Source organism: Rhodospira trueperi, assembly GCF_900101965.1.
Lineage (GTDB): Bacteria > Pseudomonadota > Alphaproteobacteria > Rhodospirillales > Rhodospirillaceae > Rhodospira > Rhodospira trueperi.
Window position 1 is genome coordinate 1 of sequence record NZ_FNAP01000007.1, and the last position, 56,129, is coordinate 56,129.

The following is a 56,129-nucleotide window of genomic DNA, read 5'->3' on the forward strand; positions in this document are numbered from 1 at the left end:
GATGTCGAGGTCTGCGCCTTTCAGGTCGAGGCCGGCGCCGCCGCGACGTCCTACATCCCCACGTCCGGGTCCGCCGCGACGCGGGCGGCGGATGTTCTGAGCGACACCCCGCCCGCCGCCCGGGACATCAAGCTGATCGGCACGGCGGCGGACGGCACCGAATATACCGCTGGCGCGCCCCTGGTGTTCGCCGGCCAGACCACCGAATGGACCTGCCCGGCCGGGCTGTGGTCCGACATCTGGGCGGAGGCGGTATGAGCGCGGCGGATTGGCATGATTTCACCTTGGCCGCGCCCGATGAGGCGACGGCCAAGGCGTGCGCCCGGGCGATCCGCGCCGCCTCCGGCGGGGTGCTGGCGATCATCGACGATGCCGGGGCGTGGGTGCCGTCCGGCCCGCGTCATGCGTGGGACCCGGTGGGTGTCGTCGTGGACGAGCCCGCCGCGTATGCCCCGGCCCCGGATGATCCGGGCCATCTGATCGAGACCCGTGCGGCCACGTATCTGCCCGGCTGGCGCGGGATGCTGCGGGTGCGCACGGCGCGCGCGGCGGAGGTCCACGCGATGCTGGAGAGCGTGGGCGCCCAGTATGGCGTGACCTGGCCGGCCGAGGTGCGGCGGGAATGGACGTCATGACGACGCGCTGGCGGCGCCGCGACACCCGACGGCTCGCGCGTGCCCATTGTGCGACGCGTCGGGGTGACCTGATCGCCACGTGCCCATGGGAGGGGCTTTAGATGTCATCAGAATACTGCGTGCTACTGACCGCCACGGGTCAGGCCAAGATCGCCAACGCCCTGGCCCTGGGCACCGTGGTCGAGGTCACCCACATGGCCGTGGGCGACGGCGGCGGGGCGCCGATCACCCCGGCCGAGACCATGACGGCCTTGGTGGGCGAGACCTACCGCGCCGCCATCGAAACCCTTGAGGTGGACCCGGACAACCCCGCCTGGATGCGCGCCCAAATGATCATCCCGACCGACACCGGCGGGTGGTGGGTGCGCGAGGTGGGCCTGTTCGACGCGGTCGGCGACTTGATCGCCGTCGCCAACTACCCCGCCAGCTACAAGCCCGTCCTGGCCGACGGCGCGACCCGGGACATGGCCATCAAGCTGGTGTTGGAGGTGTCCAGCACGTCGGCGATCACCCTGATTGCCGATACCAGCGTGATTGTGGCGACCCGCCCGTGGGTGCTGTCGCAACTGCCACCTCACGCGACCACCGAGATGCGCGGCCTCGTCGAACTGGCCACGCCGGCCGAGTGCCGCGCCGGCACCGACACCGAGCGCGCGGTCACGCCGTCGGGCCTTTGGGCCGGGGTGGCCGCTGCCACGGCGGTGCCGCTGGCCGCGCTGCCATTCCCGGAGATCGTGACATCCACCCACCGCCTGAGCGTCACTCCCGCCGCCGGCGCGGACGGCGGAACGGTGGCCGTTGCCGCCGGAACGCCCATCGTGATGGGCACCGAAGGCGCGACCGCCGGCCGGGGGCATCTCGTGACCGTGGAGACACCCGCGTGGCAATCCGCCGATCTGGCGGCCGACAGCACCTACTACCTGCGCGGCCGCGTCGAGGGTGGCGCTCTGGTGCTCTACACCCAGCAGGGCACCGACACAGACGCCGTCCCCGCCTCCCTGACCGGCACGCCCGACGGCGCCGCCGGGGGCGGGTTCGACAGTACCCCCGTGGACATGCTGATCGCCCGCGTCGAGACCGGCACCGCCGGCACCGTGCCCACGGTGACGCCGCTGGCCAATGCGGCGCGCCTGCACGCGACGGCGCATGTGACGGCGACCGGCGTCGTCTACGGCGGCAGCCCCGGGTCATGGGACTGGGCGCTGGCGCTGGACTGGGCGCGCACCCCGGCGACGCCCATGCTGTCGCTGTTGTTTCATTCGTTTCTCGACGGCGGCTCTGATGATGACTGGCAGATCGATACCGGTCTGGACGTATCGCGGTACGCGGTCTCCGGCACCCCGCAGCAGGACTCGCTGCAGTCCCCCTACGTCCCGCGCATTGCGGTGGAGGTGATGGCATGACGACCGCCCAGCATCACGACGGCGACCTGATGGTCGCGCGCGCCAGCGGCACGGCGCCCGGCACCCCGCTGCCCCCGGCGCTGGCCGGCGTGCCCCTGGAGCGGCTGCGCTACGACGCGGCCGCCGACACGGTGATCGATATCGCCGGCGTCGAGCGGGAGTGGCATGTCGATCCCCAGGGCCGGCCGCGCCTGGCGCCGGCCGACGGCCGCCAGCCCCTGACCTGCGCCGGCGACGATCCGCTGATCCGCGACGCCGACACCGGCCTGTGGCGGGTCGAGACCGACGCCGACCGACGGGCCGCCGCCCAGACCGCCGCCGCCGCCGAGATCGACCGGCGGGCGGAGGCGGTGCGGCTCACCTACCTGACGGGCGGCGCCGCCCAGGCCATGACATATCAGCGCAAGGAACAGCGCGCCCGCGAGGCCCAGGCGATCCTCGACGCCGGCGACATGCCTGCCACGGGGGACTTCCCGATGCTCGCCGCCGAGGTCGGGATTACGGCGCCTAACCTGCCCGGCGTGGTGGCCGTGATCCTGACCCAGGCCGACGCCTGGGAGGGGGTGGCGGGCCGGATCGAGGCCGCCCGCCTGAGCGGCAAGGCCGCCATTGCCGCCGCCCCCGACGTCCCCGCCGTTCACACCGCCCGGGATTCCGCCCTCGCGGCCCTGGCCGCCCTGCACGCCACCCCCTAGGGAGTTCCGCCCATGGCCACCGACTATCACCACGGCATTCGCATCATCGAACTGACCGACGTCATCCGGCCCATCCGCACCGTGGAAACCGCCATCATCGGACTGGTGGCCACCGCCGACGATGCCGACGCCGACGCCTTTCCCCTGGATCGCCCGGCCCTCATCACCGACGTGCGCACCGCCGCCGGGTCCGCCGGCACCACGGGCACGCTGGCCCGGGTGCTGGACGCCATCGCCGATCAAGCCAACGCCGTTACGGTTGTGGTGCGCGTGGCCGAAGGCGCCGACGAAGCCGAGACCACGACCAACGTGATCGGCGGCACCAACACCGCCGGCATGAAGACCGGCCTGCACGCCCTGACGGCCGCCCAGGCCCAGCTTGGGGTGACGCCGCGCATCCTGGGAGCCCCGGGACTGGACACGGACGCGGTCACGGCCGAGCTGGTCACCGTCGCCCAGACCCTGCGCGGCTTCGCCTATGCGGGGTGCCACGGCTGCGTCACCCCGTCCGAGGCCGTGCTGTACCGCGACGGCTTCGCGGCCCGCGAGCTCATGCTCATCTGGCCGGACTTCCAACGCTGGGACACGGTGGCCAGTGCGACGGGAACCGCGTGGGCGACGGCCCGCGCCCTGGGCCTGCGGGCCAAGATCGACGAGGACGTCGGCTGGCACAAAACCCTGTCCAACGTGGCCGTCAACGGGGTGACCGGCCTGTCCCGTGACGTCTCGTGGGACCTGCAATCCCCGGCCACGGACGCGGGCGTGCTGAACGCCGCCGACGTCACCACCCTGATCCGCGAGGACGGGTTCCGCTTCTGGGGCTCGCGCACCTGTTCGAACGACACGGCGTTCGCCTTCGAGAGCTACACCCGCACCGCCCAGGTGCTCGCCGACACCATGGCCCGGGCGCACATGTGGGCCGTGGACAAGCCCCTGCACCCAACCCTGGCCCAGGACATCGTGGACGGCGTCGACGCCAAGTTCCGCGAGTTGGTCGCGCGGAACTACCTGATCGGCGGGCGGGCCTGGTTCGATCCGGCCAAGAACAGCGCCACCGAGCTGTACGCCGGCAAGCTGTGGATCTCCTACGACTACACGCCGGTGCCGCCGCTGGAAAACCTGATGTTCGAGCAGAAGATCACCAGCGACTACCTGATCGACTTCGCCGCCCGAATGGCGGCTTAAGGGGAGGTCCCACCTATGCTCCCGAAGCTCATTAAGACCTGGAACGTGGTGGTCGACGGCCGCTCCCTGGCGGGGGTGGCCGAGGACCTCACCCTGCCGGAACTGACGCGGGTCACCGAGAGCCTGCGCAACGCCGGCATGCTCGGCCCGGTCGAGGGCGACCTGGGCCTGGAGGGCCTGTCGCTGTCCTTCACCCTGACCGAGTTCAACGAGGACATCCTGCGCGCCTGGGGCCTGTTCGGGGCGGGCAACATCCCGGTCCGCTTCCTCGCCGCCGCCCGCGCCGACGATGCCGAGGCGCCGACGGACGCGATCGAGGTCTCCGTGCGGGGCCGCTGGAAGAAGATCAGCCACGGCACGGTCAAGGGCGGCGAGGTCGCCAAGATGACTGTCGAGGTCCCCTGCACCTACTACCGCTACCGCCTCAACGGCGACACCGTCATCGAGATCGACCTGATCGCCGGCACCGAGATCGTGGACGGCGTGGACCGTCAGGCGGACATGCGCCGCGCGATTGGTCTTGTTTCCTGATCGCCGCAGCGACCCTAGCAGGTCGCGCGGCTCCGCCGCTAAAGCGGCGCCGGCCCGGTCGGGCCGGAGGGGTACACCAAACCCGGGCGCCGGCCCGGTCGGGCCGATAGGCCCGGAGCCGCGCGGCGTCCGAAGGACGGCGCTGCGGCGATGAAAAGAAAGGACCCAAAACATGAACGAGTTCCGCAGCGTCAAACTCTATCAACCCCTGCCTGTCGGGGGCGACAAGACCCTGGACACCCTGCGCTTCCGCGCGCCCAAGGCCGGCGATCTGCGCGGCCTGAAGCTGGCGCTGCTGGAAGAGGCGGAGGTGGATGCCGTCCTGACCCTGGCGCCCCGGATCAGCATGGACGCCGTCTCCGCCGCGCACTTGGCCGAGTTGCACCCGGCCGACCTGCTGGCCCTGACGGCGGAGGTGTTGAGTTTTTTCGCACCCCCCGGGACGGGGGCGGGCGCGATGGGCCGGGACTCCCCGACGACGCCCGGGCCGCATGGGGTGTCCTGATGCAGGCGTTCCCGGGATCCTTTCCACCGGACGTCTTCGATGCCCTCGATCTCGATCGCTACGCCGAGGCCTATGGCATGGCGGTCGAGACCCTGAACGCCCAGGCGGAGGCGATGCGCACCGGTCGCCGATAGGGAGACCCATCCGGCCCGACCGGGCCGGCGGGCCGAAGGCCCGGAGCCGCGCGAGCCCGAAGGGCGAACTGGGGCGAAAAAGGAAACCAAAATGCCCGACCTGAAACTCTCCATCGCCCTCGCGGCCATCGACACAGCCACGGCGCCACTGCGCCGTGTGCGGGAGGCCGCGCGCCAGATGGGCGGCGGGGCGCGGACGGCGGCGCAGCGCCTGGGCAGCCTGGAACGCTCGGCCGAACAGTTGGCCGCGTTCCGCAAGGTGCGCGCCAACGCATGGCAGAACACCCGTGCCCTGGCCGACCTTGAGGAACAACTGACCGGCGCGCGGGAAAAGCTCGCCCGCGTGACCAAGGAGACCGGAGGCACCGGCCGGGCCTTCCAGCGGGCCACCCAGCATGTGGCGTTCCTGGAAAAGAAAGAGGCCGGGCTCATCAAGCGGACGCAGGGCATCCAGACGGCCATGTCGCGCGCCGGCGATGCCCTGCGCGAGGCCGGGGTGGACACCGGTCATGCCGCCGCCGAGACCCGGCGCCTGTCGGCCGACATCGCCCGCGCCATCCGGCGCGCCAACGGCCTGGCCCGGATCGAGGGCCACTTCGACCGCATCCGCCACGCCGCCGGGGGGGCGGCCCTGGCCGCCGGTGCCCTCACCGGGCGCCTGTCCAGGCTCTCCGGCGCCCTCGGGCTCGGGGGCCTGTTGGGCGGCGGTGCGGCTGTCGGGGGCCTGGGCTCCATGATGCAGGGCTTTGCGGAGTCCGGCCGCGAGATCGACCAGTGGGCCGGGCGCATCGGGGTGTCCACCACTGCGCTGCAAGCCCTCACCGCCGTCGGCGGACGCTTCGGCATCCAGCAGGACGCCATGATCGACGGCCTCAAGGAACTGTCCCTGCGCGCCGATGAGTTCGCCGTCACAGGGGGCGGGGAATCGGAAGAGGCATGGCAGCGCCTCGGCTTGGGACGGGATCAGATCAACGCCGTCAAGGGCGACACCGAAGCCCTGTTCGAGCTTGTGCGCAGCCGGATGGAAAACATCCAGGACGTCTCGGAACGCCAGCGCATCGCCGACGAACTGTTCGGCGGCACGGCGGCCGAACAGATGGTCGAGATGCTGTCCGCCTCCACCGACGAGCTGCGCCGCATGCGGGCCGAGGCGGAGGCCAACGGCCAGATCCTGTCGGAGGAAGAGATTGCCCAGGCGCGGACCCTATCGGACTCCCTGCGCCACCTGTCCGGCATCATGGGCGGTTTGGCCAAGACCATCTCCGCCAAGCTCGCGCCGGTCCTCACACCCCTGTTGCAGCAGCTTGGGGACTGGATCGGCGCCAACCGCGAGCTGATCGCCAGCGAGATCTCGTCGATCGTCCAGCGCCTGTCCGACGCCCTCGACCGCGTGGACTGGTCCGCCGTGCTGGCGAGCCTGAAGGCGTTCGGGTCCCGGGTCCAGTCGGTCGTGGAGGCCATCGGCGGCTGGGACACCGCCATGATCGCCGTGGTGGCCACCCTGAACGCGGGCCTGATCGGGTCCCTGGCCAGCCTGGGCGTTCAACTGGGGCGGCTGGGCGCGGCCCTGCTGGCGAACCCGATCACGGCGGTCATCGCGGCCATCGCCTTCGGCGCCTATGCCATCTACGCCAACTGGGACAAAATCGGGGTCTGGTTCCAGGCCAAGCTGGACAAGGTCCGCGCGGCGTTCGACGTCGGGCTGGGCTCCGGACTGTGGGAGATCATCAAGCAGACCAGCCCGTGGTCGCTCGTCCGCGATGCCTTCAACGGCCTGTTCAAGTGGCTGTTCGGCGTGGACCTCTCGGCCCTGGGTCGCCAATGGTTCGGGCCGCTCCTGGATGCCATCGACGCCGTGGACCGCGAGATCACCGCGTGGATCGCCTGGATCGATCAGAAGCTGCAGCCGGTGGTCGGGATGATGCGTTCGGCCGGCAGCATGCTGGGCTTCGGGGGCGATGACGACGAAGAGGATGCGGCTGCGGCGCCCCCCGCCGACACGCCGTCCCGGCCGTCGCTTTCTCTGCCGAGCCGGTTTGCCGACCGCGAGCCCTACGCCGGCGGCCGGCCGCCCCCGGCCAACGATGACCGGCCCCGTTTCAACGTGGTGGACACCAGCGCCGGTGTCGCGGCGGCGGCGGCCGCCAACGCGCCCAACGTGGACTCCCACGACACGGTCAACCTGACGGTCAACGTTCCGCCGGGCTCGGACCCCGAGGAGATCAAGCGCATCCTGGCGGAGCTCCTGGACGACCGGGAGGCGTCCCGCGCCTCCGCCGCCCGCGCGCACCTGTACGACGGGGTGCGGTGATGTTTGCATTCGGCGCCAGCCCGCTCCCCCACCCGGCCACCCTACGCCAGGATCATATGGGTGGCCGGGTGGGGGAGCGGGCCGGTGCCGCAAGACAAGAAAGGTCGATAAATGCCCCTGATGACCCTCGGCCTGTTCACCTTCCAGACCGACTCGCTGCCCTATGCCACGGCGGCGCGGGACAGCGCGTGGCGCTGGCCGTCCCAGGACCGCGCCGGCGCCGCCCCCGCGCACCAGTACACCGGTCCAGGCACGGACACCCTGACCCTGACCGGGACCCTGATGCCCGAGATCACGGGCGGCCCGGTCCACCTGGACACGCTCCGCCGCATGGCGGCCGAGGGCAAGGCATGGCTGCTGATCGACGGCCAGGGGCGGCGGCGCGGAACCTGGATCGTCACCAGCGTGCGCGAGACCCGCACCCACATGTTCAGCGACGGCACGCCCCGCAAGGTGGACTTCACCCTGTCCCTGACCCGGTACAGCGACGATGATCTGGCCGCGCGCGGCGATCTGGCGGACAGCCTGCCCGGCCACCTGTCCGCCCCCGCGCCGGACGACGTGATCGCCGGCGCCCGCGACCTGGCCGGAGGGCTGGCCGGGGCCGCGTCCGATCTGTGGAGCCTGTACCGGTGATCCCCGCGTGGCGCATCACGGCCGACACCGTGGACGTGACCGCCGCCATTGCGGCCGGTCTGGTGAGCCTCAAGATCACGGACAAGCCGGGCCTCGAATCCGACGAACTGGAGTTGACCGTCGCCGATCCTGACGGCGCCCTGGCGTTGCCCCGCCGTGGGGTCCGTCTGTCCGCCGCCATCGGCTGGCGGGACGGGCCGATGGTCTATCGCAGCACCTATCGAGTGGATGAGGTGCGGCACCGGGGCCCGCCGGACGTGGTCATCGTGAAGGCCCGCGCGGCCGACCTGACCGGAGGCCTGCGCGCCCATCGGGACCTGTCCTATGACGACACCACCCTGGGCGCCGTGCTCCAGGCCGTGGCCGCGCGCCACGGGTTGATCCCGGCCATTGCGCCGGACCTGGCCGCGCTGCCGATCCCCCATCTGGATCAGGCCACGGAATCGGACGTCAACCTGATCTCGCGCCTTGCCCGCCAGGTGGACGCCATCGGCACCATCAAGGACGGCCGTCTGGTGTTCACGCCGCGCGGCTCCGGTCGCACCGCCGCCGGGGCCACCTTGCCGGCGATCCGGGTGGCCCGGGCGGAGACCGTGTCCCACGCGTTCGGGATCCAGGACCGCGAGGGCGAGACCACCGGGGTCCGCGCCGTCTGGCGCGACCACGACGCGGCCGAGGATCGGGCCGAGCTGGCGGGCGCCCCCGGTACCGTCACCACCCTGCGGCGCCTTTATCCGTCCCAGGCCGAGGCCCGCGCCGCCGCCCGTGCGGCCCTGACCGATCAGGCGCGCGGGCAAAGGGACCTGCGCCTGCGGCTGGCCCTCGGCCGCCCCGAGGTGATCGCGGGGCAGCCCCTGGCCGTGAGCGGATTCCGCTCGGAGATCGATGGCGTGCAATGGGTGGTCGAAACCGTCCAACACGAGCTGGACGCCAGCGGCGGCTTCCGAACGCGCATCGAGGCCGTGGAACAGCAGCCCCCGGCCCAGGGCGGCGGGTCAGGCGGCGCCGCCTCCCTGACCGAGACGGGCGTGAATTGGTCGGGCCTGTCGGCCGCCTAAAACAATCGCATTCATGCGCTTGGCACCTACAAGAAGAAACGCTATACTTTTTACGGCCGTGGTGAGCGGTGCGTTTGTTTTTTCGTATGCTGGCAACCTGAGCCAGCAATATTAGTTTCACAAAGGGCAGTGATGCCGATAAAAAGTATGATGCTTATGAACAGAGAGCGGAGTTACTTCTATGTGGTATGTCTACTTAATGTTGGCGCCAGTTCTTATTGTTCTCATTGTCTTTTTTATGTTTAATTTTCTTGTTAAGAAAGTGATGAAGTTGGAGCAGGCATCAATAGTAGAAATCATAAATGAGAACGGGAAATTTATTGAAGTGTGCATTCTTTTGATGAGCTTTTTTGTCGCACTCTTTGGTTATGTAGCCTGGAAAATAGATTATGATAGAGAATTAGAATTTTCAGCATACAAAGAAATGTCGAGAATTGTAGAGCGTCGAGAAGACTATATGCGCTCCATTAAGCCGCATGACGTAACCGAGTTCATTGTTGATGATGAATATACACTGCAAAAATATATATCTTTCCAGGAAATGGTTTTTGATGCAAAGATGTGCTATGATGCAAATATTTGTAATGCAAATTTCATTGATAGTTATTATTGCAGTTCTATTTTTGCCTTAAAGACAAAAATGCTGATGGATGAAATTATTAATCATAATAACATCTGGTGCAACAAAGTTGGCCGATGCGAGCGAGCGAACGAATACATATACGGATCCCGTATAATGATGGAAACTATTTCGGACATTAAATACATATGTCCAAACGTTGATCAAGAAATATTTAGCAAAAAACGGATTGAAATAATTTATGATTACGCCAATGCGCTGCCATTATTGCTTTGATATACAATAAGTTGTACAAAAACTCATAAAAACTGCGCTTGAAAATGAATCATATATTTACTTGAGTGTGCCGCACCCTCTCTTATTTCTGGTCAACACCAAATACATTTACGCCCGTGGCGCCGGTGCGCTATGCCCCGGCATTTTGTGGGCTTTGAACAAGTCTCAGGCCGGGCGTTTATCGTCCGTGGGGCGGGTGGTCGCGGCGCGCAATCTCCGGCGCAAAGCGATCTGGTGTTCGGCCAGGGCGTCGAGACGGTCGCCGGGCCCGGCCGCTTGGGATGTGATCGTGCCGTACCACTCGGCCGCCAACTCTCCTAGGCAGCGTTCGGGGATGGCTTAGCCCTCGGCCTTGTAGACCGCCTGGATCGTGTCGACGATTCGTCCCATCAAGTCGCGATCACGGTTCATGGGGGGGCGGCAGGTGAGGCGTCCCATTGGTGGCTCTTCTGCCGGTCCTGCGTCGCCGTGTTCAATTTATCCCTTCCGGTAGCACCCAACGATCAGCATGACATTTCTGACCTCGGCCCGAGGGATCGGATCCAGGTCTCGCGGCGGGTTGTACTGGCGGACCCTGACTTCGTCGTCCGTCATCGCAATGAGAGCCTTGACCATGGCCTCGTTGACGCCGTCGCCATCCTCTTTGACCAGCAGCACATCGTCGCCCTGATTCACGGGCCGGTGTGGATGAATCAGCACCATATCCCCTTGCCGATAGGCTGGCGCCATCGAGTCGCCCACGACGTACATGCCGAACGCGCCCCGGACGTCCCGAAGTGGCTCCGGTCGCGTGACATATTCGATTGGATCGAAGGTCACGATCATGCCGGTCCGGCCGCCCCTCGCGCTTGAATAGATCGGCAGATCGCGGCCGGAGGCTCGCATATCCTCCGTTCGCTCAATCATAACGCGGGCGACTTCTGGCGGAGGTTCCAGTTCTAGGTAAGCCGCCACCGCAGGAATTTCGTCAGCCTTCAGCCGCCGCTTTCCTTGAAGGATGCGGGTCACGACTGCCGAATTCCGGCCGAGGGCATCGGCCAACCCGATCCGCGACTTTGCGGGGTTGTCCAGCCCTTCCTTGATCCATTCGATCACGTCCATGGAACGATTTTTGCGCAAACCGCAAACAAGCGCCATTTCGTTTTTCGTTTGACAGCACTTTGCGAAATGCGCAAATTTGGCGTCATGGACACGTCACTCACTCCCATAGCGCAGCGCGTCATTGCCAAGTTCGGCGGGCACAGGGCCGTCGCGCGGATCACAGGCGCCTCTGTTTCAAGGGTCTACCGGTGGACCTACAGCCGTGAACGCGGTGGAACCGGTGGCCTCATCCCGCAACGGTATCAGGGCGTTCTGCTGCGGGCTGCGCGGCAGCGGGGCATTGAATTGGCGCCCCAAGATTTCTTCGACCTACCAGCAAACGATGTCCCGGCTCATGCTTCGGAACAGCCGGAAAGCGCAATGAGGTTTCCGCAATGAACCGCCAGCACGATGATCACGTCTACAAGGCCCTGAAAGCCGCGTTTCGGCGGCTGGTCGGGCAAAACGGCGGGTACTGCGCCGCCGCCGATCTGACGCGGGTCGGCAAGAGCCAGCTTCAGGAATACGCCAGCCCCCATCACATGGACGTGTTCCCGCCCGCCGACGTCATCATCGACCTGGAGCGGGACGCGGCCGACCCCATCGTCACCCGCCAGATGATCCGCCTGTTGGCCGACGCGGACACGCCGGAACCGGCGTGGGACGGCGACTCGGACGATGTCGCCGCCGTGTTGCACATGGCGACGCGGGGGCAGGTGGCCCTGGGCGAGTTGGCCCGCTGTGCCGTCCAGGCGGCCGAGGACGGCGACCTGTCGGACGAGGAACTGGCCGCCCTGATCCAGCGCGCGGAAACGCGCATGCACGTTGCCCAGTCCGACTACGACGCCCTCATGAAACTCCGCGAAACCCGGCGCGGACAGCCCCACCGCCGCAGGGCGGCACAATCCGGGAGATCACCACGATGAAACGCCCCCCGAACAACGGCAATTCCCGAAACTCGGCCCGCCCGTTCCGGAACAGCGCCAAGTGCCCCGTCTGCGGCGAGACCTGCCGCACCATCAAGGTCTGTCAGGTCACGCCGGCGATCACGGAAATCACTTACGGCTGCACCAACGACGACTGCGGATTCCGCTGGGTTGGGCAGTTGGCGCCGGTGCGCGTGCTGCATGCCTCGTTGCTGCCGCCGTCCCGCCACCTGACGCCCCTTCCGCCGCCATCCGTCGCCACCGCGCCGCTCGCGCGGGCCGGGGCGGGCGGCTGATCCAGGGGTGGGGGGAAACACGATGACATCGGACATCCAGTTGAATGACATCGTCACTTTGATCCGTGGCGATGCCCGGACGGCGCTGCAATCTCTTCCTGATGGCGCGGCGCGGTGTTGCGTCACCTCGCCGCCGTATTTCGGTTTGCGCGATTACGGCCACCCCGACCAGATTGGTCTGGAACCGGACCCAGCCGCCTATGTGGCTGAACTGGTTGCCGTGTTCCGCGAGGTCCGCCGCGTGCTGTCCGCCGACGGGAGCCTTTGGGTCAACCTCGGCGACTGCTACGCCAGCGACGGCGGTACGGGCCGACAAGGCACGCGGGGCCAGCGGTTTGACCGCCAGCACACCCAGGAAACTCTGGGCGAGACGCGAAAATGGCCGGATAGCGGGATCAAGCCTAAGGACCTGATCGGGATCCCGTGGATGGTAGCCTTCGCCCTGCGGGCCGATGGCTGGTACCTGCGTGAAGACATCGCGTGGCACAAGCCGAACGCCATGCCCGAAAGCGTCCGCGACCGTTGCACGCGGGCGCACGAGTATGTGTTCCACTTCACGAAATCGCCCCGATACTACCACGACGCGGATGCGATCAGTGAGCCGGCTGGGCAGCCCGCCGGGCCGCGACGTTTGACGGGTCAACACAAGGCGGACGCGGGCGGCGCAACAACGAACGGGACCAGCACCAGCACGCTGGGCAGCAATGGGGGGCCATCAACCCGCAACCGCCGTTCCGTCTGGGCCATTCCAACCCGCCCGTTCAAGGGCGAGCACTTCGCCACGTTCCCGGTCGGCCTTCCCACCCTATGCCTCCGCGCTGGATCGGAGCCCGGTGACGTCGTTCTGGACCCCTTCGCGGGGGCCTGCACGACGGGTGTCGCCGCGCTGGCGGAGGGGCGCCGGTTCGTGGGCATTGAACTCAACCCGGCCAACCTTGTCCTTGCCCGTCCGCGTCTGCGGCAACCCGGGTTCGGCCTGATACACGCGCAACCCGCTGCGATCCCACCGCGCCCGTCAGAGGTGGGAGGCTATCATGCGTGACGATATCGCCGCCGACGTGCGGAAACGCCTGATCCATGACTACAAGATGCGCCCCCGGGGCGAGTGGCTGCAACGCGGCGTCTGCCCCCAGTGCGGCGAGAAGGAACTCTACGCTAACGGCACGGAGCCCTGGGTCATCCGCTGCGGACGCCTGAACAAGTGCGGGTTCGAGGCGTCGACCAAGGACCTGTATCCCGACGCCTTCGGGCAGTTGAACGAGCGTTATCCCGCCACGTCCGAGAAACCCAACGAGACCGCGCACGCCTACATGGGGTTCGTGCGGGGCCTGCCCGACGCCGCGCGCGGCTGGTACCGCCAAGGAAAATTCTGGCACCCCCAGGGCGACCGCAGCACGGCCACCGTGTTGTTCGAGATCGCGCCCGGCATCTGGATGGAACGGTTCGTTGAACCGGTGCGGGTGAAGGAAGACGACGGCGACGTCACGCTGCGCAAGCAGCACTTCCATGGGGCACACAAGGGCCTCGCCTGGGCGCCACCGAAACAGCGGGTCGGGGACGAGCTTTGGATCGTCGAGGGTTGCATCGACGCCGCCACCCTGGCCTGCGCCGGGCTGTCCGCCGCCGCCACCCTGTCCGCGTCCAACTACCCGGGCACCTTCCTGCAGCGACTGGCCGACGCCGGGCAAAAGCCGGTCCTGGTCTGGGCGTTGGACAACGACCCCGCCGGCAAGGGCGCCATGCGCCGCCATATCCGGCGCGCCGAAAAGGACGGTTGGACCTGCCGCGCCGCCCTGGTGCCGCGCGACGGGCGCAAGAAGCGCGATTGGAACGACCTCTGGCTCGCCGGCGCCCTGACCGAAGACACGCGCGCCGACACCCTCGACCGCTGCCGCTTCCACGGCGATCTGTTCCGCGCCCGCACGGCCAAGGAAAAGGGCCTGCTGATCTACCGCCGCAAGAGTGCTTCCGCCTTCGGCCTCGACTTCGACAGCCGCACATGGTGGTGGAAGCTGGACCAGGAGCGCCTGAACAAGGCCACCATGGAGGGCCTGTGCCGCGAGGATGCCGAGGACATGGCCGCCGAGTGCCATGAGATCTGCAACTGCGCGGTCTCCTTCCTGTACTTCCAGCAGTCCAAGCTGACGGACGAGAGTTGGTACTACACGCGGGTCGATCTGCCCGACGGCCGCACGCTCAAGAACACCTTCCGGGGGGCGGACATCTCGTCCGCGTCCGAGTTCAAGAAGCGCCTGATCTCCATCGCGCCGGGGGCCCTGTACAGCGGATCGTCCCAGCAACTGAACTGGATCGTCGGCCGCTACCTGCGGCGCATCCGGGTGGTCGAGACCGTCGAGTTCATCGGCTATTCCCGCGAACACGAGACCTATGTGTTCCCGGACGTGGCCGTGCATCACGGTCGGGTGCATCGCCTGAATGACGAGGACTTTTTCGAGGTCGGCCGCCTGTCGATCAAAAGCCTCAACGGCTCGCTCGCGCTGCATATCGGCAAGCCGACCGAGTACCGCCACGACTGGCCCGATCTGGTCTACCGCGCCTATGGCGCCCAGGGGCTGATCGCCGCCGCGTTCTTCCTCGGCTCCCTGGTCGCGGAACAGATCCGCGCGGTCCACAAGTCGTTCCCCTTCCTGGAGATCGTGGGCGAGGCGGGGGCGGGCAAATCCTCTCTGATCGAGTTCCTGTGGAAGCTGGTCGGCCGCGTCGATTACGAGGGCTTCGACCCCAACAAGGCCACCAGTGCCGCCCTGGCCCGCAACTTCTCCCAGGTGTCGAACCTGCCGATCTCGCTGATCGAAAGCGACCGGGACAGCCCGGACAGCAAGCAGCGGCAATTCGACTGGGACCAGATGAAGACCGCCTACAACGGCCGCGCCGTGCGCTCGCGCGGGGTGAAGAACGGCGGCAACGAGACCTATGAGCCGCCGTTCCGCGCCTCGGTCCTGATCTCCCAGAACGCGGCTGTGAACGCCTCCGAGGCCATTCTCACGCGCATCGTGCACCTGTTGTTCGATTGCTCCGGCCATTCCGCCGAGGGCAAGGACGCCGCCGACGAACTCTCGGCTTTGCCCGTCGAACACCTGTCCCACTGGCTCATCCTGGTCTGTCAGGCCGAAGACCGGATCATGGAGACGGTGCGCACCCGCACCCCGTTGCATGAAAAGGCGTTGCTGGCCGACCCCGCCATCCGGTCCCACCGCATCGCCAAGAACCACGGCCAGATGATGGCCCTGGCCGAGGTGCTGTGTGACCTGTGCGAGATCCCCCGGCCGCGCCGAGAGGACGTGCTGGAAACCCTGCACACCGCCGCCACCCGCCGCCAGGACGCCATCGCCTCCGACCATGCCGTGGTCGAGGAATGGTGGGAGCTGGTCGAGTTCCTGGACCCCGACGGCGACAAGCTGAACCACAGCCGCAAGCCGGACCAGCTCCTCGCTCTCAACCTCAACCAGGTCATCCAGATGGCCCAGCAGCACCAGCAGGTGTTGCCGGCCACCTCGGCCGACCTGAAGCGGCACCTCAAGACCAGCAAGAGCCGCAAGTTCCTGGGCATCAAGACCGTCAACTCCGGCCAGCCCGGTGACTTCTACAACCGCGCCGTCAAGTGCTGGTGCTTCGAACAACCCCGCAAGTAGGGAGACGGAATCATGATCGACATTCCCCTCTACGCCGCCCTGGGCGGCACCCGCTGCGATGATCCCGTTGTGATCCATGAGGACCGGGGCGGGCGCCTGGTTCCCGTGATCCGGGGCACGCTCGCCGCGTGGCGGCCGCTGTCCGACCGGCGCCAGTCCTGGTGCGTCCGGATGGTCGGAGAGGATCCGAAGGCCCCGCCCGAAGCCGCCGTCATCGTGGTCGAGGAAATGCCCGACGGCCGGCTGGCCTACATCGGTGGCGGGCCGCTCAACGACGCGATCCAGGCGGCCGAACGCACCGCCGCCGGCGTGGTAACGCCGACATCCGTGTCGGACCAACTCATGAGCGTATCCGCCGCGCTCGTGGCCCTGAGCCTGCCCTACCACCGGGGCGAGGCGGCTGCGTCATGAGAATTATGAGGATTGTCGTGTTCGTGACGGAGGGCTTCACCCTGACCGTCGCGCTTTTTGTCCTCGTCCTGTGGTCGATCCTCGGCCACGCCATCCTCGACTAGGGAGGACACCATGACGCATCACGCGCCGCACACCCCGGGGCTGGTGTCGGTCATGAAAGGCGGGCTCGTCCGCCTCGTGCCGCGCTACGACCCCGAGGTGGCGATTGCGGATCTCCGCCTGCGCGGTGTCCACACCGGCACCGCCCACGACGTCGCCCGCGCCGAGGCCATCGCCAATGCCTACCGGCTCGCCGCGTGCTGGAACCTGTGTGACGGCGTCCCCACCGAGGTCCTGGAAACCCTGCCACGCGGCGCCCTGGCCGTGCAGGGGTACGACCGCGCCGGCTGATCCCGACGCCAGAATGGAGGCGCAGACCATGACAGACGCCACCCCCGTCTGCATCGGCGTCGATCCCGCAGCCGGCGACGACATGACCGTCGTCGTTTTGCCCCATCGGTACCGCCGCGATCTGCTCCAGTGCCTGACCCTGCACGATCAGGGCAACACCGCGTCCGCCCGTCTCGGTGCCTACATTCTCGGGTCCGACGCGGCAGAGGCCGGCATGGGGGCGGACGCCTGCCCCTTCGCCGAGGACGCGCTGCCCGAGCTGGCCGAGGCATGGCGGCGCGGCCGTCAGGACACGCTGGACTTCGGGGCCGGCAAGCGCCGGCCGGCCGATCGCCTGTCGTCCAAGTGCCGCATCCGCGCGCCGATCGGCAGCACCCACGCCGCCCACACGCATCCGGGGGACTGACCATGACCGCCATGCAGCCGGACATGTTTGGGGGGCCGTCCGTCGCCGACGGGCCGGAGCCCAAGCACAAGCCGAGACGCCCAGGAGGGTACGCCGCGCGCCCGGGCGGCGGGCCGAAGGGGGAGACCTGCCGGACCTGTCTGCACTACGTGCGGAAGGGCCGGGGCAAGTCCGTGTACCGCAAATGCGACCTGCTTCGGGACGTCTGGACCAACGGCACCGGCAGCGATATCCGCGCCGGCGCGCCCGCATGCTGCCTGTGGAAGGAGGTCTCCGAGTGACCGCCGCCGCCCCGCATCCCACCCTGTGGCCGCATCTGGCGAACGCGGCGCTCGCCGCTTCCTATGCGTCCCTGACCGCCCAGGCCGTGGCCGCCGAATGCTACGAGACGCCCGCGTGGACCGCGCGCCGGGTGCTCGAGGTCGAGGTCCTCACACCCCGCGTCCTGGACCCCTGTTGCGGCACCGGCATTCTGTCCCAAGCGGCCCGTGCCGCCGGCTATGACGTCGGGTCGCTGGACCTGCACCGCTGGGGCTATGCGGATCAGCACGGACAGGCGGACTTTCTGGCGGACCCGCCTTCCTGGATCGCGTGGCCGATGTTCCGGGAGACCCCGGCCTATCTTCGGCACAACATGCCGCGACCCCTGTCCGGGGTGAGCGTGTTCATGAACCCGCCCTTTTCGCGGGCCACTGAGTTCGTGGATCGGGCCTTTTCCCTGGGGGCTCGAAAGGTCCTGTGCTTCCAGCGCTTTGCGTGGCGGGAAAGCCAGGCCCGCCGGGCGTGGTGGGACGCCCGGCCGCCGGCGCGCATCTGGCTATGCGGCGACCGCGCCCACTGCTGGCGCTTCGACATCCCGCCCGAGGCCCGTACCGGCGGCGCCCCGACCGCCCACGCGTGGTTCGTCTGGGAACAGGGCCATCGCGGCCTCGAGGCCGTCGCCACGATCTGGAAGGACGGGCAGGCCGAGCCCCCCGTCCCCTGTCCTGTCTGAGCACACGGAGACCACTCCATGACCACCGAACCCCTCGCCGCCGTCACGGTCGAGACCCTTCGGCCCATCGCCTACCGGGGCGAGCCTGTCCTGACCACCGAGCTTCTGGCCGCCGCCTACGGGACGGAGCCTGTGCGTCTCCACAAGAACCACAGCCGCAACGTTGATCGGTTCGTCGAGGGCCGACACTTCTTCAAAATTGCGGGATCGGATCTCCGCTTATTCCGAAAGCGAACTGACTACCTAAAAGACAGTCAGTTCGAGGTGGGAATGAATGCAAAATCGGTCCTTCTCTGGACCGCGCGGGGCGCCGCCCGGCATGCCAAGATGCTGGAGACGGACGCGGCCTGGGAGGTGTTCGAGGCCCTGGAGGATTCCTACTTCGACCGCCGGCCGGAAACCCGGGTGAAGGCCGACCCGCACCTGTTCGTCGGTAGTGGCGATTATGTCGAGGATCGCCGCGTGTCCGGCAGCGCCCGATTCTGCGAGGAGGTCGCTCGCCTCGGTTACGAAAGCCCGAAGGCGTTCGCCGCGACCGCCGGATGGACCGGCTCCAAGCTCTGGTCCATCGAACACGGCAACACCGCGCCCAGCAAGCCCGAGGACCTGAAGCTGCTGATCGGGCGCGGCTTCGACCTGCGCTATGTGCTGTACGGCGAGCGCACCATTGCCCGAGCCGAACTCGACCTGATCGCCGCCTACCGCGAGGGCGACACCGCCGGCGTCCAACGCATCCTCGCCGCCCGTCCGGCGCGCCTCACCGACCAAACCAACCGCGAGACCTGACCCATGCCCCCACGCCCGCCACACGGCCGGCCGGCCCATGACCAGGACGAGAGGGGACGCGCTGTCATGCGCATTTCAAAAGACATGTCCTGCTTACCGGACTGGCCGCGCCTCATGACGGCCGAGGAAGCGGCCGCCTATCTGTCCATCTCGGCCAACACGCTCCGCGCGCATGTCCCCATCGAACCGTTCCGGATCGGTGGGTGTGTTCGCTATGACCGAAAGAAGCTGGACGACTACGCCGACGGCGATCCTTCGCCGGATCAAGCCGCCACCTGGGCGGATGAATTGTTCGGGTGACCCATGCCAGTGTACCGGATCAAAGGCATCAAGCGGGTGCGGAACCCCAGAACGGGTGCCGTCTACCTGTATCACCGGGGCACGGGCAAGCGTCTGCGCCAGACGGAGGGAACGGCCGCGTTCCTTGAGGAAGTGGCCGCCCTCGACCGCGAAGTGCAAGACCGGCCGTCCGAGCCGAAATCGCCGGCGGGCACGTGGGGCTGGCTGCGGGAACTGTACCTAGCGAGCCCCAAGTATGCCCAGCTCGCGCCCCGGACGCGCAAAGGCTACCGCACCGTCTTGGACTATCTGGCGGAGCCCAACCCGGATCGCCCCGGCAAAGGGATGAACGCGGTCCCCTTGGACCGGATCGACAGCCCGTCCGTCATGCGGCTGCGCGATGCGACGCATGAGCGTCACGGCTGGCGGCAGGCGAATCTGGTGCTCGCCGTGATTTCGCTGGTGTGGAACTGGGGCCGACCCTACGGCTACGTCACCGGGCCAAATCCGGCCGAGAAGATTCCGCGCATCAAAAGACCGCGCGACAAACCCGCCGCGAACCGCCCCTGGACCGACGACGAGTTGGCCGCCGTCCTGGCGGCGGCACCGACGGGCGTCCGGGAGGCCGTGGCCCTTGGGGCATATACCGGCCTTCGCCAGGGTGACGTGTTGGCGCTGCCGTGGTCGGCGATCGAGGACGGATGGCTCAGGTGGCGCCAGTCGAAGACCGGCGAAGAGGTCTGGATCCCCGTGCATCGCGATTTGGCCGCGATCCTGTCCCGGGCCGAACGCCGGGCAACGATGATCGTGGCCGGGGCGCGGGATCGCCGCCCGTACAGCGGCGACGGCTTCCGGACGTTGTTCTTTCGCCTGATTCGCAAGCTGGAGGCGGACGGCCGCATCGGCCACGGACTGACGTTCCATGGTCTGCGGCACGGGCTCGCAACACGCTTGGCCGACGCCGGCGCCGACGACCGCACCATTGCGGCGATCACCGGTCACAAGCAGGTCTCGATGGTCCAGCACTACACCCGCACGGCCGACAAACGGCGCCGCGCCCGCGCGGGAATGGACCTGCTGGAAGGCGGCAAGCCGGAGGACAAGCCGTGAACAAACGGCCTAAAGTTTGGAAAACTTCCGGGAAAAGTTTGGAAAAAAGGGGCAGATAGGATGACCTATCTGCCCCTTAACGTCTTGATTTAATTGGTGGGCGCACAAGGACTCGAACCTTGGACCCGCTGATTAAGAGTCAGCTGCTCTACCAACTGAGCTATGCGCCCCAATTTCTCAAATGGGTGACACGATCCGCGCCGCCCCGTTTGTGAGGGAGGGCTGGATACCAGCCCGCACCGGCATTTGCAAGCATCTTGAAGGCGTATGTCCGCCGTTTGCGTCGGTGCGGTCTCGCTGCGGTGTCCCAAAAGCCCGCCGCAGCGAGACGGATGGGGGTCCGTCTCGGCGGAGCGACCGCGGCGACCATGCGCGGCGGCAGTCTCCTCATCGTCGCGCGGTCTCAGAGTCCGTCGGGACAGACACTCAGATGTCGCGCAACGCGCGTGTCCAGGTCTCCATTGCCGTGTTGGCCACGGGCATGGGCGCTTCCAGGAACGAGATTTCGAACCGGTCCTCCATTTGGACGACGCCGATGGAGCGGGGGCGAACGGCCATCACGTCCGGACTGGGCAGCTTGACGCCGAAGCAGAAGACGACATGCTTGGCCGCCTTGATCTCCGGATTGATCTCGCCGCCGATGCCCTGCGTGTGCGCATAGTGATCGAATGTGGCGATGTAAGCGACCTTATCGTCTTCTTCGATTTTTTGCTTGTAGTGCTCCAGAATTTCGTCAACGGACGTCTTGCTCGTCTCAGAAAACGGCAGGCTCATGTGATAGACAGGATACTTTTCCTGAAGCGTGTACTGGCGCATTCCGGGCTTCCTCTTTGCAACGACACGGCCCAGGCATGAGGCCGATGATAGGACCAGGAATCGTCATTCACCCCACCGCACGCAATGAGAAAGCGCAATGGAACGGGAGCCGAGCCGGCTACTGATCCTTTAGCGAGCGTGGCCGCCACTGATGCACGTTCACCGGCCGGCCCGACTGGGACCGCATGACGCGTGGGCGCAGGACATGCTCGATGTGCGGGGCGCCCCGGTCGGTGAGGGCACCGATCCCCTCGCGTTCGGTGGGTTTGCGGCCGTAAAAGGCAACCATCCCCTCGATGGTGATTTCCGCACCCGGGGCTTCCGCATAGGCGTCGGCATAGGGGGGGTGTCGCTTCAGAGACTTGGTCAGGTGCTCGGTGGAGTGCGCTCCGAAGCGGCGCCAGATGGAATCCAGAAGGGTTTCAGCGGGCTCCGGGATCTTGGCCAGATCCACGCGCGGCCGACTGTAGGAGAACGCCTTGAACAGGGTCGGTTCCAATGGCCCATCGGGATCGGCGATGAACGTCGCCGGGATCAGCTTGTGCCCCGCATTCGCGACCGCGAAATAAGCCTGTGCCAGATACAGCAGGCGGTGCAGTTTGCGCGGATTCAAGTATTCGTTGTCATCCAGGGCGCGGTCGAGCAACCAAAAGGTCGGCTCGAACCCGGATGGTGTTAGCGGTGGATGCGCCATCGCGCCAGCCTCCCATGTCGTTGCCCTGATGGTACCGCGTTTCAGCGCGTCGGTAGAGGAAATCCCGCGCGATCCGGACCGGATCGCGCGGTGATTCGCCAATATGTCGATCTTCTGGGCAGCTCGCGCGACGCGCCCGAAATGCTGCGGGCAGGTTGTGGTTGCTTGGGACCGGGGCCATGCCGCACCATGGCCGAGATCGCTTCCGTCCGCCCGAGTCGCGCCCATGACCGTGTCCACCGCACCAGAGCCCGCGCCCGAAGTGCCCGTTGCCGGGGACGCGGGTGTGCGCGAGGCGGTCGGGCGTTGGCGTGCATGGCTGTGGGGCGAGCGCCGGTGCAGCCCGAATACGCTCGACGCTTATGGCCGCGATCTGGCCGGGTTCCTGACATTCCTGAGCGACCATCTGGGCGGGCCGCCGACGATCAGCGATCTTGCCACCCTATCCGCCGCCGACATCCGGGCTTGGCTGGCTTGGCGGGGCGCGGCCGGTGTCTCCCGCACCTCTCAGGCGCGCGGCCTGTCCACGTTGCGCGGTTTCTACCGCTGGCTTGATCGCGAAGGCATCGCTCACAACCCGGCCATTGCCCAGGTGCGCGGCCCGCGCCCGCCTAAGGCGGTGCCCAAGGCGCTGGCCGAGGATGAGGCGCGCGAGGCCCTGACCACCGCGCCTGAGTTGGAGGACGAACCCTGGATCGCCAAGCGCGATACCGCGCTTCTGACCCTGCTGTACGGGGCCGGACTGCGCCTGGGCGAGGCGCTGGCGCTGCGGCAGAAGGACGCGCCGTCCGGCGGCGCCCTGGTCGTCACCGGCAAGGGCCGCAAGCAGCGCGTGGTGCCGGTGCTGCCGGTGCTGGCGGCGGCGGTGGCGGACTACCGCGCCGCCTGCCCCTTCGTCCTGGGACCGGACGACGCGCTGTTCGTCGGCGCGCGCGGCGGCCCGCTCAATCCGGGCGTGGTGCAGCGGCAGGTGCGACGGCTGCGTGTTCTGCTCGGCCTGCCCGAGAGCGCTACCCCGCATGCCCTGCGCCACAGCTTCGCCACCCACCTGCTGGCGCGCGGCGGGGACCTGCGGACGATCCAGGAACTGCTGGGCCACGCCTCGCTTTCGACGACGCAGCGCTACACGGCGGTGGACACGGCGCGGCTGAAGCGCGTTTATGCGGACGCGCACCCACGGGCGCGCCAACCCGATGACCCACCGGACCCCTGAGGACCCCTGATGCGCGTTTTCATTTCCCCGGCGCAGCGTGGCCACGCCGGCGACACGTTCCTTGTCAGCGGCACGCCGCGCCCGATTCCGGAACAGCCGGAGCGGCTGAACCACTTCCGGCGCGCGGTCGAGGCGCTGGGCCTGACCCCGGAGGCACCGGCCGACGCCGGTGACGGCCCGCTGGCTCGCGTGCATACGCCCGAGTACCTGGACTTCCTGCGCACCGCCTGGACCCTGTGGCAGAGCCTGCCGAACGCGAGCGGCGATGTGCGCCCGAACGTCTCCCCCGACCGGCCGGACGCGCCCTATCCCCGCTCGCCGGTGGGCCGGGCCGGCTATCATCTGGGGGATCAGGCTTGCCCGATCCTGCGCGACACCTGGATCACCGCACGGGCCAGCGCGCACTGCGCGGTCGCCGCCGCCCGCGCGGTGGCGGACGGCGCGCGCGAGGCCTACGCGATGTGCCGCCCCCCCGGACATCATGCCGGGCGGGAGCGCACGGGCGGCTTCTGCTATCTCAACAATACGGCCATCGCCGCCGCCGATCTGGCCGCCGGCGGACGGCGTGTCGCCATCCTGGATGTGGACCTGCACCACGGCGACGGCACGCAGGCCATCTTTTATGAGCGGTTGGACGTCCTGACCACATCGGTTCATGCCGATCCGGCGGATTTCTATCCGTTCTTCCGGGGGCACGCGGCGGAACGCGGCGCCGGCCCAGGACTGGGCTACAACATCAACCGACCGCTGCCTCTGGGCACCGGAGACGCGGGCTATCTGGCGGCGGTGGAGACAGCATTGGCGTGCATCGACGCCTTTGCTCCGGATGTGCTGGTGGTGGCGCTGGGGCTTGATGCGTCGGTGGACGATCCGTTCGGCGGGCTCACCGTGACGCCCGACGGTTTCGCCCGCCTGGGCGCGCTGTTGGGTGCCTTCGGGCGGCCCACGGTGCTGGTGCAGGAAGGGGGCTACATCTCCCCGACGTTGTCGGACAACCTTCGCGCCGCGCTGAGTGGGTTCCTCGACGCCCGTCCGGGCGGCCTCACACCTGCATGAAACGCAAACGGTCACCCTCGAACACGCCGCAGGTCAGACGGCCGTGCTCGACCGCGCCGGTATCGAGCGCGATGCGGTTGGTCAGGATCAGCGGGCGCGGTGTGATGGTGTGCCCATGCACGACGATGGCGCCGAAATCGGCGTCGCTGGTCAGGAACGGCCCTCGGATCCAGAGCAGATCCTCGGCCGTCTGGTATTCGTGCGGCACGCCGGGACGCACGCCAGCGTGGACGAACAGGTAGTCTCCCTCGCGGTGGCTCAGACGCAGGTTGCGTAGGAACACCATGTGTTTCTCGGGCAGCGCGTCCAGCAACGCCTCCCGCAGGTGGTTCTCGGACTCGCCGGTCAAGAACGCCGTATCGGGCACCGGCACGCCATAGCTTGCCAGGGTTTCCGTGCCGCCATTGAAAAGCCAGCCGGCCGGATCGCTCTGGCCGTCCAGGAAGGACAGCACGAAATCCTCGTGGTTGCCCTTCAGGAAGACCGTTTCCAGTCCCTTCGGCAGCCCGTTGGTGAGGATATCCAGCACCCGGCGGGACCGTGGGCCGCGATCAATATAGTCGCCCAGGAACACGGCCACGGATCGTTCGAGTCCATCACCGGCCCGGGCCAGATCCACGTCGATGGCGTCCAGCGCCCGTTCGAGCAGATCGGCCCGCCCGTGGATGTCCGGTATGGCGAAAACCCGAACGCCGTCGGGAACCCGGCCGGGCGCCGGGATCCAGAAATCGACGGGCCAGGCCCCCTCCATGATCGTCACAATACCACGCCTCCGGCTCGCTTCGACCTCACGGACCCGCTAAACAATACAACCGGGCGAAACCGGCCTTTCGCTCAACCACCTTGGCTGGGATGGGTCAACCCGTTAGTGTGATCGCTACGGGCCGGCCTTCAGCCATGCCAGGGTCCGAACAAAATCGGCCCCGCATCGTTTAACGGCAGCGTAACATATGAGAGTTGGCAATTCCCTCGTCCATGCGGACCAGAGTCTTTTGGACAGTCTTGCCCGCATGTCGCGCTCAAGCGCGGGACGCGAGGCCCTGTTCGTGGGCCTGTCGCGGCTGCGCCCGATCAACCGCACTCCCACCCGTCTGCGGATCGCCGCCCAGTTGTTCGCGCCGTTGGTGTCCGGCTATGGCTGCGAGGTCTTCTCCCTGTCAAGCGGTGATCTGGTGATCATGGGGAACGGCATGCCCCCGGGCACGCTGGAGCTTCAGGGCGAGCGGCTGCGCGCCCTGTTCCGTTCCGATCCGGGATCCCGGGGAACGGCCCTGGATGGTCGGGATTTGTTCCTGACCATCTACGATCTGACCACCGACAACCGGGCCCTCGAAAACCGAATTCGGCTGCTGGCCGAGGACCGGGATACGCTGACGGGACCGATGAACCCGTCCAGCCCCCCCCCGGATCGGCCGATGGAGCCCGGCCTGTTGCGTCAGATCAGCGGGGCGCTGCAGAAGCTCGACCCCCGCCCGCTGATGCAGCGACAGGTGGTGCTGCGCATTGACGAGGAACGCCACGGCGCCTTTCATTACGAGGAGTTCTTCGTGTCCATGGCGGAGGTCCGCCGGGCCTGCGCCCGCGGCATCGATGTGACGGCCAGCCGCTGGCTGTTCCAGGAGATCTGCCGGCAACTCGATCAGCGGGCCATCGCGGCGATGACCCGCCTGCCGCTTCCGGAGCAACCGGTCGGCGTCGGCCTCAATCTGAGCGTCGACACCGTTCTTTCGCCGGCGATGAAGGCATTCACAGGGGTCCTGCCCGAAGGCACGACTCTGACCGTCGAGGTTCAGGTCATCGACGCCTTCAGCACCCTGGACCGCCTGGGTGAAGCCAACCGGTGGCTGCGGGACCGTGGCCACAGGCTGGTTCTGGACGGGGTCACGCCGCGCGCTCTGTCGATGATCGATCCGGCGCGCCTGGATGTGGGCGGCCTGAAGCTCATGTGGGATCCCGATCTGGACGATCCCGCCGCCATCTGGGACGGACCGCACCCCAAGGCCATGATCGAGATGATGGGGGCCGACAGGATCGTGCTGTCGCGGGTGGAAACCGACCAAGCCCTCACATGGGGGCTCACCGCTGGAATCCACGCGTTTCAGGGGTTTTTCGTCGACCGCGTCATCGGTGCCACCACCATGGCCGGATGCCCCCAACGGAAAGCCTGCACTCTGATGCAATGCGTCGAACGCCGACGCTCCGCCGCCGGACCGACGCGCCGGACATGCCCCAACCCGCCCCAACTGGACGCGATTACCAGACTGCACAAATTCGGTGAAGGCGTCAGCCCTGGCGTGACGCCCGGCGCCCGCGCGCCGTCATGACGGAGAGTTCCATGGCGAACCCGCCGGCCAAGATTGCCTCCGCGCTCAGTCTTCCAGACTTCGTGAGGGACGTCGCCGAGACGCACCAGGACATGCGGGCCCTGCGCCTGACCCTGTCCGAGTTGCGGCCGGATACCTGGGAAAGCGATGTCATCCAGGCGGTCGAGGAGACGCTGGTCCCACTGGCGCGGGCGAACCAGACGCACATCTTCCGCCTGCCTCGTCGCGACTATCTGTTGTGCTTTCCCCGCGAACAGACCGATGCCGTTCGCGCCGTGATGATCCGCTTACGTCTGGTGATTCCCGAGGCCCCCCTGACGTCTCATCTGGCCGACCCGCCCGGCCGCAATAGTCCGCTGGTGCAGTGGTGGTCGCTTGATGCGGATTTCGGCGTGCTGCGCGCCATGGCCAAGCGGGTCGAGGACGCGGCCGCCGCCGCGGCCACCAAGCGGCGATCCGCCGCCAAGGGGTCAACTGACAGAGCGAAGACAACCGGCCGGGGCGATCCGGCGTGGCGGGCCTTCACTGGCGAGGCGGACGCCGACCGAAAACGGCCGTTGTCGCCCCTGGACGCCGAAATGCTGGAGCGTTTGGTCACGGGGCTGGACCGGGCCGACCTGTCCAACCATGTCCGGCAGCAACCGGTGTGCGCCATCGTCGGGGCGGCGCCGCCCAAGGCGTTGTTCTCGGAAGTCTATGTCTCCATCGACCGACTGCGGGAGGCCATGGCGCCGAACGTGGATCTGACGGCCAACCGTTGGCTGTTCCAGCACTTTTCGGAAACGCTCGACCGTCGCGTCCTGGCGTGGCTGAACCGCGAGGCCGGCGGCCTGCTGAAGAGCGGGTTTTCCATCAACATCAATGTCGGTTCGGTCCTCTCCGATGCCTTCCTGCGCTTCGAGGGCCAGGTCTCGGCCGCCCTGCACGGTACCGTGATCCTGGAGTTGCGGGTCGAGGATGTCTTCGCCGACCTGGAAGCCTATGCCTTCGCGCGTGATTTCGCGCACCAGCGCGGCTATCAAATCTGCCTGGACTCGCTGACACCGGAGGTGATGGCCTTGCTCAACCGCGACCGGCTGGGCGTCGACATGATGAAGCTGTTCTGGCATCCGGACCTGCCGGAGGAGATGCGGCGCGGCCATGGTCCGGATCTGGCGGAACGCCTGCGCGAGCACCACGGCAACCGCACAATTCTGGCCCGCTGCGACGATCCGGCCGCGCTCGAACTTGGGCGCTCGCTGGGCATCACGATGTTCCAGGGGCGCTACATGGATAAGCTGCTGTCCAGCGCGAGCGCGCCGGTGATCCCGACGCGGCCGCGATGAGCGCCGCGCCTCCCTCCCCGGTGATCGAGGCGCGCGGTCTCACCAAGGTGTTCGCGGGACCACGCGGCACGTCCGTGACAGCCATGCGCGGCGTGGATCTGAGCATCGCGGCGGACACCACCGTCGGCCTGTTGGGCGGCAACGGCGCTGGCAAGACCACGACGCTGTCGATCATCAACGGCCTGCTGTTGCCGACGTCGGGAACGATTCGCGTTCTGGGCCGCGACATGACACGCGAACGTCATCTCGCGCTGGCGCGCATGAACGTCTCGTCGCCCTATGTCGATCTGCCGCACCGCCTGACGGTGCGCGAGAACCTGACGGTCTATGCCCATCTCTACGGCATCGCCGATGTGCGCGGGCGACTCGCGACGGTGGTGGAGGACCTCCACCTGGGCGAGGTGTTCAATCGGCCCGTCGGCAAGTTGTCGGCGGGACAGAAGACCCGGGTCGCCCTGGCCAAGGCCCTGCTGAACGATCCCGAGGTTCTGCTGCTGGATGAACCGACGGCCTCGCTCGATCCGGACACCGGCGATTGGGTTCGGACCCATCTGGCCGGGTGGCGCCGCCGGCACGGCGCAACGATTCTGCTGGCCTCGCACAACATGGCGGAGGTCGAGCGGCTGTGCGACACCGTGTTCGTCATGAAGGACGGGCGCATCCACGACCAGGGCGCCCCGGCCGATCTGATCGCGCGCCATGGCCGTCAGACCCTGGAGGAGGTGTTCCTCGACATCGCGCGTCGGGCCGATGGGCATCCCTGAGACGACCATTCCAGGCAAGCCCTGTGGCCATCCGACAACAGGATACAACCGGCCCTTTGCATCCGGCGCCGCGTCGTCCTATATTTCAAGGGCCGGTTCGCCGGCTATGACGCTAAACCCTGTCTGGAATAAGCGTTGTGGACCCGGGGGCAGTGCCCGGCGCCTCCACCAGTTCCGGCCCCGCCAGCGGCGGCGGGGCCTCTCCTGGGGGCGAAACAGGATCGACACGCGTGGTAAAGAGGCAGGCTGTGTTCGGCATGGCACCACCGTCATCGGGCCAAATGCAATAGTTGCCAACGACAACTATGCTCCGGAAGCCGTCGCTGCGTAATGCAGTGCTGGTGACCGATCTAAGCCCCGGGCGGTAGCACGTTCGGGCGGGGTTCGGGGGGCACCTGGCAACAGAAGCCCCCCACTGTGCCGGAGGGATTTCGACCGGCATGGCGCGGGCCTTGCGCGGACGAACACAGTAAGGGAAGACACAGGGGTGCCGGCCCAGGCCAAGCGGACAGGAACAGCGACGTGAGCGAGAAAATCACCACCTTCCATTACGACCGCATGGTCGAGGCTGCGTTGCGCGGCGTACTGCGCGACGCGCTCAGGGTGGTCGAGGCTCAGGGCGGTCTTCCGGGCGAACACCATTTCTACATTACCTTCGAGACCGCGCGCCCCGGAGTCGTGATGCCCGACCGGCTGCGCGCCCAGCACGCTCAGGACATGACCATCGTGCTCCAGAACCAGTTCTGGGACCTGAAGGTGTTCGACGACGCGCTGGAGGTCACCCTCAGCTTCAACCGCAAGCGCGAGCGTCTGCGCGTTCCGTTCGCGGCCGTGACCGCGTTCGCCGATCCGCACGCCAGTTTCGGCCTGCAGTTCCAGACCGAGGCCGGCGAGGCCATGGACGACACGGACGATGATGCCGAGGCCAACTGGGACGCCCTGATGGGCGACGGCGAATCCAACGACGGGCGCGGCCAGGGCGGAGCCCCCCGGGTCGAGACCGATCCCGACGGCGCCAACGTCATCGCCCTCGACGCTTTCCGCAAGAAACAGTAAACCGGGGTCATCACCGGTTCGATTGGTACCGCGCGGCCGTTGCCGCGTGGGCTGCGTTGTTTGGCCGTGCCTACGGGAGTGCCCGATGATTGATGCCGCCTTCGCCGAGATGTTTCCCCTCGCCGCCGACGATACCCCCTACCGCAAGGTCACGGACGAGGGCGTCGGCCTCGACCGGTTCCGGGGCCAGGATGTCCTGGTGGTCGAGCCGGCGGCGCTGACCCGCCTGACCGAGGAGGCGTTCCGCGACATCTCTCACCTGTTGCGGCCGGGCCATCTGGCGCAGTTGCGGGCCATCATGGACGACCCGGAGGCCTCCGCCAACGACCGCTTCGTCGCCCTGGAACTGCTGAAGAACGCCAACATCTCGGCCGGGATGGTGCTGCCCATGTGCCAGGACACCGGCACGGCCATCATCCTGGGCAAGAAGGGCGAGCGCGTGTTCACCGGCGGCGGCGACGCGCTGGCGCTGTCGGAAGGCGTGGCCAATGCCTACGCCAATCTGAACCTGCGTTATTCGCAGAATTCGCCGCGCACCATGTACGACGAGGTCAACACCCGCAACAACCTGCCGGCCCAGATCGACCTGTACGCGACGGCGGGGGAGGCCTATTCGTTCCTGTTCATGGCCAAGGGCGGCGGGTCGGCCAACAAGACCTTCCTCTATCAACAGACCCGGGCGCTGCTGAACCCGAAGAGCCTGATGGCCTTCCTTGAGGAGCAGGTGAAGACCCTGGGCACGGCGGCCTGTCCGCCCTATCACCTGTCCATCGTCATCGGGGGCACCTCCGCCGAGGCCACCCTGAAGACCGTCAAGCTGGCCTCCGCCAAGTACCTGGACGGCTTGCCCACGGCCGGTGGCGATCACGGCCACGCCTTCCGCGACCTGGAGCTTGAGCAGGCGGTGCTGGAGATGACGCGGCGCCTGGGCATCGGGGCCCAGTTCGGCGGCAAGTATTTCTGCCACGACGTCCGCGTGGTGCGCCTGCCGCGCCACGGGGCGTCGCTGCCGGTGGGCATCGGCGTGTCGTGCTCCGCCGACCGTCAGGCCAAGGCGAAGATCACCCGCGACGGCGTGTTCCTGGAGCAGTTCGAGACCGAACCGGCCAAGTACATGCCGGAGATCAAGGACGAAAAGCTGTCGGGCGAGGTGGTCAGGATCGACCTGAACAGGCCCATGGCCGAGATCCGCGAAACCCTGGGCCGCCACCCGATCAAGACCCGGGTCAGCCTGACCGGCCCCATGATCGTCGCCCGCGACATCGCCCACGCCAAGCTGAAGGAACGGCTGGACGCCGGCGAGGGCCTGCCCGATTACATCAAGAACCATCCAGTGTACTACGCCGGCCCGGCCAAGACGCCGGAGGGCATGGCCTCTGGATCGTTCGGCCCCACCACCGCCGGGCGCATGGACGCCTATGTGGACGAATTCCAGGCCGCCGGCGGCTCCATGGTCATGATCGCCAAGGGCAATCGGTCTAAGGCCGTCACCGACGCCTGCGCGAAACACGGCGGCTTCTATCTCGGCTCGGTCGGTGGCGCGGCGGCGCAGCTCGCGCTGGAAAGCATCCGCAAGGTCGAGGTGCTGGAATACCCCGAACTGGGCATGGAAGCCGTCTGGCGCATCGAGGTGGAGGACTTCCCCGCCTTCATCGTCGTGGACGACAAGGGCAACGATTTCTTCCGGCCGCGTTGAGCCGGTCTGGTTGGCGTCGCCCTCGCAACAGACGCCCTTATTCCGCCGCGTTCGGCTGCGCTTCGACGGAACACCCGGCTGCCGTCGCCTCGCGCCGCTCGGCCAGGGCGCGGCGGATGATCTGCGCCGACGAACTCAGGAACAGCCCGGCCAGCGCCGCCGCCACGATCAGGTCCGGCCACGGGCTCGCGGTCACCGCCACCAGCCCGCCGGCCCCGATCACGCCCAGGTTGCCGATGGCATCGTTGCGACTGCACAGCCACACCGAACGGACGTTGGCGTCCCCCTCCCTGAACCGCATCAGCAACAGCACCGAAGCCACGTTGGCGGCAAAGGCCATCATGCCGATTGAGCCCATGACCACGGCATCGGGCTGAGCCAGCACGAACACCCGGTACAGGCTGGCGCCCAGGACCACCGCCGCCATCACCGCCAGACTCACCCCCTTGACCAGGGCCACCGTCGCTCGCGTGCGCAGCGACAGGCCGATCACCGCCAGCGACAGGCCGTAGGTGACGCTGTCACCCAGGAAATCCAGCGCGTCGGCCTTCAGGGCCATGGATTGGGCCATCAGCCCGCCGGCCATCTCCACCGCAAACATGGTGGCGTTGATGGCGATCACCGCCAGCAGCACGCGCCGATAGGCGGTTGAAACGCCCTCGAACCGGGTTTCTTGTGCGCAGTCACATCCGGGCACCGTTTGAGGCCTCCTGATCCTTGATCCTTGATCCACAGGGCTCAACATGGATCCTGGAGCAACTCCAGATTCAAGGACAAAAACACGGCCATGAACATCGGCACGCTGGCCCGCCTGACGGGGGCCAAGGCGGACACGATCCGCTACTACGAACGCATCGGCTTGCTGCCGGCGCCGGCGCGGACGGCCGGCAATCACCGCGTTTACGGGCAGGAGCATCTGGCCCGGCTGGCCTTCGTGCGCGGGGCGCGGCGGCTGGGGTTCACGCTCGACGAAGTTCGGGAGTTAATCGCTCTGGGCGGTCACGCGAACCGGTCGTGCGCGGACATCCACGCCGTCGCCCAACGCCATCTGGACGCGGTGGACGCACGGATCGCGGACCTCAACCGTCTGCGCAACGAACTGGCGCATTTGGTGGACCAATGCGAGGGAGGCGAGGTGAGGCGCTGCGGTGTTTTGGACGCGCTGCCTCATCTGACCATGGCGGGTGAGGGCGACCAAGGCGCCGATCAGGGACAACCGCCGTAACGGGACTGGAGCTTCTCGCCGGACACGATGCGGACCTGTTCCACCGAGGTGTTGGTGTCCCGCGCCAGCTTTTCGTAAGCGGCGAGACGCTGGCGGTTGATCGTGTCCACCTGCTGGACGACGGCCCCATTCGAACTGAGGGCGTGCAAAAGACCGTCCGGACGCTCGCACACGGCGCCGTTGGCCCGCAGTTGGTCCAAGCTCTGCGCCGCCGCCGGGGGTGCGAAGACCGTTAGCGCGAGCGCCACCATCATTCCCGCCGTCCAGGCAAATCCAATCCGAGCTTGAGACCGCCGTTCGATGGCTGCTGGCCCGACTTTCATGTCCTAAGTCTCCCTGTTTCCGGCTGGGTCATCCGGATCAGAAAAGGTCCGGGTTGCTGCTCATCACGTCCTCGACGCCCCTTTCAAGGCGGATCCGGACATCCTGTTCGATCTTGACGTTCAGGTTGATGACGATGGGTTTGTCGGGGGCCTCGACCTTGACCGTGGGCTGACAGCCGGACACGGCCAGAGCCCCGACCAGCGCCACGGCCATGGCACCGACCATCGCCCCGCCCGTGCGCGCGCGCCGCGCGCGCACGCCGAACCAACCATCGGCCGATTGATCCACCGCCGTTTCCTGCCTCATGCGCTGGCCTCATATCCTGTCAAGCGTCGCTTCCGGGACAACACCATTATTCAAGCCCCGGATTGTGGCAGCGGCGGGGCACCGCGCATCACGCGTTATCTCCGAGTCTTACGCAAGGTCTTGCGCCGCCCCAGTGCGTCCCCCCATGATGGCGCCGTCCGCAAGGACGCTGCTCTTGGGCGGCACACCATAATGACAGAGTTTCAGGGAGGAACACGATGCGCAACCCCTTGTCCGGCTGGTTGACCGGCCTTGCCCTGGTCGGCGCGCTGGCGGCGGCCGGCCCGGCCCTGGCCTATGAGCCGTTGGTGGAGAAACAGAGCTTCACGATCCCCGAATTCACCACCCAGGGCGGCGAGACCATCCCGGACATGACGCTGGGTTGGGAGGCCTACGGCGACCTGAACGAGGCCAAGGACAACGTCATCCTCGTCACGCACTACTACTCGGGCAACTCCCACGCCGCCGGCCGCTATGCCGCCGACGACACCGCCCCGGGCTACTGGGATTCGATCATCGGCGCCGGCAAGCCCATCGACACCGACAGATACTACGTGATTGCCGTCGACACGCCGGTGAACCTGGGCGCCCACAACCCGAATGTCATCACCACCGGTCCGGCCTCGATTAACCCCGAGACCGGCAAGCCCTGGGGCATGGACTTTCCCATCCTGACCATCCGCGACTTCGTCGAGACCCAGAAGGCCCTGCTGGATCAACTGGGGATCGAGAGCCTGCACGCCGTCATGGGGGCGTCCATGGGCTCGCTTCAGGCCTACGAGTGGGCGGCCGTGCATCCGGATATGGTCGAGAGGGTCATTCCGGTCATCGGCTCCGGGTGGAGCGACGGCGACCTGATCGCTTGGTTGAACATCTGGGGGGCGCCGATCCGCCTGGATCCGAACTGGAACAACGGCGACTACTATGATGGCGAGCCGCCGACCCAGGGGCTGGCCGAGGCGTTGAAGATCGTTACCCTGCACGCCCAGAGCCCGGAATGGTCAAACGGCGTGTTCGGTCGCGCCTGGGCCGAGGACGGACAGGACCCGGCCGACAGCTTCGACAACCTGTTCAAGATCGAGGCCGTGCTGGACGGTGCCGGGGCCGCCCGCGCCGCCACCTCCGACGCCAACCATTTCCTGTATCTGGCCAAGGCCAACCAGCTCTTCTACACCGGCCACGGCGAAAGCCTCTACGAGGGCCTGCTGGACATCGAGGCCCCCGTGCTCATCATCCACACCAACGAGGATCTGATCTTCCCCGGTGACGCCGTGCGGGAGACCGCCACTCTGATCAAGTCGGACGGCACCCCGGTGCAGATCGTGGAACTCCAGGGCACGCGCGGGCATCTGGACGGCGTGCTGTCCATCGCCCAGGCCGGTGACGCCATCGCCGCATTCCTCGCCAGCGAGAGCGAGTAGGGCAGGCCCGTGGGGGAGGGGGGCGTGGCGGGGGTCGAACGGTTCCCTGGGCCCGCGCCCCGTCCGCCCCAATCCAGGCTATCTGATTGACACAACTCTACTTTTGTTCGTCAATGCGAGGAGCGCAGCCCAAATTAAAACATGGGGCAATCCAGGACGAGCCTGCGTGTTCCATGCTCTGGATTGCTTCACCCTCGTCTTGCGACGAGGGTTCGCAATGACGAGTCAAGATGTCGCGTGAGCGAAGAGCCGCCGCTTCGGCGGAAAGACGTGTGAATACGATAGCCTATCCGGGGGAGGAAGGCCGGTGCGCGCCTGAGGCACCCGTCATGCCTCCACGAAAGGGCATGGGACCGGTGACTGGCCCACGGCGAGAGCTGCCGAACGTGCAAGCCCCCGCTAAAACGACCGAAACGGTGCGGTCCTTCACCCGGCCGTCACCGCCGCCTGACGGACACCTCCGTTCCCAAAATGGGCTCTTTCGGATAGGATACGGAGCGCTCTGATCGGTGTTTTGGGGATGCCGGTTAGCGGTCACGTTTGAAGACGGGGGACGGCGGATGATTGGGTTCAAGATTACCGCGACATGTAAAGAGCGGGGCTACAACAGAGTCGAATCGGGATGGTCGGAAGGGTATCCCGTGATCGAAGGCAAGGTTAAGGACGCTATTGTCGAAAAACTTGTTATTAACGGCGGCAAGCTTATCGTCAAGGGCGTCGGGGGCCCTGTTTCCGTTGCCGAGTTTTTGTTCTCCCAGGCTTGGGGTGTGGGCTCCGCCATCGGGAATTCAATGGCGCAGAACCTGATCAAGATCAATGACACCCGGTTCCAGAGAGCCGCGGCGGCGCGCGCGACGTATAATGTAAAGGTCAAGGTGACGGGCGATTTCGAGGCCGAATACGGGATCCGCAGCTACAAGGACATTGAGAGCCTGCTGACCCTGCTGGCCATGATTCCTCAGAAGAATACGAAACCGTACCAGTTCATGGGCAATCATGTTCTCAAGGCGGCCTACGAACTCCACCAACACTTTCTTGACAGCCGCGTGATTCTCAGCAGCGCTCTCTTCGAAGGCCGAGCCGAAACGTTGAAGGCGCAGGGCATCAGTTTCGAAGGTCCTTGTACTCTCAATCTGAACATCGATCTTTGACACCGCTCGCCATCCGAAATCACCCATCCAGCCGACCCTGAATGGTGGCTGAAGGCGTCAAGACGGCCGGTGTCGGGCGGGTTTTCGGTGGAATTCAGCGGCGTGTCGGGAGTCCGCGCCCGAGTCTTTGTCAGGGAGTGCGGAGCCCGGCCGGACCGAAGGGGCCGCTTGGCAGGGGGGATGACCTCGTCCGTGATGGTCCCCCCAAGGACGCTCGACCAGGGCATGGGCGCGCGAAGCGTTCTTTTTGACCTGTATCCGGTGGGTCAGGGCAAATCCCCAGCGATCCGGAATGGATCGCGACGCCGATGGCCCTATATATCAGCACATCATCGCGGCGCATTGGGTGAGGAAGAACGCCGGCAACGCGCCCTGGCTCTTGCGGGGACGGACCGGGCAAGGATTGGCGGACGGTGTCTGACAACAGGAAGCAGTCCGGCGATCACACGCCGGCGCCGCGCGGCGCCGACGATGTGGACGCCTTTCTGGAGCGCGCCCGCGCCGCGCCCGCGCCTGCGTCCGCCGGGTCCGTGGACGCTTTTCTTGATCAGGTCCGCGCCACGCCTTCCACCGGCCGGGGCCGGTTGATCTTCGCCATGGATGCCACCGCCAGCCGCCAGCCCACCTGGGATCTGGCCATGGACACCCAGGCGGCCATGTTCGCCACCGCCACCAGCGTCGGCAATCTGGCGGTTCAACTCGTGTTCTATCGCGGCATGGGGGAATGCAAGGCCGGTCCCTTCGTCACCCGCCCGGACGACATGGTACGGCACATGACGTCGGTGACCTGCCGCGCCGGGCGCACCCAGATCGGCCGCGTGCTGCGCCATGCCTTGACGGTCCTTGCAGAGGCTCCGGTCAGTGCCCTGGTGTTCATCGGTGATTGCGTCGAGGAGGAACCGGACGACCTCTACGCCCTGGCCGGCGAAATGGGTTTGCGCAAGCTGCCGACGTTCATCTTTCACGAGGGACACGAGCCGCTGGCCGGTCGGGTGCTGAGCCACGTCGCGCGGCTGTCGGGCGGGGCCTGCTGTGCCTTCGACGCGCGCGGCCCGGACGAGTTGCGCCGGTTGCTGGGCGCGGTGGCGGTGTACGCCGCCGGCGGGCGCCCGGCCCTGGAGGACCACGCCCGCAAGGCCGGCGGCGCCGTGTTGCGTCTGACCGACCAGATGAGCCGCGCGAAAGGGACCTAATCCATGCTGCCGATGCTCATTTTGGGCGTGATCGTGGCTTTGGGGCTGGCTCTGCTGCTGCGGCAGGCGGTCGCGGTCGAGCCCCGGATTCTGTTGCGCATCCTGGGCTGGAGTGTCGGCGGGGCGATCCTGGTCGGCGTGATCTTCCTGGCGGTGACCGGTCGGCTGGCCTGGGCCGCGACCGCGCTGGCCGCGCTGGTGCCGTGGCTCGTGCGCGGGCTGCGGATGGCCGCGTTCGGGCGCCAGATGTCCGCGTTTCTGCGCATGTTCGGGCTATCCGGCGGCGGCGTCGGCGGCATGGGAGGGCTTGGCGGGGGGCTCGGCGGCCTGGGTGGTCTGGGCGGCGCCCATGCCGATCCCGATCCGGACGACCGCTCGACGGTCACCACCCGCTTTCTGCGCATGACCCTATCGCACGCCACCGGCGCCATGAGCGGCGTTGTCCGCGAGGGGCCGCTCAAGGGCCGTGCCCTGGACGATCTCGGCGAGCAGGAGGCGGCGCGCCTGTGGCAAACGGTTCAGGCCGATCCCGAAAGCGCGCGGGTGTTCGACGCCTGGCTGGAGCGGGCCCGGCCCGAGTGGCATGCCGCCGCCCGCGCGGGCGGAGGGGAAGGAGACGGCGCGGAACCGCCGCCGTCCGGCGGCCCCATGACCCGGGCGGAGGCGCTGGCGGTGCTCGGCCTGGAGGCAGGTGCCAGCGCCGACGACATCCGTGCCGCGCACCGCCGCCTCATCGTACTGGTGCATCCGGATCGGGGCGGCACGCCCTATCTGGCGGCGCGGCTCAACCAGGCGCGGGACCTGCTGCTGGGGACCGGATCCAGGTGATCCGGGCGCCGGATCACCGAAGATCGTGCGAGATACCGGCCGTCGCATGAACTGACTTCAATCGACGGCCGACCGGTATCACACCTCCCGCACGTTGATCACCCCGGACACGCCGCGCAGGGCCATCAGGGTGTCCGGCGTCAGGCGGTGGCGTTTTTCCAGGTCGAGTTCGATCTCGCGTTCCGGCGTGCGGGCAACCAGGAACACCCGCTTCTGCCCGGGCGGATCGTTGTCCAGAATCTCCCGCACGCGGGCCAGCGGCCCCGGCTCGCCGACGTAGATCTTGAGCTGCTCGACGGTGCGCGCCACCGCCGCGTCCAGCGGCTCCACCGCTTGCATCATCAGGCGGATGTCGTCGTCGCCCTCCTGGCGGGCATCCACGGTGACCAACAGCGGATTGCCCGAATCGAGCAGGTCGCGGGCCGCCGCCAGCACCTCGGAGAAGACCACGGCCTCCATGGTGGCGCTGGCGTCGGAAATCTCGACGAAGGCATAGCGGTTGCCGGTCTTGCCGGTGCGTTCCTTGCGGGCGCCGGCGATGGCGGCGACGCGGATGGCGCCGCGCCCACCCTGCTTGATGTGGCGGGACAGGTCACCCAACTGCACCACGCCGAGCCGCTCCAGCCCGCTGCCGTAGCTGTCGAGCGGATGGGCCGACAGGTAGAACCCCAGCGCTTCCCGCTCCATGCGCAACCGTTCCATCGCCGGCCAGTCGGAACACGCCTTCAGGGACAGCGCCGGGGCTTCGTCGGCGCCGCCGAACAGGTTGACCTGATTGGACGTGCGCTCCTCGGCCGCGCTCTGGGCGTGGCGCATGATGGTGTCGATGGCCTCGTACACCTGGGCGCGGTTGGGGTTGAGGCTGTCCAGGGCTCCGGCCTTGACCAGGTTTTCCAACAGCCGCTTGTTGACGGCGCGGGTGTCGAGCCGGCGGGCGAAGTCGCTCAGGTCCTTGAACGGCCCGTTCCGCTCGCGCTCGGTGATCACCGCCTCCATGGCCGCCTCACCGACGTTCTTGATCGCCGCCAGCGCGTAGCGCACGGCGCCGCCCTCCACCGAGAACGCCACCTGCGAGCGGTTGACGTCGGGTCCCAGCAGGGTGATGCCCAGGCGCTGCAACTCCCCCTTGAACGCGCCCATCTTGTCGGTGTTGTGCATGTCGTAGGTCATGGTGGCGGCCATGAATTCGACCGGGAAGTTGGCCTTCATGTAGGCGGTCTGGTAGGCCACCAGGGCATAGGCGGCGGCGTGCGACTTGTTGAAGCCGTAGCCGGCGAACTTGGCGATCTGGTCGAACACCTCGGAGGCCTTGGCGGCCTTGATGCCGCGCGCCTCAGCCCCCTCGCAGAACAGCGCGCGCTGCTTGTCCATCTCGGCCTGGATCTTCTTGCCCATGGCGCGGCGCAGCAGGTCGGCCCCGCCCAGGCTGTAGCCGGCCAGCACCTGGGCGGCCTGCATGACCTGTTCCTGATAGATCATGATGCCGTAGGTCTCGCGCAGGATGGGCTCAAGCTGCTCGTGCAGGTACTGCACCTCTTCCTGACCCTGCTTGCGCCGGATGTAGCTGGGGATGTTGTCCATCGGGCCGGGCCGGTACAGGGCCACGACGGCGATGATGTCCTCCAGCGAGTCGGGTTTCATGTTGCGCAGCACGTCGCGCATGCCCGTGCTTTCAAGCTGGAACACGCCGGCCGTCTCGCCGCGCCCGAGCATCCGGTAGGTCTCGCGGTCGTCCAGCGGCAGCGCCGACAGGTCGGGCGTAAGGCCGCGCGGCGCCAGCAGCTTCACCGCCGTGTTGAGCACCGTCAGCGTCTTCAGGCCCAGGAAGTCGAACTTCACCAGGCCGGCCTGCTCGACCCATTTCATGTTGTACTGGGTCACCGGCATGTCGGCGTTGGGATCGCGATAGAGCGCCACCAGGTCCGACAGCGGCCGGTCGGCGATGACCACGCCGGCCGCGTGGGTCGAGGCGTGGCTGTACAGCCCCTCCAGCTTGATGCCGATGTCCAGCATGCGGGCGACCTGGGGGTCCTCGCGTTTCAACTCCTGAAGCCGCGGTTCGCCCTTGATGGCCTCGGGCAGGGTGACCGGCTTGGCCGGGTTGTTGGGCACCATCTTGCAGATCTTGTCCACATAACCGAGCGGCATTTGAAGCACCCGGCCGACCGAGCGCAGCACGGCCCGCGCCTGGAGCTTTCCGAAGGTGATGATCTGGGCCACCTTGTCGGCGCCGTAGGCCTCCTGGACGTAATGGATCACCTCGCCGCGCCGGTCCTGACAGAAGTCGATGTCGAAGTCGGGCATCGACACGCGTTCGGGATTGAGGAAGCGCTCGAACAGCAGGCCGAAGCGGATCGGGTCCAGGTCGGTGATGGTCAGCGCCCAGGCCACCACCGAGCCGGCGCCGGAGCCGCGCCCCGGCCCCACCGGGATGTCATGATGCTTGGCCCACTGGATGAAGTCGGCGACGATCAGGAAATAACCAGGGAAGCCCATCGACTCGATGATGCCCAGTTCGTAGTCCAGGCGTTCGCGGTAGGGACGGGCCGTGGCCTCGCGGTCCTCGTCGCTCATGCCGTCGGCGAAGACGTGCTTCCACAGCCGCTTGTTCAGTCCCTCGACGGCGAGGTCCCGCAGCGCCCCGGCCTCGCCCTTCTCACCGGCGCGGCGCGCGTGCGGCAGCATCGGTTTGCGCTTCTCCGCCATCACGGCGCAGCGCCGGGCGATCACCAGCGTGTTGTCGCAGGCCTCGGGCAGATCGCGGAACAGGTCGCGCATCTCGGCTGCGGACTTGAGACCGTGCTCCGGGGTCAGGCGGCGCCGGTCGGGCTCGTCCACAAAGCTCTTCTCGGCCATGCAGATCAGAACGTCATGGGCCTCGAACAGGTCGCGATCGGGGAAGAAGGCCTCGTTGGTGGCCACCAGGGGCAGGTCCTGGGCGTAGGCGAGGTCGATGAACGCGGGTTCGGTGCGGTGCTCGGCCGCCATGCCGTGGCGCTGGACCTCGACATAGCACCGCCCCGGGAACGCCGCCGCCATCCGGGCCAGCATCGCCGCCGCGTCGTCGGCGCGGTCCTCCAGCAGCAGGCGTCCGACCGGTCCACCGACTCCGCCGGTTAGCAGGATCAAGCCTTCGTTGAGGAGTTCCAGATCCTCCAGGGAGACTTGCGGGCGCTCACCCGACGGCGTCTCCAGGAACGCCTTGCTGAGCAGCGTCTGAAGGTGGGTCAGGCCGGTATCGGTTTGCGCCAACAGCACCACCGGGTCAGGGTCGGGTCGGCGCATGTCGCGCATCCCGGCGCCCCGGCGGCGCGGTTCGTCGGTGTTGCGCACCGCCACCTGACAGCCGACGATGGGCTGAACGCCGGCATCGGCGCAGGCCACCGAGAACTCCAGCGCGCCGAACACGTTGCCGGTGTCGGTGATGGCGACGGCCGGCATGGCCATGTCGGCGCAACGGCGGACCAGATCCTTGACCTGGATGGCGCCCTCGGACATGGAATACGCGGTATGGACACGCAGGTGGACGAAGTCGGCATGGGCCATGGGTCAACCTCAAGGGCGAACGAACGTGATGAAACGCGGGGCGGGGCGATGGTAACCGAGCGGCACGGGCCTGTCCCCCGTCGAGAACGGCGCACCGCGCTGGCGCTGGCGCTGGCGCTGCTCATTGCGGCGCCGGGGGCCGGGGCCGCGACCGATCCGGATGCCGAGTCCGCCCCGGAGGCCGAACCGCTGATTCTGTGTACGGCGCCCTGGCCGCCGTTCGTCGAGGCGGTGCCGCCGCTGCGTCCGCCCGCCTCCAAGCCGGATCCGGTGGCCCTGGGGTTCCCGGCCCGGGGCGACACCGCGACCACCGCCGAGCCCGAGGACATGGCCGCGCCGGAGATCATGCCGCCACCCCTGCCGGAGCCGTTGCGGCCGGAAGTGGGCGATTCGGCGCCGGCCTCCCCGGACACCGAGGGACCGCCAGGCGCCGGCACCCCGGTTGAGGTCCTGCCGCCGCCCGTGCCCCTGAACAAGCGCGTGGCGCGGGTTGAGTTGGCGGTCGCCGACGCCCACCGCCGCGCCGAGGCATCGGTAGACCGGTCGGAGGCGCCCGCGCCGGAGTCCGGGCCGGAAGACCAACCCGCCGGCGGCGAGGCGGCTGCCGCCGAGGCACCCGAGACCGCCGTTGATGCGGAGGTCGCCGAGGTGGACGTCGCGCCGCCGGCCGTGGAGGAGGCGGAGGACGGGGAGAGTGCGGAGAGCGCGGAGAGCGCGGAGGACGACGCGGACACCGGCGCCATGCTCAGCGCGCTGCAAATGCCCACGGCGCGGGCTCTGATGCCGCGTGGTCATGCCGGCGGACCGATGAGCGAGGCCGTGCGCGCGGCCTGCCGGGAGGGTGGGCTGAACTGCCGTGTCGTGCTCGGCCCCTGGATCCGGCCGCGCACCCAGCTTGCGTCCGGGGCCTGTGACGCGGTCTTTCCCGTCGAAAAAGCCGCCGGATCAGCCGGTTTCATGACGGTCTCCGATGCCGTGGTCAACAGCCGGCTGACCTTCTTCACCATGAACACGACCATCCATCGGATGGCGGATATGGCCGAGTACATCGTGCTCGCCCAGGGGCCGTCCGACGCCGCCGAGGACGCGCGCGCGGCCATCGAGGCGCTGGAAAAGAGTGCCCTGGTGCTGGGGCCGGATCTGGCCAGCCTGATCCGCCGCCTCAGCGGTCTGGAGCCGACCGACCGTGTGGCTCTCTATGGCAACTACCACGTCATCACCGACGCGATGAGGGATCACGAGGGACCGATCCCGGCGCTCAACGTGATTCCGCACCGGAGGCAGGCCCTGCGGGTTGGTTTCGCGCGCGCCACCGTGCCCGACGCGGTGGTCGAGGCCTTCAATCAGGGACTGAAACGCATCCGGGAAACCCGCGAGCTTCAGGACATCCTGGACGTCGGCGATGTGGCCCCGGTGAACTAAGACCAATCCCGATCGATCCGAAGGGCCAGCCGGCCCGACGGCGGGTCGCGCCTGCGGCGTGAACCCGCCTTCCGGAAGACCACCAATCAAACGCCAACGGGTTGATCCGCCGCTGGAGGCCGGCGAAGCAACGGCGACCGTCCCCCCTACAGCGCCGCCGCCACCTCTTCCAGCTCGAAGCACTCGATGAAGTCGCCGACCTGGATGTCGTTGTAGGTCTCGAACGACATGCCGCACTCGTAGCCCTCGCGCACCTCGCGGACATCATCCTTGAAGCGCTTGAGCTGGCCCAGGTTGCCCTCGTGGATGACGACGTCGTCGCGCAGCAGGCGCACCTTCGCCCCGCGCTTGACCATGCCTTCCGTAATCATGCAGCCGGCCACCTTGCCGACCTTGGTGATGTTGAAGACATCGCGGATTTCGGCGTAGCCCAGCAGGTTTTCCTTGTAGGTCGGCTCCAGCATACCGGTCAGCAGCGCCCTGACGTCGTCGGCGACGTTGTAGATGATGCTGTAGTACCGGATCTCGATTCCATCGCGCCGGGCCATCTCGCGGGCCTGCGGGTTGGCGCGCACGTTGAAGCCGATCACCAGCGCGTCCGACGCCTTGGCCAGCGTGATGTCGCTTTCGTTGATGCCGCCGACCGCCGAGTGCAGGACGTTCGGCTTGACCGCGTCGGTGCCCATCTTCTCCAGGGTGCCGATGAGCGCCTCGACCGAGCCCTGCACGTCGCCCTTGATGACCACGGGCAGTTCCTTGGCCTCGCCGGTCTGGATGCGCTCGAACATCTGCTCCATGGAGCCGCGCGCCGACTTGACGAACTGGCTCTCGCGGTCCTTGCGCTGGCGATAGCCGGAGACCTCGCGGGCCTTGGCCTCGTCCTCGACCACGATGAAATCGTCGCCGGCCTCGGGCGTGCCGTTGAAGCCCAGCACCTCCACCGGAACGGCGGGGCCGGCCTCCTCCAGGCGTTCGTCGCGCTCGTTGACCAGGGCGCGCACGCGGCCCCACTCCTTGCCGCAGACGAAGGTGTCGCCGATCCGCAGGGTGCCGCGCTGCACCAGCACGGTGGCGACCGAGCCCCGGCCGCGCTCCATCTTGGCCTCGACCACCGCGCCCTCGGCCACCCGGTTGGGATTGGCCTTCAGGTCGAGCATCTCGGCCTGGAGCAGGATGGCTTCCTCCAACTTTTCCAGGTTCATCCGCTTCTTGGCGGAGACCTCGACGGTCTGGACGTCACCGCCCATATCCTCGACCACCACGTCGTGCTGCAGCAGTTCGGTGCGCACGCGGTTGGCGTCGGCCTCGGGCAGGTCGATCTTGTTGATGGCCACGACGATCGGCACCTTGGCGGCCTGGGCGTGGCGGATGGCCTCGATGGTCTGCGGCATGATGCCGTCGTTGGCGGCCACCACCAGCACGACGATGTCCGTGACCTCCGCGCCGCGCGCCCGCATGGCGGTAAACGCGGCGTGGCCCGGCGTGTCGATGAAGGTGATGCGCTGGCCGCTTTCCAGCTTCACCTGATAGGCGCCGATGTGCTGGGTGATGCCGCCGGCCTCGCCGGAGACCACGTCGGCCTCGCGCATGGCGTCGAGCAGCGAGGTCTTGCCGTGGTCGACGTGGCCCATCACGGTCACCACCGGCGGGCGGGTGAACATGTCGGACTCGGTGTCGGGGCCGGTGACCAGACCGATCTCGACATCCGCGTCGGAGACTCGCTTGGCCTTGTGGCCGAAGTCCTCGACCACGAGTTCGGCGGTGTCGGCGTCGATCACCTGGTTGATGGTGGCCATGACGCCGAGCTTCATCAGCGACTTGATGACGTTGGCGCCGCGTTCGGCCATGCGGTTGGCCAGTTCCTGGACGGTGATGGTCTCGGGAACGGTGACCTCGCGGACCACGCGCTCCTGTGGGCCGCCCGACTGCTGCTTGCGGCGCTCCTTCTGCTGGGCGCGGCGCATGGCGGCCATGGAGCGGCCGCGCTCGGAGCGATCATCGCCGTCCAGAGCCGCCGAAATGGTCAGCTTGCCGCGCCGCTTGGGCTCGGAGCGCTTGGTCGAGGCGGGCTTGGGCGCCGCCTTGGCCGGGGTCGCGGCGGCGGGGCCACGGCGCGGCGCCGGGGAATCCTCGTCGTCGGCGGCGGTGCGGCGTGGCGGCTTGCCGGGACTCCTGGGGGCGGATGCACGGTTGCCCGCGTCGGCCCCGTCCGGTGTTGTCGGGGCGACCGCTGCCTTCGGTTCGGCCGCGTCCGCGCCGCTCGCGGGGGCCTCGGCCTGGCCGGCTTCCGGTGTCGCCTCGGACGCCGACGCGTCCTCTCCGGCCTGCCGTTCTTCCTCGGCCTTGCGGCGGGCTTCCGCTTCCTCGGCCTTGCGCTGGGCTTCTTCCTCTTCCGCGCGGCGCCGGGCTTCCTCTTCCTCGACCTTGCGGCGGGCCTCTTCCTCGGCCTTGCGGCGGGCCTCTTCCTCGGCGCGCTGCTGGGCATTCTGAAGGGCGCGCAGCCGGTGCGCCTTCTCTTCGTTGGTCAGGTCACCCGGCGCGCCGTTCGCAGCCTCGCGCGGGCGCGTGTCGGCCGCGCCGCCCCGTCCGCGCCGGGCGGCCTCGGCCTCGGCGGCCTGGACGTTGCGCTTCTTGCGCACCTCGACCTGCACCACCTTGGAGCGCCCATGCGAAAAGTTCTGACGGACCTGACCGCTCTCCAGCGGGCGCTTCAGTTCCAGCTTGCCGCGCGAGGAAAGAGACAGGGGCGCCTTGCGTTCTTTTTCGTCCGCCATTCGACTCAGCTTCGCTCCATACCCAACCACAGGTTCGGGACCGGACGTCCCGAGTTTCCGTCATGCCCTACACGGATCCGTCGGTAGTGACCCTAGGGTCGCCCCGATCCCCCGATCCGCCGTTGTTGCGGCGGGCCCCACGAGAGCCCGCCAGTTCATCCGCCACCGAGAGGATGACGGGACCGGGCCGAAACCCGGCCAGATGACCGCAACGCTCCACGAAGGTTTCCGCCAGCCGTCCCCCGTCAAGTGTGGCGTGAACGACCCGGTCGCGGCCCAGGGGACGCCCCAGTTCCTCGGCATCGAAGCCGACCACGACCGGCGGAGCACTCTGTCCGGCGCACCCGGACGCGGCGCCCTCGCCGCTCTCCAGAATCGCCACCGCCAGCGCCGCCACCTTTTCCCGGCCGTCCGGTGCTCCGTCGCGCGCCGAAAGAAGAACCGCCGGCATTCTTGCCCGTGAGGCCCCCGCCTCACGCAACCGTGTCCGCACCTTCTCGAACCCGGCGACCACCTGCCCGGCGCGGCGGGCCAGCCCCAGCGTGTCGAGACAGCGCCGCGTCAGCAGAGCCTCCACCCGATCCGCCAGATCGGCGGGCACCGTGACCGCGCGCCGCGCCGCCCTTGCGAATAGACGCTTTTGCGCCGCCATCTCTACCACATCGCGGCTCGGGCTCAACCACAAACCACGTCCCGGAAGGCGTCGGTCCACATCGGGGACCACCTGTCCATCCGGATCCAGAACGAATCGGAGCAGATCGCTCTTGGGCCGGCAGTCACGGGTAACGATGCAACGCCGTGTCCCGGGCGGCATGTCGTCCTCCCCGGTTTCGTCATCCGCCGCGCCCTGGCGACCATCCGGCGCCATCAGTCGAGACCTCAGGCATCCGATCCGGAGGCATCGGACCTGTCTTCGGCGTCGTCCGGCTCGGTCGCCGGGGCATCGCCGGCCCCGTCGCCATCGCCATCGGCGGCGGAGGCTTCGTCCTCGTCCTCGAACCAGTGCGCGCGCGAGGCCATGATGATGGTGTTCGCCGTCTCCTCGTCCATGTTGCCCTCGCCGACGATCTCGCGCAGTTCGTCACTGGCCAGATCGGCCAGATCGTCCAGCGTCTTGACGCCGGCTTCGCCCAGTGCGACCAGCATGACCGACGACAGGCCGTGAACGTACGTCATGTCGTCGTCCACCCCGAGTTCACGGCGCCGATCATCGGCGGCGCGATCCCGTTCTTCCAGGAAGCCCTGAGCGCGGTCCTTCAATTCGGTGGCGATATCCTCGTCAAAGCCCTCAATCGACGCCAATTCCGGTTCGTCGACAAAGGCCACTTCCTCGACCGAGCTGAAGCCCTCGGTGACCAGCAGGTGAGCAATGACGTCGTCCACATCGAGGGCGTCGATGAAGGCCTGGGAGCGGGTGCGGAACTCCTCCTGTCGGCGCTCCGACTCCTCGGCCTCGGTCAGGATGTCGATGTCCCAACCCGAAAGCTGCGAGGCGAGGCGCACGTTCTGCCCGCGCCGTCCGATGGCCAGTGAAAGCTGTTCGTCGGGGACCACCACCTCGATTCGGCTGGAATCCTCATCCACCACCACCTTGGCGACCTCGGCCGGGGCCAGCGCGTTGACGATGAAGCTGGCCTGATCCTCGGTCCACTGGATGATGTCGATCTTCTCGCCCTGGAGTTCCGCGACAACCGCCTGAACACGCGAACCGCGCATGCCGACGCAGGCCCCCACCGGATCGATGCCCGAGTCGTTGGACAACACCGCGATCTTGGCGCGCGAGCCGGGATCGCGGGCCACGGCCTTGATCTCGATGATGCCGTCGTAGATCTCCGGCACCTCCTGGGCGAACAGCTTGGCCATGAATTCCGGGCGCGTGCGCGACAGGAAAATCTGGGGCCCGCGCGGTTCCTGGCGCACGTCGTGAATGTAGGCCCGCACCCGGTCGCCGGTCTTGAAGTGCTCGCGGGGGATCAGTTCGTCGCGGCGCAGCAGGGCTTCGGCGCGGCCCAGATCGACCACGACGTTGCCGAATTCCACCCGCTTGACGAGGCCGTTGACGACCTCGCTGATGCGGTCCTTGTACTCCTCGTACTGGCGCTCGCGCTCGGCGTCGCGCACCCGCTGGACGATCACCTGCTTGGCGGTCTGGGCGGCGATGCGGCCGAAGTCGATGGGCGGCAGCGGGTCGATGATGACGTCGCCGACCTCGGCGTCCGGCTTCTTGCGGCGCGCCCGTTCCACGGTGATTTCCGTGGCCTCGTCCTCGATCTCCTCGACGACGTGAATGTGACGCTCCAGCTTGATCTCCCCGCTGCGACGGTCGATCAGCGCGCGGATGTCGTGTTCATGGCCATACTTGGAGCGTCCGGCCTTCTGGATGGCCTGCTCCATGGCGATGAACACCTCCTCACGGTCGATGCCCTTGTCGCGCGAGACCGTATCGGCCACCTGCACCAGTTCCGGCCGGGTCATGCCGGCCACGCGATCCATGTCCATCTGCCTCAGTCCTGACTGTCCTTGCCCTTGCGGGCCGCCTTGTCCGCCTTCATGACATGGCGGATCAACTCGTCCGTCATCACCAACTTGGCCCGGGTCAGCGCGCCCAGCGGCACGCGCCACTCGTCGCTTTCGTCCGGCCCCGGCTCGGCGACGGCGACGATGACCTCGTCGTCGTCGGTGATGCCCTTCAGCCGGCCCTTGACGCGGCGCCGGCCGTCGATGGCCACCTCCGCCTCCAGGCGCGCCTCCAGCCCGGCGTAGCGCTCGAAGTCGGAGCGCCGGGTCAGCGGCCGGTCGATCCCGGGTGAACTGACCTCCAGGTCGTAAGCGCCGTGGATCGGATCATCCACGTCCAGCACCGCCGACAGCGCGCGGCTCAGCGCCTCGCAGTCCTCCACCGTGATCGGCGCGCCGTCGGCGCGGTCGGCCATGACCTGGAGGATCTTGCGCTGCTTGCCCATCACCAGGATGCGCACCAGTTCGAAGCCCATGTCCTCCAGCGTCGGGGTCACGAGCGCCACCAGCGGCCCCTGTTCGCCCATCAGCCTGGTCACGATCCGATCCGTTCCTTCGCCAGCGTTCGGCAACAAAAAAAGGGGGGCCGCAGCCCACCCCAGCGTTATCTTCACTGGATCGTTCCTGATCCAGCCCTGCCATGAGGATTGATTGCGCGTTTGATAACAGGTTCCGCCACCGCTGGCAAGGTCGAGCGTCACGAAAGGGTCATGGGGCGGGGGCGGCGGCGGGGCGTTCGCGGCGGTGCATGTCCCGCCCGTCCGGACCCGCCGTTATTGTGGGGGCGGACGGAGGCTCACGCGTCGGTCAGGTCGAGACGGCGGTCGATGCGGTCCACTTCCTTGCCGAGGCGGTCAACTTCCGCCCGAAGCTGAGCCACGTATTCAGCGTCGCTGCCCTGATCCTGGCGCACGCGGGCAAGCCCCGCCTCGATCCGGGGGACACGCAGAATCGTCTCGTCCTGTTTCTGAATAACGGTATCCACCTTGGCATCAAGCCGCCGAAGATACGCGAGGACGATGTTCTCAGGCTCATCAGACATGATCGCGCCTCCCTGGCTGTCCAAACCCGGATACAGCGCCCTGATCCGCGCATCCTAACATATGGGTCGTGCATGTTCTCGGACAAACCGCCATCCTCTCCCCCATGAGCGAGTCCTTCTCCCCCCTCATCCTCCTCGCCGGGCCGACCGCCAGCGGCAAGTCGTCGCTGGCGCTGGCGCTGGCCGAGGCGCTGGACGGCACGGTCATCAACGCCGACAGCATGCAGGTATACCGCGACCTGCGCATCCTGACCGCGCGCCCGACGCCGGCGGAGGAGGGGAGGGCGCCGCACCGTCTGTATGGGGTGCTGGACGGCAACGACGTGTGTTCGGCGGCGCGGTGGGCGGACATGGCCGCCGAGGCGGCGCGCGAGGCGTGGGCCGCCGGCCGTCTGCCGATCCTGGTGGGCGGCACCGGATTCTATATGCAGGCGCTGACCGAGGGCCTGGCCGCCGTCCCCGACATTCCACCGGACATCCGCGCCGCCGCCCGCGCGCGCCTCGACGAGATCGGCAACGCCGCCTTTCACGACGCCCTCGCGGCGCGCGATCCGGAGATGGCCGCCCGCCTCGATCCGGGCAACTCGCAGCGCCTCGCCCGGGCCTGGGAGGTTCTGGAGGCCACTGGCCGCTCGCTGGCGTGGTGGCAGGATCAGCCGCCGGCCCCGCCGCCGCTGACCGCGCGCACCTTTTCCATTGTCTTGGACCCCGACCGCGACGCCCTGCGCACGGCCATCGACGCGCGGTTCGTGGCCATGGTGGAGGCCGGCGCGCGCGACGAAGTGCGCGCCCTGCTGGCCCGGACCCTACCGCCCGACCGTTCCGTCATGAAGGCGGTCGGCGTGCCGGACCTCGCGGCCCACCTGCGCGGCGAGATCGACCTCGCCACCGCCATCGCCCGCGCCCAGGCGGCCAGCCGCCAGTACGCCAAGCGACAACGGACGTGGTTGCGTCACCGGATGCGGGCGGATCTCATGCTCCCCTCTCTGCAGATCGCGCAACAACCGGAAAGGCTGGCCGCCGAAACCAAAACATTCGTTCGCCGGTTCCTGTTGACCGGCTAGGCGGCTCGGACTAGGTTGTCGCTCCCCGCGCTGTCCCCCGGACGGCGCGGCGGTTTCGTTTCGTGGTCCGAACCCGTCGGGACCCCGTCAGCAAGGATGCGCACCATGTCAGAGACGCAGCTCAACGGCGCCGAAATCATCCTCAAGGCCCTGGCCGATCAGGGTGTCGAGGTCGTCTTCGGATATCCGGGCGGCGCCGTCCTGCCGATCTATGATGCCCTGTTCAAGCAGAACCGCATTCGCCATGTGCTGGTCCGGCACGAGCAGGGCGCGGTTCACATGGCGGAGGGCTATGCCCGGTCCACCGGCAAGGTGGGCTGCGTTCTGGTGACCTCCGGCCCGGGCGCCACCAACGCCGTGACCGGCCTGACCGACGCGCTGATGGACTCGATCCCCATCGTCTGCCTGACCGGGCAGGTGCCGACCCACCTGATCGGCAACGACGCCTTTCAGGAGGCCGACACCACCGGCATCACGCGCCAGTGCACCAAGCACAACTATCTGGTCAAGGACGCCGACAAGCTGGCCCGCACCATCCACGAGGCGTTTCTGGTTGCCGGCACCGGCCGGCCCGGCCCGGTGGTCATCGACCTGCCCAAGGACGTGCTGATGGGCAAGGCGTCCTATGTGCCGGCGGCGCGGGTCAAGCACCGTTCGTATAAGCCGCAGGTCAAGGGCGACATCAAGCTGATCGAACAGGCGGTCGAGCTGATGGGCAAGGCCGAGCGGCCGATCTTCTACATCGGCGGCGGCGTGGTGAACTCCGGCCCCGACGCGGCCAAGCTGCTGACCACCTTCGTGCGCTCGACCGGCTATCCCATCACCAGCACGCTGATGGGGCTGGGCGCCTATCCGGCCTCGGATCAGCAGTTCCTGGGCATGCTGGGTATGCACGGCACCTACGAGGCCAATCTGGCCATGCATGACTGCGATGTCATGATCTGCATCGGGGCCCGCTTCGACGACCGCGTGACCGGCCGCCTGGATGCCTTCGCGCCGGGCTCGAAGAAAATCCACGTCGATATCGATCCGTCCTCGCTCAACAAGAACGTGCCGGTGGACATCGGCATCGTCGGCGACGTCGCGCATGTGGTCGAGGACATGATCCGGGTCTGGAAGGCCAAGCAGGTGCGCCCGTCTCAAAAGGCGCTGGCGACCTGGTGGGGCCGGATCGACCAGTGGAAGGCCCGCAACGGCCTCGCCTACAAGGCCACCGACTCCATCATCAAGCCGCAGTTCGCCATTCAGCGCCTGTACGAGGCCACCAAGGACCGCGACACCTACATCACGACCGAGGTCGGCCAGCACCAGATGTGGGCCGCGCAGTTCTACAAGTTCGAAGAGCCGAACCGTTGGATGACCTCCGGCGGCCTGGGCACCATGGGCTACGGCTTCCCGTCGGCCCTGGGCGTGCAGGTGGCGCATCCGGACTCACTGGTGATCGACATCGCCGGCGAGGCCTCGTTCATGATGAACCTGCAGGAGATGGGCACCGCCGCGCAGTACCGTCTGCCGGTCAAGGTGTTCATCCTCAACAATCAGTACATGGGCATGGTGCGCCAGTGGCAGGAACTGCTGCACGGCAGCCGCTATTCCGAAAGCTACTGCGAGGCCTTGCCGGACTTCGTCGCCCTGGCCGAAAGCTTCGGCTGGGTCGGTCTGACGGTGGACAAGCCGGGCGATCTCGACGACGCCATCCGCACCATGATCGAAACCGACAAGCCGGTCCTGATGAACGTCCATGTCGACCCGTCGGAGAACTGCTACCCCATGATCCCGTCGGGCGCGGCCCACAACGAGATGCTGATGAATTCCGAGGACACCGCCGGCACCGAGGTCTCCGACCAGGGCATGATGCTGGTCTGAGCCCGCAAGACCGAGACTTAACCGCCGAACCCAAGAGGACACATCGGGTCATGTCGCAATTGATGGCGCAACAGGACATTCGCACCCATACCATCGCCGTTCTGGTGGACAACGAGGCTGGCGTCCTGGCCCGCGTCATCGGCCTGTTTTCGGGGCGCGGCTACAACATAGAGAGCCTGACCGTCGCCGAGGTAGACGCCAACGAGCGCCTGTCGCGCATCACGCTGGTGACCTCCGGCACGCCGATGGTGATCGAGCAGATCAAGGCCCAGCTTGGCCGCTTGGTGCCGGTGCGCAAGGTCTCCGACTTGACGGTGGAGGGGCCGTCGGTGGGCCGCGAACTGGCGTTGATCAAGGTGGTCGGCGCCGGGGAGAAGCGCATCGAGTCCCTGCGTATCGCAGACATCTTCCGCGCCAATGTGGTGGACAGCACCCACGATTCCTTCGTCTTCGAGATCGTCGGCAAGACCGAAAAGCTGGACGCCTTCATCAAGCTGATGGAGCCACTCGGGCTGGCCGAGATCAGCCGCACCGGCGCCGCCGCCATCGCCCGCGGCAATACGGCTTTCTAAGGGACCGTTTCGGCCCGGCCGATCGCCCTTCTCGCGACCAAACCATTCCAGGGAACCAAGAACCATGCGCGTGTACTACGACCGTGATGCCGACGTGAACCTCGTCAAGGGCAAGAAGATCGCCATCGTCGGCTACGGCAGCCAGGGCCATGCCCACGCCCTCAACCTGCGCGACTCCGGCGTGACCGAGGTGGCCGTGGCCCTGCGCGAGGGCTCCTCGTCGCGCCGCAAGGCCGAGGCCGAGGGCCTGAAGGTCATGACCCCGGCCGAGGCCGGCGCCTGGGCCGACGTGGTCATGATCCTGACCCCGGACGAGCAGCAGGCCGATCTGTACAAGGACCATCTGGCCGGCACCATGCGCGAGGGCACGGCCATCGCCTTCGCCCACGGCCTGAACATCCATTTCAGTCTGATCGAGCCGCGCGCCGACCTCGACGTGTTCATGGTCGCTCCGAAGGGCCCCGGCCACACCGTGCGGTCCGAGTACGTGCGCGGCGGCGGCGTGCCCTGCCTGATCGCGGTGGCCCAGAACGCCAGCGGCAATGCCCATGAACTGGGCCTGTCCTATGCCTCCGCCATCGGCGGCGGCCGCTCCGGCATCATCGAGACCACGTTCCGAGAAGAATGCGAAACCGACCTGTTCGGCGAGCAGGCGGTGCTGTGCGGCGGCCTGACCAGCCTGATCCAGGCTGGTTACGAGACCCTGATCGAGGCCGGCTACGCGCCCGAAATGGCCTACTTCGAGTGCCTGCACGAGGTGAAGCTGATCGTGGACCTGATCTACGAGGGCGGCATCGCCAACATGCGCTACTCGATCTCCAACACCGCTGAGTATGGCGACTATGTCTCCGGTCCGCGTGTCATCAACGCCGAGACCAAGGCGGAGATGAAGCGCATTCTGGAGGACATCCAGACCGGCCGCTTCACCAGCAAGTGGATCCAGGAGTGCAAGGCCGGACAGCCGGAGTTCAAGGCCACCCGCCGCCTGAACGCCGAACACAACATCGAGGAGGTGGGCGCCAAGCTGCGCGGCATGATGCCGTGGATCGCCGCCAACCGCCTGGTGGACAAGGACAAGAACTGAGGTCGCGGCGGGTCCCTTCGTCGTTTCCTTCGGCGGGCGGAGTCGGCCCCCGTCCGTTTCCCATTGGAAACGTGGCGGGGCCTCCGCCGGAAGGAGCGCCGTGCATGGCGGCTTGCGCCTTCGGCGCGAAGCCGCCCGACGGTCTGCGTCCCGGAGTAAGAAGACAGGCGTCCGGGCGGGAGTGCGACTCCCGCCCGGCCCGGTTTGAAAGGGGCCCCCGGCCCGGATCACCTCACACACCCCAAGGAGTCCCGTCACCATGAGACGCGACCCCGCCCGCGCCGCCGCCAAGCAGGCCGGCAAGCCGCAAAGCCAGCGTCAGCTTCGTGTCGGCGAGGAACTTCGCCACGCGCTCGCCTGGACCCTGGAGAAGGGCAACATCCGCGACCCCGTGTTGGCCGCCACGCCGGTCACCATCACCGAGGTGCGCGCCAGCCCCGACCTGCGCAACGCCACGGTCTTTTGCATGCCCCTGGGGGGCGGCGAGGCCGCCGAGGCCGAGGTTCTGGAGGCCCTGCGCCGGGTCAAGCCCTTCCTGCGCCACGAGGTGGCCAGCCGGGTCCGCCTGCGCCATGTGCCGGACCTGTCGTTCGCCACCGACACAAGCTTTGACACCGCCAACCGCATCGAGGCGCTGTTGCACAGCCCCGAGGTGGCGCGGGACGTGACCGGCGACGACGACGGGCGCGACGAAGACGAAAACATCGACAAAGACATCGACAAAGACGGGGGCCATGGGGCGTAGGCGCAAAGGTCTGCCGATCAACGGCTGGCTCGTCATTGACAAGCCCCTGGGCATGACCTCGACGGCCGTGGTCTCCGCCGTGCGCCGGATCAGCGGCGCCGCCAAAGTCGGCCACGGCGGTACGCTCGACCCGCTGGCCACGGGGATTCTTCCGGTGGCGCTGGGCGAAGCCACCAAGACCGTCAGCCATGTGATGGATGGCCGCAAGCTGTATCGGATGGGGTTGCGCTGGGGCGAGCAACGCGACACCGACGATGCCGAGGGGCAGGTGATCGCCACCAGCGCCGCGCGCCCGACGCGGGAGCAGGTGGTGGCGGCCCTGCCTGCCTTCACCGGCTTTGTCGAGCAGGTCCCGCCGCGGTTTTCGGCGGTCAAGGTGGCGGGGCGGCGGGCCTACGATCTGGCACGGGCCGATCAGGCGGTGGATCTGTCCCCGCGCACGGTGCGCATCGACTCCATCGATATCCTGACGTCCGAGGACGATGCCCAGGCCGATCCGGATCGCCTCGACCTGTTGATCACCGCGGGCAAGGGCACCTATATGCGGGCGCTGGCTCGCGATCTGGCCCTGTCGCTCGGCACCGTGGCCTTCATGGACAGCCTGCGGCGGTTGTCGTGCGGGCCGTTCGACGAATCGCGCGCGATTTCCCTGGATTCTCTGGAAACGCTGGGGCATAGTCTCGCGCACTCCGAGGTTCTGCTTTCCGTCGAGACCGCGCTGGACGACATCCCGGCCCTGGCCCTGACGGAACAGGACGCCCGCCGCCTCTCCCTGGGGCAGCCGCTGGCTCTGTCGGCGGTGCTGAGCAGGGAAACGCCGGCGTGGTGGACGGCGGAGGCCGCCTCGTCTCCCGATACGGTCCTTCAGGCCCGGTCGGGCGGTCGGTTGGTGGCCATGGTCCGGATCGATGGCGGCGAGATCCGCCCGGTTCGTGTCATGAACCTGTAGCTCGGCCGGATGGCGCCACAGCCGTGGCGCCGCCGCTGCCGTTTTTGTCGTTTTCTAGGTCAGCGCGCGCCTCGATCATCGGTCGGGCGCCCCAGGGAGCCAAAGAGCACACGATGTCGATTACACCCGAACGCAAGCAGGAACTGATCAAGGAATTCGCGCCGACGGAGGGCGATACAGGCTCGCCCGAGGTGCAGGTCGCGATCCTGACCGAACGCATCAAGAACCTGACCGAGCACCTGAAGGAGCACAAGAAGGATACCCACTCCCGGCGCGGTCTGTTGATGATGGTCGGCCAGCGCCGGCAGCTTCTGGACTATGTCAAGCGGCGCCAGCGCGACCGCTATGAGAGCCTTATTGGTCGGCTCGGCATCCGCAAATAGGCTAATGCGATGGGTGCGGATCATATCCCCGCAACCCATGAGCACACCGAACACAGGGCGCTGTGTCCGGCCGGTCGCGCGACCTTCCTTTGGGAAGGGCGCGCGGACCTGGATCGGGCACGCCGAACGCGGGTCCGCGCCCCCCGCACGTCGCGGATCCCGGTTCGGAACCCGGATCCCGTTTCTCGCATGCCCGCCTGCTCTTGCCTGCGCGCGTCGTCCGGCCCCGTCCGACGGCGTGTTCAGCCATGAGCCGGTGGCGCAAGGGTGCGAAAGCGCGCAAGACGGCGGCGATGGTCACGCAAGGGAAAGATGACACGCAATGTCGATGTTTAACGTATCACGCAAGGAAATCGATTGGGGCGGCCGCAAGCTGGTCCTGGAGACCGGTCGCATCGCCCGTCAGGCGGACGGCGCCGTCCTGGCTTCGCTCGGCGAGACCACCGTGCTGTGCACCGCGGTCGGCGAGCACAGCCCGCGCCCGGGTCTC

At 67.5% G+C, this 56,129-nt stretch carries 58 protein-coding genes, 1 tRNA gene and 1 other RNA gene (1 of these 60 running past the window's edge); 46 read left to right on the forward strand and 14 right to left on the reverse strand.

Annotation, left to right across the window (positions count from 1 at the left end):
* From BLS85_RS19110 to BLS85_RS18710, 12 genes are all read left to right on the forward strand, one after another.
* The coding region (locus tag BLS85_RS19110; RefSeq protein ID WP_218128363.1) for a phage head spike fiber domain-containing protein at window positions 1-258 on the forward strand (258 nt) is incomplete at its 5' end.
* A complete protein-coding gene (locus BLS85_RS10165) occupies window positions 255-635 on the forward strand; it encodes a hypothetical protein (protein WP_092785913.1) in 381 nt (126 codons plus the stop codon). The genes BLS85_RS19110 and BLS85_RS10165, both read left to right, overlap by 4 nt.
* A 101-nt stretch (window positions 636-736) precedes the next feature.
* Window positions 737-2,038: a phage tail protein gene (locus tag BLS85_RS10170; RefSeq protein ID WP_092785915.1), complete on the forward strand. Its 1,302-nt coding sequence runs from the start codon at window positions 737-739 to the stop codon at window positions 2,036-2,038.
* On the forward strand, window positions 2,035-2,733 hold the full coding sequence (locus BLS85_RS10175; RefSeq protein WP_092785916.1) for a hypothetical protein: 699 nt from the start codon (window positions 2,035-2,037) through the stop codon (window positions 2,731-2,733). The genes BLS85_RS10170 and BLS85_RS10175 overlap by 4 nt, the downstream gene beginning before the upstream one ends.
* Window positions 2,734-2,745: 12 nt before the next feature.
* Complete coding sequence (locus tag BLS85_RS10180) at window positions 2,746-3,918, forward strand: phage tail sheath protein (protein WP_092785918.1); 1,173 nt, start codon at window positions 2,746-2,748, stop codon at window positions 3,916-3,918.
* Between the two features lie 15 nt (window positions 3,919-3,933).
* Window positions 3,934-4,449: a phage major tail tube protein gene (locus tag BLS85_RS10185; RefSeq protein WP_092785920.1), complete on the forward strand. Its 516-nt coding sequence runs from the start codon at window positions 3,934-3,936 to the stop codon at window positions 4,447-4,449.
* Between the two features lie 172 nt (window positions 4,450-4,621).
* A complete protein-coding gene (locus BLS85_RS10190; RefSeq protein WP_092785922.1) occupies window positions 4,622-4,954 on the forward strand; it encodes a phage tail assembly protein in 333 nt (110 codons plus the stop codon).
* On the forward strand, window positions 4,954-5,088 hold the full coding sequence (locus BLS85_RS19625; protein WP_281242530.1) for a hypothetical protein: 135 nt from the start codon (window positions 4,954-4,956) through the stop codon (window positions 5,086-5,088). Before BLS85_RS10190 ends, BLS85_RS19625 begins: the two co-directional genes overlap by 1 nt.
* 91 nt (window positions 5,089-5,179) lie before the next feature.
* Entirely contained in the window at window positions 5,180-7,399 is a 2,220-nt protein-coding gene (locus BLS85_RS10195; RefSeq protein WP_092785924.1) for a hypothetical protein, read from the forward strand.
* 111 nt (window positions 7,400-7,510) lie between these two features.
* The gene (locus BLS85_RS10200; RefSeq protein WP_092785926.1) at window positions 7,511-8,035 is read left to right on the forward strand and encodes a phage tail protein; all 525 of its coding nucleotides are present in this window, start codon (window positions 7,511-7,513) and stop codon (window positions 8,033-8,035) included.
* Entirely contained in the window at window positions 8,032-9,093 is a 1,062-nt protein-coding gene (locus BLS85_RS10205) for a contractile injection system protein, VgrG/Pvc8 family (protein WP_092785928.1), read from the forward strand. Before BLS85_RS10200 ends, BLS85_RS10205 begins: the two co-directional genes overlap by 4 nt.
* 181 nt (window positions 9,094-9,274) lie before the next feature.
* Entirely contained in the window at window positions 9,275-9,949 is a 675-nt protein-coding gene (locus tag BLS85_RS18710; RefSeq protein ID WP_143027156.1) for a hypothetical protein, read from the forward strand.
* Window positions 9,950-10,426: 477 nt separating this feature from the next.
* Here BLS85_RS18710 and BLS85_RS10210 read toward each other — a convergent pair whose 3' ends face one another.
* Complete coding sequence (locus tag BLS85_RS10210) at window positions 10,427-11,050, reverse strand: LexA family transcriptional regulator (protein ID WP_176793594.1); 624 nt, start codon at window positions 11,048-11,050, stop codon at window positions 10,427-10,429.
* A gap of 374 nt (window positions 11,051-11,424) precedes the next feature.
* Between BLS85_RS10210 and BLS85_RS10220 the strand changes: the two genes are divergently transcribed.
* The 12 genes from BLS85_RS10220 (at window position 11,425) to BLS85_RS10275 (ending at window position 20,283) form a co-directional block, all read left to right on the forward strand.
* A complete protein-coding gene (locus tag BLS85_RS10220) occupies window positions 11,425-11,955 on the forward strand; it encodes a hypothetical protein (RefSeq protein ID WP_092785932.1) in 531 nt (176 codons plus the stop codon).
* Entirely contained in the window at window positions 11,952-12,251 is a 300-nt protein-coding gene (locus BLS85_RS10225) for an ogr/Delta-like zinc finger family protein (protein WP_092785934.1), read from the forward strand. The genes BLS85_RS10220 and BLS85_RS10225 overlap by 4 nt, the downstream gene beginning before the upstream one ends.
* Window positions 12,252-12,273: 22 nt before the next feature.
* Complete coding sequence (locus BLS85_RS10230; protein ID WP_092785936.1) at window positions 12,274-13,293, forward strand: DNA-methyltransferase; 1,020 nt, start codon at window positions 12,274-12,276, stop codon at window positions 13,291-13,293.
* Window positions 13,286-15,904, forward strand: coding sequence for a toprim domain-containing protein (locus BLS85_RS10235; RefSeq protein ID WP_092785938.1), 2,619 nt, complete (start codon window positions 13,286-13,288; stop codon window positions 15,902-15,904). The genes BLS85_RS10230 and BLS85_RS10235 overlap by 8 nt, the downstream gene beginning before the upstream one ends.
* Window positions 15,905-15,916: 12 nt before the next feature.
* Window positions 15,917-16,315 (forward strand): hypothetical protein, encoded by a 399-nt coding sequence (locus BLS85_RS10240; RefSeq protein WP_092785940.1) that lies wholly within the window; start codon window positions 15,917-15,919, stop codon window positions 16,313-16,315.
* Between the two features lie 114 nt (window positions 16,316-16,429).
* Window positions 16,430-16,708 (forward strand): hypothetical protein, encoded by a 279-nt coding sequence (locus BLS85_RS10245; protein ID WP_092785942.1) that lies wholly within the window; start codon window positions 16,430-16,432, stop codon window positions 16,706-16,708.
* Window positions 16,709-16,736: 28 nt separating this feature from the next.
* The gene (locus BLS85_RS10250; protein ID WP_143027157.1) at window positions 16,737-17,114 is read left to right on the forward strand and encodes a hypothetical protein; all 378 of its coding nucleotides are present in this window, start codon (window positions 16,737-16,739) and stop codon (window positions 17,112-17,114) included.
* 2 nt (window positions 17,115-17,116) lie between these two features.
* The gene (locus tag BLS85_RS10255) at window positions 17,117-17,395 is read left to right on the forward strand and encodes a hypothetical protein (protein WP_092785946.1); all 279 of its coding nucleotides are present in this window, start codon (window positions 17,117-17,119) and stop codon (window positions 17,393-17,395) included.
* Window positions 17,392-18,108, forward strand: coding sequence for a hypothetical protein (locus tag BLS85_RS10260; protein ID WP_092785948.1), 717 nt, complete (start codon window positions 17,392-17,394; stop codon window positions 18,106-18,108). The genes BLS85_RS10255 and BLS85_RS10260 overlap by 4 nt, the downstream gene beginning before the upstream one ends.
* Window positions 18,109-18,126: 18 nt before the next feature.
* On the forward strand, window positions 18,127-18,894 hold the full coding sequence (locus tag BLS85_RS10265) for an ORF6N domain-containing protein (RefSeq protein ID WP_092785950.1): 768 nt from the start codon (window positions 18,127-18,129) through the stop codon (window positions 18,892-18,894).
* Between the two features lie 66 nt (window positions 18,895-18,960).
* Window positions 18,961-19,194 (forward strand): helix-turn-helix domain-containing protein, encoded by a 234-nt coding sequence (locus tag BLS85_RS10270; protein ID WP_176793595.1) that lies wholly within the window; start codon window positions 18,961-18,963, stop codon window positions 19,192-19,194.
* A 3-nt stretch (window positions 19,195-19,197) separates the two neighbouring features.
* Window positions 19,198-20,283 carry a tyrosine-type recombinase/integrase gene (locus BLS85_RS10275; RefSeq protein ID WP_092785953.1) on the forward strand — a complete coding sequence of 362 codons (1,086 nt, stop codon included), beginning with the start codon at window positions 19,198-19,200 and terminating at the stop codon, window positions 20,281-20,283.
* 94 nt (window positions 20,284-20,377) lie between these two features.
* On the opposite strand, the gene BLS85_RS10280 is transcribed toward BLS85_RS10275, so the two are convergent.
* From BLS85_RS10280 to BLS85_RS10290, 3 genes are all read right to left on the reverse strand, one after another.
* Window positions 20,378-20,453 (reverse strand) — tRNA-Lys (locus tag BLS85_RS10280).
* 256 nt (window positions 20,454-20,709) lie between these two features.
* A complete protein-coding gene (locus BLS85_RS10285; RefSeq protein WP_092785954.1) occupies window positions 20,710-21,099 on the reverse strand; it encodes a DUF6858 family protein in 390 nt (129 codons plus the stop codon).
* Between the two features lie 118 nt (window positions 21,100-21,217).
* The gene (locus tag BLS85_RS10290) at window positions 21,218-21,793 is read right to left on the reverse strand and encodes a Panacea domain-containing protein (protein WP_092785956.1); all 576 of its coding nucleotides are present in this window, start codon (window positions 21,791-21,793) and stop codon (window positions 21,218-21,220) included.
* A gap of 226 nt (window positions 21,794-22,019) precedes the next feature.
* Here BLS85_RS10290 and BLS85_RS10295 point away from each other — a divergent pair, with 226 nt between their 5' ends.
* Together BLS85_RS10295 and BLS85_RS10300 are read left to right on the forward strand one after the other, a co-directional pair.
* Window positions 22,020-23,006 (forward strand): tyrosine recombinase XerC, encoded by a 987-nt coding sequence (locus BLS85_RS10295; RefSeq protein WP_092785958.1) that lies wholly within the window; start codon window positions 22,020-22,022, stop codon window positions 23,004-23,006.
* Window positions 23,007-23,015: 9 nt separating this feature from the next.
* Window positions 23,016-24,062 carry a histone deacetylase family protein gene (locus BLS85_RS10300; protein ID WP_092785960.1) on the forward strand — a complete coding sequence of 349 codons (1,047 nt, stop codon included), beginning with the start codon at window positions 23,016-23,018 and terminating at the stop codon, window positions 24,060-24,062.
* Here the strand turns inward: BLS85_RS10300 and BLS85_RS10305 are convergent.
* On the reverse strand, window positions 24,049-24,813 hold the full coding sequence (locus BLS85_RS10305) for a metallophosphoesterase (RefSeq protein ID WP_092786271.1): 765 nt from the start codon (window positions 24,811-24,813) through the stop codon (window positions 24,049-24,051). The two genes, BLS85_RS10300 and BLS85_RS10305, sit on opposite strands and share 14 nt — an antisense overlap.
* Before the next feature lie 259 nt (window positions 24,814-25,072).
* Between BLS85_RS10305 and BLS85_RS10310 the strand changes: the two genes are divergently transcribed.
* From BLS85_RS10310 to BLS85_RS10335, 6 genes are all read left to right on the forward strand, one after another.
* Complete coding sequence (locus tag BLS85_RS10310; RefSeq protein ID WP_176793597.1) at window positions 25,073-26,386, forward strand: EAL domain-containing protein; 1,314 nt, start codon at window positions 25,073-25,075, stop codon at window positions 26,384-26,386.
* An 11-nt stretch (window positions 26,387-26,397) separates the two neighbouring features.
* Complete coding sequence (locus BLS85_RS10315) at window positions 26,398-27,711, forward strand: hypothetical protein (protein ID WP_092785964.1); 1,314 nt, start codon at window positions 26,398-26,400, stop codon at window positions 27,709-27,711.
* Entirely contained in the window at window positions 27,708-28,475 is a 768-nt protein-coding gene (locus BLS85_RS10320) for an ABC transporter ATP-binding protein (protein ID WP_092785966.1), read from the forward strand. The genes BLS85_RS10315 and BLS85_RS10320 overlap by 4 nt, the downstream gene beginning before the upstream one ends.
* Window positions 28,476-28,527: 52 nt before the next feature.
* Window positions 28,528-28,892, forward strand: a transfer-messenger RNA (tmRNA) gene (ssrA, locus tag BLS85_RS10325).
* 105 nt (window positions 28,893-28,997) lie between these two features.
* Window positions 28,998-29,531, forward strand: coding sequence for an SspB family protein (locus BLS85_RS10330; RefSeq protein WP_245699178.1), 534 nt, complete (start codon window positions 28,998-29,000; stop codon window positions 29,529-29,531).
* Window positions 29,532-29,616: 85 nt separating this feature from the next.
* Window positions 29,617-31,227 carry a fumarate hydratase gene (locus tag BLS85_RS10335; RefSeq protein WP_092785967.1) on the forward strand — a complete coding sequence of 537 codons (1,611 nt, stop codon included), beginning with the start codon at window positions 29,617-29,619 and terminating at the stop codon, window positions 31,225-31,227.
* A gap of 37 nt (window positions 31,228-31,264) precedes the next feature.
* On the opposite strand, the gene BLS85_RS10340 is transcribed toward BLS85_RS10335, so the two are convergent.
* A complete protein-coding gene (locus BLS85_RS10340; RefSeq protein ID WP_245699179.1) occupies window positions 31,265-31,924 on the reverse strand; it encodes a cation efflux transmembrane domain-containing protein in 660 nt (219 codons plus the stop codon).
* 90 nt (window positions 31,925-32,014) lie between these two features.
* Here BLS85_RS10340 and BLS85_RS10345 point away from each other — a divergent pair, with 90 nt between their 5' ends.
* Complete coding sequence (locus BLS85_RS10345) at window positions 32,015-32,452, forward strand: MerR family transcriptional regulator (protein ID WP_092785971.1); 438 nt, start codon at window positions 32,015-32,017, stop codon at window positions 32,450-32,452.
* Here the strand turns inward: BLS85_RS10345 and BLS85_RS10350 are convergent.
* Together BLS85_RS10350 and BLS85_RS10355 are read right to left on the reverse strand one after the other, a co-directional pair.
* Window positions 32,434-32,706, reverse strand: a complete 273-nt coding sequence (locus BLS85_RS10350) for a DUF1318 domain-containing protein (protein ID WP_176793599.1) — start codon at window positions 32,704-32,706, stop codon at window positions 32,434-32,436. The two genes, BLS85_RS10345 and BLS85_RS10350, sit on opposite strands and share 19 nt — an antisense overlap.
* A gap of 106 nt (window positions 32,707-32,812) precedes the next feature.
* Complete coding sequence (locus BLS85_RS10355) at window positions 32,813-33,082, reverse strand: YnbE family lipoprotein (RefSeq protein ID WP_245699180.1); 270 nt, start codon at window positions 33,080-33,082, stop codon at window positions 32,813-32,815.
* Window positions 33,083-33,300: 218 nt separating this feature from the next.
* On the opposite strand from BLS85_RS10355, the gene BLS85_RS10360 reads away from it, so the two are divergent.
* The 4 genes from BLS85_RS10360 to BLS85_RS10375 all read left to right on the forward strand — a co-directional run bounded on the left by BLS85_RS10360 (window position 33,301) and on the right by BLS85_RS10375 (window position 37,675).
* A complete protein-coding gene (locus BLS85_RS10360; protein WP_092785975.1) occupies window positions 33,301-34,503 on the forward strand; it encodes an E22 family MetX-like putative esterase in 1,203 nt (400 codons plus the stop codon).
* 641 nt (window positions 34,504-35,144) lie between these two features.
* Entirely contained in the window at window positions 35,145-35,654 is a 510-nt protein-coding gene (locus BLS85_RS10365) for a hypothetical protein (RefSeq protein ID WP_143027158.1), read from the forward strand.
* A gap of 413 nt (window positions 35,655-36,067) precedes the next feature.
* Window positions 36,068-36,847 (forward strand): VWA domain-containing protein, encoded by a 780-nt coding sequence (locus tag BLS85_RS10370; RefSeq protein ID WP_245699181.1) that lies wholly within the window; start codon window positions 36,068-36,070, stop codon window positions 36,845-36,847.
* 3 nt (window positions 36,848-36,850) lie between these two features.
* Window positions 36,851-37,675, forward strand: coding sequence for a J domain-containing protein (locus tag BLS85_RS10375; protein WP_092785979.1), 825 nt, complete (start codon window positions 36,851-36,853; stop codon window positions 37,673-37,675).
* A gap of 78 nt (window positions 37,676-37,753) precedes the next feature.
* On the opposite strand, the gene dnaE is transcribed toward BLS85_RS10375, so the two are convergent.
* A complete protein-coding gene (gene dnaE, locus BLS85_RS10380) occupies window positions 37,754-41,221 on the reverse strand; it encodes a DNA polymerase III subunit alpha (protein WP_092785981.1) in 3,468 nt (1,155 codons plus the stop codon).
* Between dnaE and BLS85_RS10385 the strand changes: the two genes are divergently transcribed.
* Entirely contained in the window at window positions 41,186-42,643 is a 1,458-nt protein-coding gene (locus BLS85_RS10385) for a type 2 periplasmic-binding domain-containing protein (RefSeq protein WP_218128373.1), read from the forward strand. The genes dnaE and BLS85_RS10385 overlap by 36 nt on opposite strands.
* Window positions 42,644-42,789: 146 nt before the next feature.
* Here the strand turns inward: BLS85_RS10385 and infB are convergent, their stop codons facing one another.
* The 5 genes from infB to BLS85_RS10410 form a co-directional block, all read right to left on the reverse strand.
* Window positions 42,790-45,417 carry a translation initiation factor IF-2 gene (infB, locus tag BLS85_RS10390; RefSeq protein ID WP_092785985.1) on the reverse strand — a complete coding sequence of 876 codons (2,628 nt, stop codon included), beginning with the start codon at window positions 45,415-45,417 and terminating at the stop codon, window positions 42,790-42,792.
* Window positions 45,418-45,484: 67 nt separating this feature from the next.
* Window positions 45,485-46,285, reverse strand: a complete 801-nt coding sequence (locus BLS85_RS10395; RefSeq protein ID WP_092785987.1) for an RNA-binding protein — start codon at window positions 46,283-46,285, stop codon at window positions 45,485-45,487.
* Between the two features lie 11 nt (window positions 46,286-46,296).
* Window positions 46,297-47,910 (reverse strand): transcription termination factor NusA, encoded by a 1,614-nt coding sequence (gene nusA, locus BLS85_RS10400; protein WP_092786278.1) that lies wholly within the window; start codon window positions 47,908-47,910, stop codon window positions 46,297-46,299.
* Window positions 47,911-47,921: 11 nt separating this feature from the next.
* A complete protein-coding gene (gene rimP, locus BLS85_RS10405; protein ID WP_245699182.1) occupies window positions 47,922-48,473 on the reverse strand; it encodes a ribosome maturation factor RimP in 552 nt (183 codons plus the stop codon).
* Window positions 48,474-48,730: 257 nt separating this feature from the next.
* A complete protein-coding gene (locus BLS85_RS10410; protein WP_092785991.1) occupies window positions 48,731-48,976 on the reverse strand; it encodes a hypothetical protein in 246 nt (81 codons plus the stop codon).
* A gap of 92 nt (window positions 48,977-49,068) precedes the next feature.
* Here BLS85_RS10410 and miaA point away from each other — a divergent pair, with 92 nt between their 5' ends.
* The 8 genes from miaA to pnp form a co-directional block, all read left to right on the forward strand.
* A complete protein-coding gene (miaA, locus tag BLS85_RS10415) occupies window positions 49,069-50,040 on the forward strand; it encodes a tRNA (adenosine(37)-N6)-dimethylallyltransferase MiaA (RefSeq protein WP_425438480.1) in 972 nt (323 codons plus the stop codon).
* A gap of 105 nt (window positions 50,041-50,145) precedes the next feature.
* On the forward strand, window positions 50,146-51,906 hold the full coding sequence (locus tag BLS85_RS10420; protein WP_092785995.1) for an acetolactate synthase 3 large subunit: 1,761 nt from the start codon (window positions 50,146-50,148) through the stop codon (window positions 51,904-51,906).
* Between the two features lie 50 nt (window positions 51,907-51,956).
* On the forward strand, window positions 51,957-52,478 hold the full coding sequence (gene ilvN / locus BLS85_RS10425) for an acetolactate synthase small subunit (protein WP_092785997.1): 522 nt from the start codon (window positions 51,957-51,959) through the stop codon (window positions 52,476-52,478).
* A 64-nt stretch (window positions 52,479-52,542) separates the two neighbouring features.
* Complete coding sequence (gene ilvC / locus BLS85_RS10430; protein ID WP_092785999.1) at window positions 52,543-53,562, forward strand: ketol-acid reductoisomerase; 1,020 nt, start codon at window positions 52,543-52,545, stop codon at window positions 53,560-53,562.
* Between the two features lie 259 nt (window positions 53,563-53,821).
* On the forward strand, window positions 53,822-54,307 hold the full coding sequence (gene rbfA, locus BLS85_RS10435) for a 30S ribosome-binding factor RbfA (RefSeq protein ID WP_092786001.1): 486 nt from the start codon (window positions 53,822-53,824) through the stop codon (window positions 54,305-54,307).
* A complete protein-coding gene (gene truB, locus BLS85_RS10440) occupies window positions 54,297-55,256 on the forward strand; it encodes a tRNA pseudouridine(55) synthase TruB (RefSeq protein ID WP_092786002.1) in 960 nt (319 codons plus the stop codon). Before rbfA ends, truB begins: the two co-directional genes overlap by 11 nt.
* 113 nt (window positions 55,257-55,369) lie before the next feature.
* The gene (rpsO, locus tag BLS85_RS10445) at window positions 55,370-55,639 is read left to right on the forward strand and encodes a 30S ribosomal protein S15 (protein WP_092786004.1); all 270 of its coding nucleotides are present in this window, start codon (window positions 55,370-55,372) and stop codon (window positions 55,637-55,639) included.
* A gap of 322 nt (window positions 55,640-55,961) precedes the next feature.
* Window positions 55,962-56,129 carry the beginning of a polyribonucleotide nucleotidyltransferase gene (gene pnp / locus BLS85_RS10450; protein WP_092786006.1) on the forward strand. Its footprint extends 1,953 nt past the window's final position, so the window shows 168 of its 2,121 coding nt (coding positions 1-168); the start codon lies at window positions 55,962-55,964; its stop codon lies beyond the right edge, outside the window.

Coding starts and splice junctions, on each gene's coding strand:
- BLS85_RS10165 (WP_092785913.1), top strand. CDS start 255: ATGAGCGCGGCGGATTGGCATGATTTCACCTTGGCCGCGCCCGATGAG.
- BLS85_RS10170 (WP_092785915.1), top strand. CDS start 737: ATGTCATCAGAATACTGCGTGCTACTGACCGCCACGGGTCAGGCCAAG.
- BLS85_RS10175 (WP_092785916.1), top strand. CDS start 2,035: ATGACGACCGCCCAGCATCACGACGGCGACCTGATGGTCGCGCGCGCC.
- BLS85_RS10180 (WP_092785918.1), top strand. CDS start 2,746: ATGGCCACCGACTATCACCACGGCATTCGCATCATCGAACTGACCGAC.
- BLS85_RS10185 (WP_092785920.1), top strand. CDS start 3,934: ATGCTCCCGAAGCTCATTAAGACCTGGAACGTGGTGGTCGACGGCCGC.
- BLS85_RS10190 (WP_092785922.1), top strand. CDS start 4,622: ATGAACGAGTTCCGCAGCGTCAAACTCTATCAACCCCTGCCTGTCGGG.
- BLS85_RS19625 (WP_281242530.1), top strand. CDS start 4,954: ATGCAGGCGTTCCCGGGATCCTTTCCACCGGACGTCTTCGATGCCCTC.
- BLS85_RS10195 (WP_092785924.1), top strand. CDS start 5,180: ATGCCCGACCTGAAACTCTCCATCGCCCTCGCGGCCATCGACACAGCC.
- BLS85_RS10200 (WP_092785926.1), top strand. CDS start 7,511: ATGCCCCTGATGACCCTCGGCCTGTTCACCTTCCAGACCGACTCGCTG.
- BLS85_RS18710 (WP_143027156.1), top strand. CDS start 9,275: ATGTGGTATGTCTACTTAATGTTGGCGCCAGTTCTTATTGTTCTCATT.
- BLS85_RS10210 (WP_176793594.1), bottom strand. CDS start 11,050: ATGGACGTGATCGAATGGATCAAGGAAGGGCTGGACAACCCCGCAAAG.
- BLS85_RS10220 (WP_092785932.1), top strand. CDS start 11,425: ATGAACCGCCAGCACGATGATCACGTCTACAAGGCCCTGAAAGCCGCG.
- BLS85_RS10225 (WP_092785934.1), top strand. CDS start 11,952: ATGAAACGCCCCCCGAACAACGGCAATTCCCGAAACTCGGCCCGCCCG.
- BLS85_RS10230 (WP_092785936.1), top strand. CDS start 12,274: ATGACATCGGACATCCAGTTGAATGACATCGTCACTTTGATCCGTGGC.
- BLS85_RS10235 (WP_092785938.1), top strand. CDS start 13,286: ATGCGTGACGATATCGCCGCCGACGTGCGGAAACGCCTGATCCATGAC.
- BLS85_RS10240 (WP_092785940.1), top strand. CDS start 15,917: ATGATCGACATTCCCCTCTACGCCGCCCTGGGCGGCACCCGCTGCGAT.
- BLS85_RS10245 (WP_092785942.1), top strand. CDS start 16,430: ATGACGCATCACGCGCCGCACACCCCGGGGCTGGTGTCGGTCATGAAA.
- BLS85_RS10250 (WP_143027157.1), top strand. CDS start 16,737: ATGACAGACGCCACCCCCGTCTGCATCGGCGTCGATCCCGCAGCCGGC.
- BLS85_RS10255 (WP_092785946.1), top strand. CDS start 17,117: ATGACCGCCATGCAGCCGGACATGTTTGGGGGGCCGTCCGTCGCCGAC.
- BLS85_RS10265 (WP_092785950.1), top strand. CDS start 18,127: ATGACCACCGAACCCCTCGCCGCCGTCACGGTCGAGACCCTTCGGCCC.
- BLS85_RS10270 (WP_176793595.1), top strand. CDS start 18,961: ATGCGCATTTCAAAAGACATGTCCTGCTTACCGGACTGGCCGCGCCTC.
- BLS85_RS10275 (WP_092785953.1), top strand. CDS start 19,198: ATGCCAGTGTACCGGATCAAAGGCATCAAGCGGGTGCGGAACCCCAGA.
- BLS85_RS10285 (WP_092785954.1), bottom strand. CDS start 21,099: ATGCGCCAGTACACGCTTCAGGAAAAGTATCCTGTCTATCACATGAGC.
- BLS85_RS10290 (WP_092785956.1), bottom strand. CDS start 21,793: ATGGCGCATCCACCGCTAACACCATCCGGGTTCGAGCCGACCTTTTGG.
- BLS85_RS10295 (WP_092785958.1), top strand. CDS start 22,020: ATGACCGTGTCCACCGCACCAGAGCCCGCGCCCGAAGTGCCCGTTGCC.
- BLS85_RS10300 (WP_092785960.1), top strand. CDS start 23,016: ATGCGCGTTTTCATTTCCCCGGCGCAGCGTGGCCACGCCGGCGACACG.
- BLS85_RS10305 (WP_092786271.1), bottom strand. CDS start 24,813: ATGGAGGGGGCCTGGCCCGTCGATTTCTGGATCCCGGCGCCCGGCCGG.
- BLS85_RS10310 (WP_176793597.1), top strand. CDS start 25,073: ATGTCGCGCTCAAGCGCGGGACGCGAGGCCCTGTTCGTGGGCCTGTCG.
- BLS85_RS10315 (WP_092785964.1), top strand. CDS start 26,398: ATGGCGAACCCGCCGGCCAAGATTGCCTCCGCGCTCAGTCTTCCAGAC.
- BLS85_RS10320 (WP_092785966.1), top strand. CDS start 27,708: ATGAGCGCCGCGCCTCCCTCCCCGGTGATCGAGGCGCGCGGTCTCACC.
- BLS85_RS10335 (WP_092785967.1), top strand. CDS start 29,617: ATGATTGATGCCGCCTTCGCCGAGATGTTTCCCCTCGCCGCCGACGAT.
- BLS85_RS10345 (WP_092785971.1), top strand. CDS start 32,015: ATGAACATCGGCACGCTGGCCCGCCTGACGGGGGCCAAGGCGGACACG.
- BLS85_RS10350 (WP_176793599.1), bottom strand. CDS start 32,706: ATGATGGTGGCGCTCGCGCTAACGGTCTTCGCACCCCCGGCGGCGGCG.
- BLS85_RS10355 (WP_245699180.1), bottom strand. CDS start 33,082: ATGAGGCAGGAAACGGCGGTGGATCAATCGGCCGATGGTTGGTTCGGC.
- BLS85_RS10360 (WP_092785975.1), top strand. CDS start 33,301: ATGCGCAACCCCTTGTCCGGCTGGTTGACCGGCCTTGCCCTGGTCGGC.
- BLS85_RS10375 (WP_092785979.1), top strand. CDS start 36,851: ATGCTGCCGATGCTCATTTTGGGCGTGATCGTGGCTTTGGGGCTGGCT.
- BLS85_RS10385 (WP_218128373.1), top strand. CDS start 41,186: ATGGACACGCAGGTGGACGAAGTCGGCATGGGCCATGGGTCAACCTCA.
- dnaE (WP_092785981.1), bottom strand. CDS start 41,221: ATGGCCCATGCCGACTTCGTCCACCTGCGTGTCCATACCGCGTATTCC.
- infB (WP_092785985.1), bottom strand. CDS start 45,417: ATGGCGGACGAAAAAGAACGCAAGGCGCCCCTGTCTCTTTCCTCGCGC.
- BLS85_RS10395 (WP_092785987.1), bottom strand. CDS start 46,285: ATGGCGCCGGATGGTCGCCAGGGCGCGGCGGATGACGAAACCGGGGAG.
- nusA (WP_092786278.1), bottom strand. CDS start 47,910: ATGGATCGCGTGGCCGGCATGACCCGGCCGGAACTGGTGCAGGTGGCC.
- BLS85_RS10410 (WP_092785991.1), bottom strand. CDS start 48,976: ATGTCTGATGAGCCTGAGAACATCGTCCTCGCGTATCTTCGGCGGCTT.
- BLS85_RS10420 (WP_092785995.1), top strand. CDS start 50,146: ATGTCAGAGACGCAGCTCAACGGCGCCGAAATCATCCTCAAGGCCCTG.
- ilvN (WP_092785997.1), top strand. CDS start 51,957: ATGTCGCAATTGATGGCGCAACAGGACATTCGCACCCATACCATCGCC.
- ilvC (WP_092785999.1), top strand. CDS start 52,543: ATGCGCGTGTACTACGACCGTGATGCCGACGTGAACCTCGTCAAGGGC.
- rbfA (WP_092786001.1), top strand. CDS start 53,822: ATGAGACGCGACCCCGCCCGCGCCGCCGCCAAGCAGGCCGGCAAGCCG.
- truB (WP_092786002.1), top strand. CDS start 54,297: ATGGGGCGTAGGCGCAAAGGTCTGCCGATCAACGGCTGGCTCGTCATT.
- rpsO (WP_092786004.1), top strand. CDS start 55,370: ATGTCGATTACACCCGAACGCAAGCAGGAACTGATCAAGGAATTCGCG.